General features: G+C 72.1%; 48 protein-coding genes (1 of these 48 cut by a window edge). 21 read left to right on the top strand and 27 right to left on the bottom strand.

The annotated features are described in order from the left end of the window. Window positions 1-1,314 (bottom strand): cytochrome c oxidase subunit I (locus G514_RS0106935; RefSeq protein WP_036563877.1); only part of this gene is annotated, 1,314 nt, incomplete at its 3' end. Further along, complete coding sequence (gene ctaC / locus G514_RS0106930; RefSeq protein ID WP_051247012.1) at window positions 1,311-2,198, bottom strand: aa3-type cytochrome oxidase subunit II; 888 nt, start codon at window positions 2,196-2,198, stop codon at window positions 1,311-1,313. The genes ctaC and G514_RS0106935, both read right to left, overlap by 4 nt. Window positions 2,199-2,300: 102 nt before the next feature. Between ctaC and G514_RS0106925 the strand changes: the two genes are divergently transcribed. Together G514_RS0106925 and G514_RS0106920 are read left to right on the top strand one after the other, a co-directional pair. After that, window positions 2,301-3,389: a cysteine desulfurase family protein gene (locus G514_RS0106925; protein WP_028651165.1), complete on the top strand. Its 1,089-nt coding sequence runs from the start codon at window positions 2,301-2,303 to the stop codon at window positions 3,387-3,389. Further along, entirely contained in the window at window positions 3,386-3,619 is a 234-nt protein-coding gene (locus G514_RS0106920; protein ID WP_245582126.1) for a sulfurtransferase TusA family protein, read from the top strand. Before G514_RS0106925 ends, G514_RS0106920 begins: the two co-directional genes overlap by 4 nt. Here G514_RS0106920 and G514_RS0106915 read toward each other — a convergent pair. After that, complete coding sequence (locus tag G514_RS0106915; protein WP_051247010.1) at window positions 3,612-4,553, bottom strand: carbohydrate kinase family protein; 942 nt, start codon at window positions 4,551-4,553, stop codon at window positions 3,612-3,614. The genes G514_RS0106920 and G514_RS0106915 overlap by 8 nt on opposite strands. Window positions 4,554-4,699: 146 nt before the next feature. Here G514_RS0106915 and G514_RS0106910 point away from each other — a divergent pair, with 146 nt between their 5' ends. Beyond that, on the top strand, window positions 4,700-4,903 hold the full coding sequence (locus G514_RS0106910; protein WP_028651162.1) for a hypothetical protein: 204 nt from the start codon (window positions 4,700-4,702) through the stop codon (window positions 4,901-4,903). Between the two features lie 272 nt (window positions 4,904-5,175). Here G514_RS0106910 and erpA read toward each other — a convergent pair whose 3' ends face one another. Together erpA and G514_RS0106900 are read right to left on the bottom strand one after the other, a co-directional pair. Further along, window positions 5,176-5,544 (bottom strand): iron-sulfur cluster insertion protein ErpA, encoded by a 369-nt coding sequence (gene erpA / locus G514_RS0106905; RefSeq protein WP_028651161.1) that lies wholly within the window; start codon window positions 5,542-5,544, stop codon window positions 5,176-5,178. A gap of 180 nt (window positions 5,545-5,724) precedes the next feature. Next, window positions 5,725-6,819, bottom strand: a complete 1,095-nt coding sequence (locus G514_RS0106900) for a glycerate kinase family protein (protein WP_028651160.1) — start codon at window positions 6,817-6,819, stop codon at window positions 5,725-5,727. A gap of 34 nt (window positions 6,820-6,853) precedes the next feature. Here G514_RS0106900 and G514_RS0106895 point away from each other — a divergent pair, with 34 nt between their 5' ends. The 3 genes from G514_RS0106895 to G514_RS0106885 are packed head-to-tail and all read left to right on the top strand — an operon-like array spanning window position 6,854 to window position 9,455. Continuing rightward, complete coding sequence (locus G514_RS0106895; protein ID WP_245582125.1) at window positions 6,854-7,732, top strand: GNAT family N-acetyltransferase; 879 nt, start codon at window positions 6,854-6,856, stop codon at window positions 7,730-7,732. A 19-nt stretch (window positions 7,733-7,751) separates the two neighbouring features. Then, window positions 7,752-8,918 (top strand): quinolinate synthase NadA, encoded by a 1,167-nt coding sequence (gene nadA / locus G514_RS0106890; RefSeq protein WP_028651158.1) that lies wholly within the window; start codon window positions 7,752-7,754, stop codon window positions 8,916-8,918. A 51-nt stretch (window positions 8,919-8,969) separates the two neighbouring features. After that, a complete protein-coding gene (locus tag G514_RS0106885) occupies window positions 8,970-9,455 on the top strand; it encodes a VanZ family protein (RefSeq protein ID WP_028651157.1) in 486 nt (161 codons plus the stop codon). Here G514_RS0106885 and G514_RS0106880 read toward each other — a convergent pair. The 5 genes from G514_RS0106880 to G514_RS0106860 are packed head-to-tail and all read right to left on the bottom strand — an operon-like array spanning window position 9,415 to window position 13,346. Next, the gene (locus G514_RS0106880) at window positions 9,415-10,620 is read right to left on the bottom strand and encodes a sensor histidine kinase (protein WP_028651156.1); all 1,206 of its coding nucleotides are present in this window, start codon (window positions 10,618-10,620) and stop codon (window positions 9,415-9,417) included. The two genes, G514_RS0106885 and G514_RS0106880, sit on opposite strands and share 41 nt — an antisense overlap. Before the next feature lie 59 nt (window positions 10,621-10,679). Beyond that, entirely contained in the window at window positions 10,680-11,267 is a 588-nt protein-coding gene (gene pspAB / locus G514_RS0106875) for a PspA-associated protein PspAB (RefSeq protein WP_028651155.1), read from the bottom strand. Between the two features lie 13 nt (window positions 11,268-11,280). Next, complete coding sequence (htpX, locus tag G514_RS0106870) at window positions 11,281-12,210, bottom strand: zinc metalloprotease HtpX (RefSeq protein WP_028651154.1); 930 nt, start codon at window positions 12,208-12,210, stop codon at window positions 11,281-11,283. Between the two features lie 51 nt (window positions 12,211-12,261). Continuing rightward, entirely contained in the window at window positions 12,262-12,540 is a 279-nt protein-coding gene (gene pspAA, locus G514_RS0106865) for a PspA-associated protein PspAA (RefSeq protein ID WP_028651153.1), read from the bottom strand. Next, window positions 12,537-13,346, bottom strand: coding sequence for a PspA/IM30 family protein (locus G514_RS0106860; RefSeq protein ID WP_028651152.1), 810 nt, complete (start codon window positions 13,344-13,346; stop codon window positions 12,537-12,539). The genes pspAA and G514_RS0106860 overlap by 4 nt, the downstream gene beginning before the upstream one ends. Window positions 13,347-13,500: 154 nt before the next feature. Between G514_RS0106860 and G514_RS0106855 the strand changes: the two genes are divergently transcribed. Continuing rightward, window positions 13,501-14,046, top strand: a complete 546-nt coding sequence (locus tag G514_RS0106855; protein ID WP_036563872.1) for a DUF3043 domain-containing protein — start codon at window positions 13,501-13,503, stop codon at window positions 14,044-14,046. 29 nt (window positions 14,047-14,075) lie between these two features. Beyond that, window positions 14,076-14,909: a hypothetical protein gene (locus tag G514_RS25330; protein WP_051247008.1), complete on the top strand. Its 834-nt coding sequence runs from the start codon at window positions 14,076-14,078 to the stop codon at window positions 14,907-14,909. On the opposite strand, the gene G514_RS0106845 is transcribed toward G514_RS25330, so the two are convergent. Beyond that, window positions 14,875-15,882, bottom strand: coding sequence for an aldo/keto reductase family protein (locus G514_RS0106845; RefSeq protein WP_028651150.1), 1,008 nt, complete (start codon window positions 15,880-15,882; stop codon window positions 14,875-14,877). The genes G514_RS25330 and G514_RS0106845 overlap by 35 nt on opposite strands. A gap of 71 nt (window positions 15,883-15,953) precedes the next feature. On the opposite strand from G514_RS0106845, the gene G514_RS0106840 reads away from it, so the two are divergent. Further along, window positions 15,954-16,508 carry a GNAT family N-acetyltransferase gene (locus G514_RS0106840; RefSeq protein ID WP_028651149.1) on the top strand — a complete coding sequence of 185 codons (555 nt, stop codon included), beginning with the start codon at window positions 15,954-15,956 and terminating at the stop codon, window positions 16,506-16,508. 60 nt (window positions 16,509-16,568) lie between these two features. Here the strand turns inward: G514_RS0106840 and G514_RS0106835 are convergent, their stop codons facing one another. Both G514_RS0106835 and dapB read right to left on the bottom strand, forming a co-directional pair. After that, entirely contained in the window at window positions 16,569-18,194 is a 1,626-nt protein-coding gene (locus G514_RS0106835) for a M4 family metallopeptidase (protein WP_028651148.1), read from the bottom strand. A 133-nt stretch (window positions 18,195-18,327) separates the two neighbouring features. Next, entirely contained in the window at window positions 18,328-19,083 is a 756-nt protein-coding gene (dapB, locus tag G514_RS0106830; protein ID WP_028651147.1) for a 4-hydroxy-tetrahydrodipicolinate reductase, read from the bottom strand. Window positions 19,084-19,312: 229 nt separating this feature from the next. Between dapB and G514_RS0106825 the strand changes: the two genes are divergently transcribed. The 3 genes from G514_RS0106825 to G514_RS0106815 all read left to right on the top strand — a co-directional run bounded on the left by G514_RS0106825 (window position 19,313) and on the right by G514_RS0106815 (window position 21,073). Next, window positions 19,313-19,828 (top strand): class I SAM-dependent methyltransferase, encoded by a 516-nt coding sequence (locus G514_RS0106825; RefSeq protein WP_036563868.1) that lies wholly within the window; start codon window positions 19,313-19,315, stop codon window positions 19,826-19,828. An 82-nt stretch (window positions 19,829-19,910) separates the two neighbouring features. Then, on the top strand, window positions 19,911-20,525 hold the full coding sequence (locus G514_RS0106820; protein ID WP_028651145.1) for a transposase: 615 nt from the start codon (window positions 19,911-19,913) through the stop codon (window positions 20,523-20,525). Continuing rightward, a complete protein-coding gene (locus G514_RS0106815; RefSeq protein WP_028651144.1) occupies window positions 20,522-21,073 on the top strand; it encodes a hypothetical protein in 552 nt (183 codons plus the stop codon). The genes G514_RS0106820 and G514_RS0106815 overlap by 4 nt, the downstream gene beginning before the upstream one ends. A gap of 25 nt (window positions 21,074-21,098) precedes the next feature. Here the strand turns inward: G514_RS0106815 and G514_RS25325 are convergent, their stop codons facing one another. Further along, on the bottom strand, window positions 21,099-21,401 hold the full coding sequence (locus G514_RS25325) for a hypothetical protein (RefSeq protein WP_036563864.1): 303 nt from the start codon (window positions 21,399-21,401) through the stop codon (window positions 21,099-21,101). Window positions 21,402-21,565: 164 nt separating this feature from the next. Between G514_RS25325 and G514_RS25320 the strand changes: the two genes are divergently transcribed. Beyond that, a complete protein-coding gene (locus G514_RS25320; protein ID WP_051247006.1) occupies window positions 21,566-22,360 on the top strand; it encodes a sigma-70 family RNA polymerase sigma factor in 795 nt (264 codons plus the stop codon). Between the two features lie 15 nt (window positions 22,361-22,375). Here the strand turns inward: G514_RS25320 and G514_RS0106800 are convergent, their stop codons facing one another. From G514_RS0106800 to rpsO, 3 genes are all read right to left on the bottom strand, one after another. Further along, window positions 22,376-23,626: a M16 family metallopeptidase gene (locus G514_RS0106800; protein WP_245582124.1), complete on the bottom strand. Its 1,251-nt coding sequence runs from the start codon at window positions 23,624-23,626 to the stop codon at window positions 22,376-22,378. 77 nt (window positions 23,627-23,703) lie between these two features. After that, window positions 23,704-25,965 carry a polyribonucleotide nucleotidyltransferase gene (locus G514_RS25315; protein WP_036563861.1) on the bottom strand — a complete coding sequence of 754 codons (2,262 nt, stop codon included), beginning with the start codon at window positions 25,963-25,965 and terminating at the stop codon, window positions 23,704-23,706. 239 nt (window positions 25,966-26,204) lie between these two features. After that, on the bottom strand, window positions 26,205-26,480 hold the full coding sequence (gene rpsO / locus G514_RS0106790) for a 30S ribosomal protein S15 (protein WP_028651142.1): 276 nt from the start codon (window positions 26,478-26,480) through the stop codon (window positions 26,205-26,207). A gap of 228 nt (window positions 26,481-26,708) precedes the next feature. Here rpsO and G514_RS25310 point away from each other — a divergent pair, with 228 nt between their 5' ends. Both G514_RS25310 and G514_RS0106780 read left to right on the top strand, forming a co-directional pair. Further along, window positions 26,709-28,409, top strand: a complete 1,701-nt coding sequence (locus G514_RS25310; RefSeq protein WP_157544638.1) for a VanW family protein — start codon at window positions 26,709-26,711, stop codon at window positions 28,407-28,409. Between the two features lie 31 nt (window positions 28,410-28,440). Continuing rightward, on the top strand, window positions 28,441-30,594 hold the full coding sequence (locus G514_RS0106780) for a molybdopterin-dependent oxidoreductase (RefSeq protein WP_051246999.1): 2,154 nt from the start codon (window positions 28,441-28,443) through the stop codon (window positions 30,592-30,594). A gap of 15 nt (window positions 30,595-30,609) precedes the next feature. Here G514_RS0106780 and G514_RS30865 read toward each other — a convergent pair whose 3' ends face one another. Next, a complete protein-coding gene (locus tag G514_RS30865; protein WP_211222062.1) occupies window positions 30,610-31,044 on the bottom strand; it encodes a PTS mannitol transporter subunit IIA in 435 nt (144 codons plus the stop codon). Then, the gene (locus G514_RS25305; protein ID WP_211222061.1) at window positions 31,037-32,548 is read right to left on the bottom strand and encodes a PTS mannitol transporter subunit IIBC; all 1,512 of its coding nucleotides are present in this window, start codon (window positions 32,546-32,548) and stop codon (window positions 31,037-31,039) included. Before G514_RS25305 ends, G514_RS30865 begins: the two co-directional genes overlap by 8 nt. 151 nt (window positions 32,549-32,699) lie before the next feature. Between G514_RS25305 and G514_RS0106770 the strand changes: the two genes are divergently transcribed. Next, on the top strand, window positions 32,700-33,758 hold the full coding sequence (locus tag G514_RS0106770) for a zinc-dependent dehydrogenase (RefSeq protein ID WP_028651140.1): 1,059 nt from the start codon (window positions 32,700-32,702) through the stop codon (window positions 33,756-33,758). 37 nt (window positions 33,759-33,795) lie between these two features. Here G514_RS0106770 and ptsP read toward each other — a convergent pair whose 3' ends face one another. Then, a complete protein-coding gene (gene ptsP, locus G514_RS0106765; protein ID WP_028651139.1) occupies window positions 33,796-35,487 on the bottom strand; it encodes a phosphoenolpyruvate--protein phosphotransferase in 1,692 nt (563 codons plus the stop codon). Window positions 35,488-35,584: 97 nt separating this feature from the next. On the opposite strand from ptsP, the gene G514_RS0106760 reads away from it, so the two are divergent. From G514_RS0106760 to G514_RS0106750, 3 genes are read left to right on the top strand one after another with little or no spacing between them, the layout of a single operon-like run. Further along, complete coding sequence (locus tag G514_RS0106760) at window positions 35,585-36,352, top strand: DeoR/GlpR family DNA-binding transcription regulator (protein WP_028651138.1); 768 nt, start codon at window positions 35,585-35,587, stop codon at window positions 36,350-36,352. Next, window positions 36,349-37,314 (top strand): 1-phosphofructokinase family hexose kinase, encoded by a 966-nt coding sequence (locus tag G514_RS0106755; RefSeq protein ID WP_028651137.1) that lies wholly within the window; start codon window positions 36,349-36,351, stop codon window positions 37,312-37,314. The genes G514_RS0106760 and G514_RS0106755 overlap by 4 nt, the downstream gene beginning before the upstream one ends. A gap of 20 nt (window positions 37,315-37,334) precedes the next feature. Further along, complete coding sequence (locus G514_RS0106750) at window positions 37,335-37,580, top strand: HPr family phosphocarrier protein (protein ID WP_028651136.1); 246 nt, start codon at window positions 37,335-37,337, stop codon at window positions 37,578-37,580. Here G514_RS0106750 and G514_RS0106745 read toward each other — a convergent pair. Continuing rightward, a complete protein-coding gene (locus tag G514_RS0106745) occupies window positions 37,566-39,758 on the bottom strand; it encodes an MMPL family transporter (RefSeq protein ID WP_028651135.1) in 2,193 nt (730 codons plus the stop codon). The genes G514_RS0106750 and G514_RS0106745 overlap by 15 nt on opposite strands. Window positions 39,759-39,865: 107 nt before the next feature. Between G514_RS0106745 and G514_RS30860 the strand changes: the two genes are divergently transcribed. Beyond that, window positions 39,866-41,056 (top strand): sensor histidine kinase, encoded by a 1,191-nt coding sequence (locus G514_RS30860; RefSeq protein WP_051246997.1) that lies wholly within the window; start codon window positions 39,866-39,868, stop codon window positions 41,054-41,056. After that, window positions 40,996-41,649 (top strand): LuxR C-terminal-related transcriptional regulator, encoded by a 654-nt coding sequence (locus G514_RS30855; protein ID WP_028651133.1) that lies wholly within the window; start codon window positions 40,996-40,998, stop codon window positions 41,647-41,649. Before G514_RS30860 ends, G514_RS30855 begins: the two co-directional genes overlap by 61 nt. On the opposite strand, the gene G514_RS30170 is transcribed toward G514_RS30855, so the two are convergent. The 6 genes from G514_RS30170 to G514_RS29030 all read right to left on the bottom strand — a co-directional run. After that, a complete protein-coding gene (locus tag G514_RS30170) occupies window positions 41,606-42,649 on the bottom strand; it encodes a hypothetical protein (RefSeq protein ID WP_051246995.1) in 1,044 nt (347 codons plus the stop codon). The genes G514_RS30855 and G514_RS30170 overlap by 44 nt on opposite strands. Before the next feature lie 9 nt (window positions 42,650-42,658). Next, window positions 42,659-43,609, bottom strand: a complete 951-nt coding sequence (locus tag G514_RS0106725) for a bifunctional riboflavin kinase/FAD synthetase (RefSeq protein WP_028651132.1) — start codon at window positions 43,607-43,609, stop codon at window positions 42,659-42,661. Between the two features lie 17 nt (window positions 43,610-43,626). After that, window positions 43,627-44,490 (bottom strand): tRNA pseudouridine(55) synthase TruB, encoded by an 864-nt coding sequence (gene truB / locus G514_RS0106720; protein ID WP_028651131.1) that lies wholly within the window; start codon window positions 44,488-44,490, stop codon window positions 43,627-43,629. Further along, a complete protein-coding gene (gene rbfA, locus G514_RS0106715) occupies window positions 44,483-44,953 on the bottom strand; it encodes a 30S ribosome-binding factor RbfA (RefSeq protein ID WP_028651130.1) in 471 nt (156 codons plus the stop codon). Before rbfA ends, truB begins: the two co-directional genes overlap by 8 nt. A 126-nt stretch (window positions 44,954-45,079) precedes the next feature. Beyond that, complete coding sequence (gene infB, locus G514_RS0106710; protein ID WP_028651129.1) at window positions 45,080-47,848, bottom strand: translation initiation factor IF-2; 2,769 nt, start codon at window positions 47,846-47,848, stop codon at window positions 45,080-45,082. Window positions 47,849-47,940: 92 nt separating this feature from the next. Further along, on the bottom strand, window positions 47,941-48,133 hold the 3' portion of the coding sequence (locus G514_RS29030) for a YlxR family protein (protein WP_051246993.1). Its footprint extends 113 nt past the window's final position; only the last 193 of its 306 coding nucleotides appear in the window; its start codon lies beyond the right edge, outside the window; its stop codon occupies window positions 47,941-47,943.

The following is a 48,133-nucleotide window of genomic DNA, read 5'->3' as shown; positions in this document are numbered from 1 at the left end:
CGTGTGGAAGCCGACGAACAGCAGCCAGAAGTGCACCTTGCCGAGCCGCTCGTCGAGCATCCGGCCGGTCATCTTCGGCCACCAGAAGTAGAAGCCGGCGAACATCGCGAACACCACGGTGCCGAAGACGACGTAGTGGAAGTGCGCGACCACGAAGTAGGAGTCGGACACGTGGAAGTCCAGCGGCGGGCTCGCCAGGATGATGCCGGTCAGGCCGCCGAACAGGAACGTCGTGAGGAAGCCGAGCGACCACAGCATCGGGGTGTCGAAGGACAGGCTTCCGCCCCACATCGTGCCGATCCAGTTGAAGAACTTGATGCCTGTGGGGATGGCGATCAGGAAGGTCATGCCGGAGAAGAACGGCAGGTCGACGGCCCCGGTCACGAACATGTGGTGCGCCCAGACCGCGACCGACAGGATGGCGATGGCGGTCGTGGCGCCGACCAGGCCGATGTAGCCGAAGACCGGCTTGCGGCTGAAGACCGGGAGGATCTCGGTCACGATGCCGAAGAACGGCAACGCGATGATGTAGACCTCTGGATGGCCGAAGAACCAGAACAGGTGCTGCCAGAGGATCGCCCCGCCGTGGGCGGCGTCGAAGACGTGCGCGCCGAGCTGCCGGTCGGCCTCGAGCGAGAGCAGCGCGCCAGCCAGCACCGGGAACGCGATCAGGACCAGCAGGCTGGTGATCAGCGTGTTCCAGACGAAGATCGGCATCCGGAACATGGTCATGCCGGGTGCGCGCATGCAGATGATCGTGGTGATGAAGTTGACCGCGCCGAGGATCGTGCCGAGACCGGCGATCCAGAGGCCCATGATCCACAGGTCGCCGCCGACGCTGGGGGTGCGGACCGCGTCGTTGAGCGGGGTGTAGGCGAACCAGCCGAAGTTGGCTGCGCCGTTGGGGGTCAGGAAGCCCGAGGCGGCGATGAGGCCGCCGATCAGGAAGAGCCAGTAGCTGAACATGTTGAGCCGCGGGAACGCGACGTCGGGCGAGCCGATCTGCAGCGGCATGATCGCGTTGCCGAATCCGAAGAACAACGGCGTCGCGAACAGCAGCAGCATGATCGTGCCGTGCATGGTGAACAGCTGGTTGTAGAGCTCGTCGTTGACGACCTGCTGGCCGGGGTAGGCGAGCTCGGAGCGGATCAGCATCGCCATCGCGCCGCCGATCAGGAACCAGCAGAACGACGTGGCGAGGTAGAGGTTGCCGATCACCTTGTGGTCGGTCGTCGTCAGGACCCTGACGATCTGTCGCCCGAGCTGGCGCCGTTCGCCGACGACGGTGCTGGGATGCGACGCGGTGGCGGTCACTTGCCCTCTCCCTCGGGATCCTCGCTGGTGGCCTCTTCGCCGGCCGTGGTGTCGGCGTTCTCGCCGCCGAGCAACGGCTTGTCGGACGTCAGGCCGGCGTCCTCGAGCTCCTGCAGGTGCTCGTCGTACTCCTCACGGCTCACGACGTGGACCTCGAACAGCATCCGCGAGTGGTAGACGCCGCAGAGCTCGTAGCACTTGCCCTTGAAGACGCCCTCGCGGGTCGGCTTGATGACGTAGTGGTTGACGCGGCCGGGCACGACGTCCATCCGCATGAGGAAGCTCGGGACGCCGAAGTCGTGGATCACGTCAGGGCTGTGCAGGTTGAACCGCGTCGTCTCGTCGACCGGCAGCCACAGCTCAGGGATGTAGGCGGCGGTGCCCCCGTCGTGGACGTAGGAGTCGTAGGGGAAGCGGTCGTCGGTGCGGTCGTCGTCGGCGGAGTTGTCAGGGTCGCCGACGCCGTAGTTGAAGGTCCACGACCACTGCTGGCCGGTCACCTCGATGATGTTGTCCGGCGCGGTGTCGTCCTCGAGGACGAGGTTCTGCGTGTGGACGGTGTGGGAGAAGAACACGATCACCATGACGACCGGCGCGATCGTGTAGAAGATCTCCAGCGGCAGGTTGTAGCGCGTCTGCACCGGGATCTCGTCGTCGGAGCGCCGCCGGTAGCGGATCACGACGAAGAAGATCAGCCCCCACACCACGATGCCCGTGGCCAGGGCCGCGATCCACGCGCCCTGCCAGAGGGCGAGGATCGGCTCGCCCTGCTCGGACGCCGGATCGGGCATCGCGAGCCGCTTGCCCTCCTCGGAGCATCCGCTGGCCAGGAGCGCCACTCCGGCGAGCGGTACGGCCCAACGCGCGACGCGCTGCAGACCCACGGAAGAGCCCCTCTCGACCAACACCTAGGACAAGCCTGAGCCTAGACCAAGCGTCGCCCGGTGAGCCCGCCGGGTGGGTCTCCCAAAGGGTAGTTTTCGGGCGTGTACCTCGACACGGCCTCGTCCGAGCCGTTGCACCCGGCGGCGAGGGAGGCCCTGCTCGCGGCGCTCGACCGGGGGTACGCCGACCCGCGGCGTCTTCACGGCGCTGCGCGCGACGCCCGGCTGATCCTCGACAACGCCCGGGCGGCGGTCGCGGAGGCGCTCGGTGTACGCCGCGACGAGGTCTCCTTCACCTCGTCCGGCACCGACGCCGTGCATCGGGGCCTGCTCGGGCTGGCCCGCCCCGGCGCCACGGTCGCGCACGCCGCCGTCGAGCACTCCGCCGTGCTCCACGCGCTCGCCTGGCGCAGTGACCTGACCGTCCGCGCCCTGCCCGTCGACCGCCTCGGCCGGGTGGAGCTCGACGCGGTCGGCGAGCCCGACGTGGTCGCGCTCCAGCACGCCAACCACGAGGTCGGCACCGTACAGCCGGTGTCGGAGGTCGCCGCCGGGGCGGTGTTCATGGACGCCTGTGCCTCGATGGGCCGGCTCCCCCTGCCCGACGGCTGGTCGGCCGCCGCGGGCTCGGCCCACAAGTGGGGCGGCCCGGCCGGGGTCGGGGTCCTGCTGGTCCGGAAGGGCGCGGCGTGGCGCAACCCGTTCCCCGCCGACGACCGGGTCGACGAGCGGGTCTCCGGGTTCGAGAACGTCCCGGGCGTCCTCGCCGCCGCGGCGGCCCTCCAGGCGGTGGTCGCCGAGCGAGACGAGGTCGACGCCCGCCAGCGGGTCCTGGTCGACCGGATCCGGGCCGCGGTCGCCGAGATCCCCGACACCGAGGTGGTCGGCGACCCGGTCGACCGGCTCCCCCACCTCGTGACGTTCTCGTTCCTCTACGTCGACGGCGAGGCGCTGGTCGACGGGCTCAACCGGCGCGGGTTCGAGGTCGCCAGCGGGTCGGCCTGCACCGCGTCCACGCTCGAGCCCAGCCACGTGCTGGCCGCGATGGGCGCTCTCACCCACGGCAACGTGCGGGTCTCGCTCACCCGCGACGCGAGCGAGGCCGACGTGGAGCGGTTCCTCGCGGCCCTCCCGTCGACAGTCGAGGAAATTCGGAAGGACGCTGGGCTGTCCACCGGAGAAGCGTGGTGACCGCCGACCTCGAGCTCGACTGCCGCGGCCTGCTCTGCCCGCAGCCGGTCATCGAGCTGGGCAAGCGGATCGGCGAGGTGCTGGTCGGCCAGACGGTCGCCGTCGCCTCGACCGACGCGGCCGCGGCCTTCGACATCCCGGCCTGGTGCCGGATGCGCGGGCAGGAGTACGTCGGGCAGGAGCCCGCCGACGACGGCGTGCCTCGCTACGTGGTGCGGCGGGTCAGCTGACCGCGGTCAGGTGTGGGCGGACCGCCTCGGCGGCCTCGCCGCCGTACGACGCGTCCAGCCGGGCCAGGAACTGCTCGGCGGTGAACTTGTAGTCCTGCGGGCCGACCGTCTCGACGACGTACGCCGCCAGCACGCAGCCCACCTCGGCCGCGTGCTCGAGGCTGAGGCCCCACGCGAGCGCGCCGAGGAACCCGGCCCGGAACGCGTCGCCGACGCCGGTCGGCTCGAGGGCGGTGACGTCCTTGGCCGCAGGCCGGGTGAAGTCGACGCCGTCGCGGCTGCGGACGTGCACGCCGTCCTTGCCCAGCGTCTTGACCTGGATCGCGACGCGCTCGAGCACCTCGTCGGAGGACCAGCCGGTCTTCTGCTCGATCATGTGCGACTCGTACTCGTTGGAGAACAGGAACGCCGCGCCGTCGATCAGCTGGCGGATCAGCTCCCCCGCGCCGAAGGCCAGCTGCTGGCTCGGGTCGGCGATGAACGGGTAGCCGCGCTGACGGCACTCCTCGGTGTGCCGCAGCATCCCGTCGGGGTCGTCGGCGCCGATGAGGACGTAGGACGGCGCGCCGACCTTCGCGACGATCGGCGCGAGCTCGACGAGGCGGGCCTCGCTCATCGCGCCGGGGTAGAACGACGCGAACTGCGCGCCGGTGGTGTCGGTCGTGCACACGAACCGCGCCGTGTGGTGGGTGTCGGAGATCCGCACGTGGTCGCAGTCGACGCCGTGCCGCTCCAGCCACGAGCGGTAGTCGGCGAAGTCGTCGCCGGCGCACCCGACCAGCACCGGCCGGAGACCCAGCCGGCCGAGCCCGAAGCACATGTTGGCCGCGACCCCGCCGCGCCGGATCTCGAGGTCCTCGACGAGGAAGGACACCGAGAGCTTGTGGAGCTGCTCGACCACGAGGGAGTCCTCGAACTTGCCACCGAAGTTCATCAGGTGGTCGGTGGCGATGGATCCGGCGATCAGCAGGGATCCGGCCCCGTCAGGAACTGATTCAGGCACGTCGGGAAAGACTAGAGCCAAAGGCTACTGACGCGTAGTTGTGGGCGTACCCGGCGGTAATCCGTACCGTCGAGAGCGTGAGCGCCTTCTACGAGCTGGACACTCCCCAGACGATGCGGACCGACGCCGCCCTGGTCGGCGCCCGCCTGCCGCTCGTGGCGCCACGGCTCGCATACGCCGACGTCTACGTCGGCTACCCGACCGACCAGGCCAAGCCGGTGGTCGAGATCACCGAGGCGGCGCAGCGGATCGCCAACGCGCTGCACCTGCACGTCGACTGACCCTCCGGCCGTACGCCGTCCCGGAGAAGACGAAGCCCCCGCCGTCGGCGGGGGCTTCGCTGTCGTGCTCGGGCTGGTCGAGGCGGTCGCCCGCCACGCCGATGGTCGAGGAGGTCGCGTCGCGCCGGTGGTTGAGGAGATCGCGCAGCGACCGTCTCGAAACCTCCGCAGGGAAGGCACTCGTCGTCCGCGCGAACCGAGCCCGGCAGCTACCAGCGCCGGTTGCGGTGTGTCTCGACCCGCTCGTTCCTCGCGGTCGACTGCGCGGTCGCTCAGTGGAAGGAGTCGCCGCAGGCGCAGGAGCCGGTCGCGTTGGGGTTGTCGATCGTGAAGCCCTGCTTCTCGATCGTGTCGACGAAGTCGATCGTCGCGCCGTTGAGGTAGGGGACGCTCATCCGGTCGACGACCACGCCGACCCCGTCGAAGTCGGTCACGACGTCGCCGTCGAGGCTGCGCTCGTCGAAGAAGAGCTGGTAGCGCAGACCGGAGCACCCCCCGGGCTGCACGGAGATGCGCAGGGCCAGGTCGTCGCGACCCTCCTGCTCGAGGAGACTCTTGACCTTCGCGGCGGCCACCGGGCTCAGGTTGATGCTGTCGGTGCGGCGCTCGCTGTCGAGCTGGGTCTCAAGCTGCTCGGTCATGTGCTCCAGGCTCCCAAAAGTGTCGGTGCAGGGTGGTGCTTCTGCCTGTCCCAAGTTTCGCACACGGGGGGTTATTCCCAGCCTTCTCCACGGCCTGCCCGCACGAAACTGGCGCTGACCTGCTGGAGTTCCTTGCGGTCAGCGCCAGTTTCACCGGGTACCCGGTGAAACCGCCCCCCGTCAGCGCGACCACGTCCGGGCGGTCCGCGCGGCCAGCTCGGTGAGGGCGGCAGCGGGCTCGGCGAAGGCACGGTCCTCGCCGACCAGGTCGACGAGCGAGTACGCCGACTCGACGCCCAGCGCCCGCATCTCCCGCGCCCCGACGAGCACCTTGCCTGCCAGCACGACGCAGGGCCGCAGCGCCTCGCCGGCCACCGTGGCCACGCCGTGCGGCACCTTGCCGGCACCGCTGGAGAAGTCGAAGGCCCCCTCGCCGGTGAGCACCAGGTCCGCGGCCCGCGCCCGTTCCGCGAGGCCGACGGCCTCCGCCACCAGCGAGATCCCGGGCTCCCGGGTCGCCCCGAGCACGAGCAGGCCGTAGCCGAGCCCGCCCGCCGCGCCGGCGCCCTTCTCGAGCGCGAGCCGGCGGTCGAGCGCCGCGGCGTACTCCTCCAGCCAGCCGTCCACCACCGGCAGCCGCTCCTCGGTGATCCCCTTCTGCGGCCCGAAGGTCTTCGCCGCACCGAAGAGCCCCGTGAGGGGGTTGTCCACGTCACTGGCCGCGACCAGCCGCACCGAGCCGATCCGCTCGCGCGCAGGGCCGGCGTCGACGCCGGTCACGCCCGCGAGGCCCGCGCCTCCGGCGTCGAGGGGTACGTCGGCCGTGGCCCCCAGCGCCGCGAGCAGCCCGGCGCCCCCGTCGGTGGTGCCGCTGCCCCCGAGGCCCACGACCACCGTCGAGACGCCGGCGTCGACCGCGGCCGCGAGCAGCTCGCCCACGCCGTACGTGCTGGCCTCCTCGGGGCGCTCCTGCCGGGTCAGGTGCAGCCCGCAGGCCTGCGCGCTCTCGACGTACGCGACGTCGCCCCGCTCCCCCGCCACCAGCACCGTGGCCGGGGTCGGCGCACCGAGCGGTCCCCGCACCGTGACGGCGAGCAGCTCACCGCCGAGCGCCTCGTGCAGCACGTCGACGAACCCAGGCCCGCCGTCCGACATCGGCGCGAGGTCCAGCTCGTCGTCGGGCGCGGTCTGGCGCCAGCCCGCCTCGATCGCGCTCGCGGCCTCCACCGCCGAGAGGGTGCCGGCGAACTTGTCGGGCGCCACGAGAATCCGCATGCCGTCATCCTCCCCGACCACCTAACTTGTCGGCGTGCAGTGCGTGATCCGGCCGATGACCCTCGACGACGTCCCCGGTGCGGAGCGGGTGAGCGACGAGGGGTTCTACGAGCTCGACACCCGGGTGCCGCGGCCGTGGGAGACCGCACCCGCGCGACGTTCCGAGGCGCACCGCGCCGTGTGGATCGAGCGCACCCGCCACGTCGTGGAGACCGACCCGGGCGGCTGCTGGGTCGCCGAGGACGACACCGGGCTGGTCGGGATGGTCACCTCGTTGCGCCGCGAGACGCTGTGGTGCCTCGCGACGTACGCCGTGCTGCCGGGCCGTCAGGGTCAGGGCATCGGCAAGCCGCTGCTGGCCGCGGCGCTCGACCACGGGCGGGCGTGCACCCGCGGCATGCTCTCCTCCTCCGCGGACCCGAAGGCGGTGCGGATCTACCGGCAGGCGGGGTTCGACCTGCACCCGCAGATGTACCTCACCGGCACCGTCGACCGGTCCGCCATCCCGGTGGTGGAGAAGGTGCGCGAGGGCAGCGCCGGCGACGTGGACCTGATGGACTCCCTCGACCGCGTCACCCGCGGCGCCGGGCACGGGCCCGACCACGCGCTGATGCTGCGGACCTGGCGGCTCCTCGTGACCGACACCAGCACCGGCTCCGGGTACGCCTACCTCGACGAGCGCGGGCGGCTGGGCCTGCTGGCCGCGAGCAACCGGCGCACCGCCGTCCGCCTCCTGTGGGCGACCCTCGCCGAGGCGACCGGGGAGGCGACGGTGCCGCACGTGACGGGCGCCAACCAGTGGGTGCTCGACGTCGGGTTCGCCGCCCGCCTGGATCTGCACCAGGAGGGCTACCTCGGGCTGCGGGGGATGAAACCGCCCGCGCCGTACGTTCACAACGGCGCCCTGCTCTGAGATTCGTAGGATGGCGCCCATGACCACAGTCGACCTGCCCCTGCTTCCGCTCGGCCGGGGCGTCGACCTCGGCTCCGAGCGCGGCGTCGAGTGCCCTGGCGACCTGCCGTCGGCGTCCGACCCCGACCTCGTGGCGCGCGCCCGTGCGGCCAAGGAGGCGCTGGGCTCGCGCGTCTTCGTGCTCGGCCACCACTACCAGCGCGACGAGGTCATCCAGTTCGCCGACGTCACCGGCGACTCCTTCAAGCTCGCGCGCGAGGCCGCGGCTCGTCCCGACGCCGAGTTCATCGTGTTCTGCGGCGTGCACTTCATGGCCGAGTCGGCCGACATCCTGACCTCCGACGAGCAGCGGGTGATCCTCCCCGACCTGGCGGCCGGGTGCTCGATGGCCGACATGGCCCGGTTGCGTCAGGTCGAGGACGCGTGGGCCGCCATGGAGGCGGCCGGCGTCGCCGACGACGTCGTCCCGATCACGTACATGAACTCCAGCGCCGACATCAAGGCCTTCTGCGGCCGGCACGGCGGCGCCGTCTGCACGTCGTCCAACGCCGAGACCGCGCTCGAGTGGGCCTACCAGCAGGGCTCGAAGGTGCTGTTCCTCCCCGACCAGCACCTCGGCCGCAACACCGCCGTCCTCAAGATGGGTCTCTCGCTCGACGACTGCGTCGTCTGGGACCCCCACCGCGAGAACGGCGGGCTCACCCCGGAGCAGCTCCACGACGCGAAGATGATCCTCTGGAAGGGTCACTGCTCGGTGCACGGCCGCTTCTCGGAGGAGACGATCCCCGAGCTGCGGGCCTCCATCCCCGGCGTGCAGGTGATCGTGCACCCCGAGTGCAAGCACGAGGTCGTGCTGGCCGCCGACCTCGTCGGCTCGACGGAGTTCATCATCCAGACCATCGAGGCCGCCCCCGCCGGCTCCGCGTGGGCCGTCGGCACCGAGCTCAACCTCGTGAAGCGCCTGGCCGCCGACCACCCCGACAAGCGGATCGTCTTCCTCGACAAGACCGTCTGCTACTGCTCGACGATGAACCGCATCGACCTCCCTCACTTCGTCTGGGCCATGGAGTCGCTCGTCGACGGCGTGGTCGTCAACCAGATCGAGGTCGACGACGACACCGAGACCTGGGCGAAGGTCGCCCTCGACCGGATGCTCGCCCTGCCGGGCAAGACCCACAAGGACTGAGTCACCGCAGCCAGCGCTGGGACCCCACCACCGGCCCTTCACACTGGGTCCGTGCTGCACCGCCACCCGTTCCTGAGCGTCGTGACGCTGGCCTACCTGGCCTTCGTCGGCTGGGTGACGCTGACGCCGGCGGCCGACGCACCGACCCAGAGCGACCTGGTGCTGCGGGTGCTGGCGCGGCTTCAGCGCCACGAGCACCTCACGTGGCTCACCTACGACCGGGCGGAGTACCTCGCCAACGTCGCGCTGTTCGTGCCGATCGGGGTGTTCCTGCTGCTGCTGTTCGGCACCCGGTTCTGGTGGCTGGCGGTGGCCGCGGCGCTCGCGATGACGTCGCTCATCGAGACCGCGCAGCGCTCGATCCCCGGCCGGGTCTCCGACGAGCGTGACATCGCGGCCAACACGATGGGCGCCGTGATCGGCGTGGTGGTCGGGCTGGTGCTGACGTTCCCGGCGACCCTGAGGGGCTGGCGGCGCGAGGCGCGGCGGGCGCGGCTCAGTCCGGAAGCTCGAACCAGAACCTCGCGCCCTCGGTGACCGCCGGGTCCACCCCGATCCGGCCGCCGTGGGCGCCGACGATGCGCCGGCAGGTGGCCAGGCCGATGCCGGAGCCCTCGATCGAGTCGTCGACGCGGGCCAGCGGCTCGAAGACCCGGTCCCGCTCCGCGGGCGGGACGCCGCGGCCGTTGTCGGTGATCTCGATGCGCCACGCGCGCTGCACGTGCCGGGCCGCGATGCGCACCTCGAGCGGGCGCTCCTCCGAGCGGTAGCGACTGGCGTTCGCGAGCAGGTTCTGCAGCACGGCCCGCAGCTGGGCGCGGTCGCCGAGGAGGGTCGGGAGCCGGCCGATGGTCAGCGTCGCGTCGGCGAGCTCGGGCCCGAGGTCGTCGAGCACCTCCCCGAGCACGAAGTCGAGGTCCACCTCGGTGGCCTTGAGGGTGCCGCCGAGCCGGGCGTAGTCGAGGACGTCGTCGACGAGGTCCGCCATCCGCGTCGCCCCCCTGGCCGCGCGGTCGACCAGCGAGACCGTCTCGGGACCCACCTCGCCCGCCTCGACCTGCTGGTGCAGCAGCTCGAGGGAGAGGGACAGGGTCGTGAGCGGTGTCTTGAGGTCGTGGCTGACCTGGCCGGCGAACGACGCGAGCCGCTCGTTGGAGCGCTCCAGCTCGGCCTGGACGGCCTGGATCTCCATCATGCTGAGCGCCAGCTCGCGACTGCGCAGCCTCAGCTCGAAGACGTCGATGACGCGGTCCGCGAGCGTGGCGACCCCGCGCATCGCCTCCTCGTCCACCGGCCGCGCCACATCGTCGAAGACGCAGAGCGTCCCGACCGTCACGCCGTCCCGGCTGACCAGCGGGAACGACGCGTAGAACCTGACCCGCCCGAGCGGGCCCGCCACGAACGGGTTGGCCGCGAAGCGCGGGTCCCTCGAGGCGTCGGACACGATGACGGGCTCGGACGTGTCGACCGTGCGGGCACACATCGAGTCCTCGCGCGCGCAGACGTCGCCCTCGAAGCCGAAGGTCGAGACCTGGTGCTGCTCGGTGTCGGTGATGATGTTGACCGTCGCCTTCGGCACGCCGGCGATCCGTGCGGCCAGCTGGACGACGGAGTCGAGCTCCTCGCGCGGCGGCTTGCGGACGGCGTCGTACATCCGGATGGCGGCGATGCGTCGCTGGACATCCGCGCCGGCCACCGTCACCGGGTCAGGATAGGGAGGGCCCGCGGCAGCCGTGGCAGAACCCGCGAGGTGGCCGGCCGTCAGAGGCCCGGCGCGCCCCAGAGCGCCATCCACCCGGAGAGCTCGGGCTCGATCGGCAGCTCCGCGCGCAGGGCGTCACGGACCTGGAGCTCGAGCAGGTTGTCGCGCTGGCGCGGGCCGGTCGGCGCGAAGGGGTAGAACGTGCCCTGCTTGTAGAGGTAGACGAGCCCGACCTTGCGGCCCGCGGCGTCCGCGAACGGGATCAGCGAGCAGAGCAGACCCGGCCCGAAGCCCTCGGCCTCGAGGGTCGTGTTGACCGCATGGAGGTCGGTGCACAGCTCGGACATCTCGGAGAGGCCGTCGGGGTCGACCAACCGGTGCACCTGGAGCCACGTGAAGCCGAACTCGTCGGTCGCGGTCTGCACCCGGGGCGCATCTGCCGAGCCCTCCAGGAGCTCGACGATGTCGTCCTGGGTCTCGTGGAAGCCCGCGCCGACCGCCGCCCGGTAGCAGACCGAGCCGTCGCCGGTCGGCCTGAGGCCGGCCGCGGTCCGGAGCGTCACCGCGGCGCTCGGCACGAGGAACAGCGCGTCGAGGTTGGCGCGCTTGGGCCGGGTGCGACCCGAGATCGTCTGCCAGAGGCCCACGCTCAGGCGCCAGTCACGCGGCCGGTCGGCTGAGCTCGGCCCGGATGCGGGCGAGCTGCTCGAGCCGCTGCTCGAGCGAGGGGTGCGTGGAGGTCAGCGTCCTGAGCGAGACCCCGGCGACCGCGGGAGCGATGCACAGCGCGCTCGCGGCGCCGACCTGGCGCAGGTCGCGCTGGGGGATCTGGTTGATCCCACCGGTGATCTTCTGCAGCGCCGACGCGAGCGCATCGGGGCGCATGGTGAGGTAGGCGCCCGCGCGGTCGGCGGCGAGCTCGCGGTAGCGCGAGAGGAGCCGCAGCAGGATGAAGCTCACGGCGTAGACCGCGAGGCTGAAGAGGAGCACGACCAGCCACACCGGCAACCCGCCGTTGTTGTCGCGGCGCCCGCCGCCGAAGAAGCCGAACGCGCCGAACCGCGCACCCTGCCCGAGCATCCCGGCGGCGATGCCGGCGCTCGAGGCGACCGTCATGACGAGCACGTCGCGGTGGGCGACGTGCGACAGCTCGTGGGCCAGCACGCCCTCGAGCTCCTCGGCGGTCAGCATGCCGAGGATGCCAGTGGTCACGCAGACGACGGAGCGCTGCGGTGAGCGGCCGGTGGCGAAGGCGTTGGGGACGGGGGTGTCGGCCACGCCGACCCGCGGCTTGGGCATGTCGGCGAGCGCGCAGAGCCGGTCGATCATGCCGTGCAGCTCGGGTGCCTGCTCGGGGGTCACCTCGCGGGCACGCATCGCCCGCATGGCGACCTTGTCGGAGTTGGCCCACTGGTAGATCGCGACGCCGATGCCGGCGAGGCCGATCACCACACCGAGACCCGGGCTCTGGAACCCGACGACCGTGGCCAGACCGACCACGAACGCCACGAACAGCGCGCCGAGCAGGAACATCACCGTCGTCATCCGGACGGTCAGTCCGGCGTCACCCACGAACCGAGAACGTGCCATGGCTCCAGTGTTGCCGGGCGGTCCAAGAGGATCCTGAGGGAAGCCGGCGACTCAGCCGGGGATCAGGCCGTCCTCGTTGAGCATCGCGCGGACCTCGTCGATGGTGGCGTCCGCCGGCGGCAGGATCAGGTCGGACTCGTCGAGGCTGTCGGCGGGGTGGGCGACCCCGACCGTGCGCACGCCGTCGAGCAGCTGGGTCAGCGCCGTGCCGAACGCCGCCTCGTCACCGGCCTCGATCGTCTGCTCGAGGGTCGTGTCGAGCTCGTTGAGCCGGTCGAGCGCGTGGTCGGCGACGTCGTACTGGCCCTCGCCCAGGATCCGGATGATCACGGCTGGGCGTCCTTGCCGGCGTCGGAGACCGACTCCTGCTTCTCCGGCTCGGCGTCGAGGATCTCGCCCGGCTCGGGAGCCGCCTCGATCGCGTCGGGCTGCTGGGGCGCGGAGAGCCCCTTGAGCCGGGCCAGCTCGGCCTCGACGTCGGCCTGCGAGCTCATCGACTCGAGCTCGCGGGTGATGTCGTCGCCGCTGTTGATCGCGCTGGCGTCGTCGAGCGCGCCGGAGGCGATCAGCTCGTCGATGGCGCCGGCGCGAGCCTGCATCTGGGCCGTCTTGTCCTCGGCCCGCTGGATCGCCAGGCCGACGTCGCCCATCTCCTCGCCGATGCCTGACATCGCCTCGTTGATGCGCGTCTGCGCCTCGGCGGCCGTGTAGGTCGCCTTGATGGTCTCCTTGCGGGTGCGGAACGCCTCCACCTTCGCCTGGAGCCGCTGCTGGGCGAGCGTGAGCTTCTCCTCCTCGCCCTGGAGCTGGGCGTACTGCGTCCTGAGGTCCGCGATCTGGCCCGCCAGCGCCGACTTGCGGGTCAGCGCCTCGCGCGCGAGGTCCTCGCGGTTCATCTGCAGGGACTTCTCCGCCTGGCCCTGGAGCTTCGCGGCGGACTGCTCGAGCTGGGCCACCTGGAGCTCGACGCGCTTGCGGCTGGTCGCGACGTCGGCCACGCCGCGGCGCACCTTGGACAGCAGGTCCAGCTGACGCTGGTAGCTGTAGTCGAGGGTCTCGCGCGGGTCCTCGGCACGGTCGAGGGCCTTGTTGGCCTTCGACCGGAAGATCAGGCTGATGCGCTTCATCAGGCTCATGCGGACGGATCCCTCTCGGTTCAGGTGCAGGTGACCTCACCCTACGGCCGCACGGCAAGGCGCCGGTAGGCTCACCAGCACCGCTCGTCCGACCCACCAGAGGCTGAAGGCGCACGTGTTCCGTCGTACCCGAGAAGAAGCCACGACCCCGCCCGTGGAGGAGTCCCCCGCCACCGGCAAGGGGCGCCCCACGCCCACCCGCAAGGAGGCCGAGGCCGCCGCCAAGGCGCGCGCCAAGCCGCCGCGCACGCGCCGGGGTCAGGCCGCAGCCCAGCGCGGCGTGAAGGGCGAGTCGAGCCAGCGGGTGCGCCAGGGCATGCGCAACGGCGAGGAGAAGTACCTCCTGCCCCGTGACAAGGGCCCGGTCCGGCGGTTCATCCGCGACTTCGTCGACAGCCGGTTCAGCTTCATCGAGCTGATCATCCCGCTGCTCGTGGTCACCATGGTGCTCGGCTACTCCGACAACGCCACCCTCGCCAGCGCCGGCAACGCGATCCTGTTCGGCTCGATCCTCCTGGTGATCGTCGACATGGTGATGCTGCGCTTCCGCCTGCGCCGCCAGCTCGCCGCGCGCTTCCCCGACCAGCCGGTGAAGGGCACCACCTACTACGCCGTCACCCGGGCGATGCAGATGAAGTTCATGCGCCTCCCGAAGCCTCAGGTGAAGATCGGTCAGGAGCTCCCCGAGCACTACCGATGAGCCGCCGATGAGCCGCCGGTGAGCGCGCGGTGACGTGGCTCGGCATCACGCTCGGGCTGCTCTCCGCGGCGGTCTTCGGCGTCGCGGCCGTGGTCCAGGCGCAGGCCGTGCGGGGGTTCGAGAGCACGCCCGACGGGCTGCTCGGCTTCGTGCGGCGCTCGGTCCGCGACGGCCGGACGCTGGCCGTCGTGGCGGCCTACCTCGTCGGCTTCGTGCTGCACGCCGCGGCGATCTGGCTGCTGCCGCTCTACCTGGCCCAGGCGATGGTCGCGATGTCGCTGCCGGTGACCGCGATCGCCTCGCGCCGGGTCGAGGACGACCTGCACCCCGCCGGGTGGGCGGCCGTCGGGGTGGTCACCGTCGGCCTCGTGCTCCTCTCGCTCGGCGCGGGCAAGCCCGGGCAGGTCGTGACCGACACGATGTTCGTCGTGTCGCTGTGGGCGGCGGTGGCCGCCCTCGCCCTCGCGTCGCTGGTCGTGCGGCACCTGGCCGGCCCCCTGCTGGGACTCCTCGCGGGTCTCGGGTACGCCGGCTCGGCGATCTCGGTGCGCGGCATCGGCACCCCGGTCGACCTGGTGGTCGTCGTCGCGGCGCTGGCCGTGCCGTCGTTCAGCCTGGTGGCGTTCTGGCTCTACTCCCTCGGCATGCACCGCGCGGCGGTGCCGTCCACCACGGCGTCGCTGATCGTCGCGCAGACCTTCGTGCCGGCCGCGGTCGGTGTCGTCCTGCTCGGTGACGGCGTGCGCCAGGGCTGGTGGCCCGGCGTGTCGCTCGGCCTGCTGCTCGCGACCGGCGGCGCGGCGTTCCTCGGCGCCTGCCGCAGCGACCCTAGGAGAAGTCCCGCTTCTCCGGCGAGGCGTTGAACGACGCGTCGCGGTAGACCGCGTCGTCGAGGATCTCGTCGATCCTCGTCATCAGCTCGGCCTCGAGGGTCACCCCCGCCGCCTTGACGTTCTCGGTGACCTGCTCGGGCCGGCTGGCCCCGACGATCGCCGCGGAGACGTTGGGGTTCTGCAGCACCCAGGCCACGGCGAGCTGCGCCAGGCTGAGGCCCGCCTCGTCGGCGAGCGGCTGGAGCTTCTGCACCCGCTCGAGCACGTCGTCGCGCATCCAGCGGCTGATCATGTCGGCGCCGCCCTTGTCGTCGGTGGCGCGAGAGCCTGCCGGCGGCTGCTCGCCCGGCTTGTACTTGCCGGTCAGCACGCCCTGCGCGATCGGTGACCACACGATCTGGCCGATGCCGAGCTCCTCGCACGCCGGCACGACCTCCTCCTCGATGACCCGCCAGAGCATGTTGTACTGCGGCTGGTTGGAGACCAGGTGGATGTGCAGGTCTCGGGCCATCGCGTGGGCGCGGCGGATGTCCTCGGCCCGCCACTCCGAGACGCCGATGTAGAGGGCCTTGCCCGAGTGCACGACGTCGGCAAACGCCTCCATCGTCTCCTCGAGCGGCGTCTCGTAGTCGTAGCGGTGCGCCTGGTAGAGGTCGACGTAGTCGGTGCCGAGCCGGCGCAGGGAGCCGTCGATCGCGGTCATGATGTGCTTGCGCGACAGGCCGTGGTCGTTGGGCCCGCCGGGGCTGGTCGGCCAGTAGACCTTCGTGAAGATCTCCAGCCCGTCGCGGCGCTCCCCCGCCAGGGCCTTGCCCAGGACGCTCTCCGCCTTCGTGTCGGCGTACACGTCGGCCGTGTCGAAGGTGGTGATCCCCTCGTCGAGCGCCTGCCGCACGCAGGCCAGGGCGGCGTCCTCCTCGACCTGGCTGCCGTGGGTCAGCCAGTTGCCGTAGCTGATCGCCGAGATCTTCAGGCCGCTCGAGCCGAGGTTGCGAATCTCCATGCCTCGGACAGTAACCACCCGGCCCGGAACCACCGGGGCCGGGCTGCGGGACGGCTGAGAGGATGGCGGGCATGAGCAGCGCGGGTGCCGACGTCTCCGTCCGCGTCGCCTGGGCCGACGACGCTCCCGCGATCGCCCGGGTCCAGCTGCGCGCGTGGCCGAGCCTGTACGGCGACCTGCTGCCGCCCGACGCGATCCCCTCCGGCCCGGAGGCCGAGGAGGCCGCCGCGGAGGCCTGGGCGGCGTCGCTGCAGCGCCCCGGCGACGCCCGCAACCGCGTGCTGGTCGCCTTGGAGCGCAACCGCGTGGTGGGGTTCGCGATCACCGGCCCGGCCGGTGACCCCGACCGCGACCCGGTCGCCGACGCCGAGCTCAGCGAGCTGACCGTCGACCCCGACGAGCGCGGCAGGGGCCACGGCTCGCGCCTGCTGCAGGCCGCGGCCGACACGATGGTCGCCGACCGGTTCCAGCGAGCGGTGACGTGGGTGATGGCCGGCGACGACACGCTCCGGGCCTTCCTCACCGACGCCGGCTGGGCGGCCGACGCCGCGCACCGCGAGCTCGACCTCGACGGCACCGGTGCGACGAGGGTCAAGCAGGTGCGGCTGCACACCAGCCTGGTGTGAGGTGTCGGCAGATGCCGGCCGCGTCGTTTCCGTCCGACGCGGCCGGCATCCAGCCCGAGGTCAGCTGACGCTGACGGCGCTCCAGGCGGCGGCCACGGTGTTGTAGCTGGTGGAGCCGGCGCCGTAGAGGTCCCGCGCGGCGTTCAGCGTGGCCACGCGGGCCTGCGAGTACGTCGTGCCGGAGGTCATGTAGACCGTCAGCGCCCGGAACCAGATCTTCTGGGCGGCGTCGCGGCCGATGCCGGTGATCGTCGAGCCGTTGCACGTCGGCGAATTGTGCGGCACGCCGTTGATCGTGTGCGCACCCGAGCCCTCGGCCAGCAGGAAGAAGAAGTGGTTGCCCACGCCCGACGAGTAGTGCACGTCGAGGTTCTTCGTGCCGGTGGACCAGCAGTTGGGCGACGACCCGTCCGCGATGGGGTTGTCCATGCGGCGCAGGCCGGCGTGGTTCTTGAGGTCGAACTCCTCGCCGATCAGGTAGTCGCCCGGGTCGTTCGGGTTGTTGGCGAAGAACTCCACCATCGACCCGAAGATGTCGGACGTCGCCTCGTTGAGGCCGCCGGACTCACCGGAGTAGGTGAGCTTGGCGGTGTTCTCGGTGACGCCGTGCGACATCTCGTGGCCGGCCACGTCGAGCGAGACGAGCGGGCCGTAGTTGACCCCGTCGCCGTCGCCGTAGGTCATCTTCGTCCCGTCCCAGAAGGCGTTGACGTAGTTGGAGCCGTAGTGGGTCCGGTTGTAGGAGCCCGCGCCGGTGCCGAAGATGCCGTTCCGGCCGTGTACCTGGTTGTAGTAGTCCCACGTCTCGTTGGTGCCGTACTGCGCGTCGACGCCGGCCGAGGCCCGGTTGCTCGTCGTCCCGTTGCCGAACGTCGTCGTCGTGCTGGTGAACGTCGTGCCGGCCTGGCAGCCCAGACCGAACAGCTGGCAGAAGATCGAGTCGGTCTTGTTGTTGAGGTCGGTCGTGTAGGTGTTGCCGCGGGTCGGGTCCTTGAGCTGGTAGGTCGAGCCCGACTGGGTGACCTTCAGCGGGACGGTGCCGCTGTAGAGGCTCTGGCCGGTGCCGTCGACGGTCTCGATGCCCTCCTCGCGGCGCAGCACGGCGCCGGTGCGGGCGTCGACGTACGACGTCAGGCGGCTGGGCGTGCCGTCCGCGTGCCGGCCGCCCGTGGTGACGGCCCACGCGAGGCGGGGCCGGTGGCCGATGGCGTCGACGACCAGGCGCGGGGCGCCCTTCGCCTCGAGCCGGCTGATGCCGCGGAGGGCCTTGGTGGGTCGGAGGGCGCGGGCCTGCGCGACGGTCTTCGTCAGCCGCGGGGTGGTGCTCATCCGCAGCGGCGCGGCGAGGGTGCGGCTGACCCCGGCCCAGGAGCCGTCGGCCGCCTGGTGCACGACCAGGTCGCCACCCACGACCGGGAGGCCGCGATAGGTCCGGTCCATGCGGACGTGGCTGGCGCCGGACCGGTCGAGGACGGTGTCAGTGGTGCGGAAGGCCTGTCCCGTGGTCAGCCCGAGCTCGGTCGAGTGCGCCCGCAGCGCGTCGAGCGCGCGGGCCGCGACCGTGGAGTCGGTCTGGAGACCGCCCTTCGTGCCCGCAGTCGCGGTGGGAGCCGAGACACCGAGTGCTCCGGCAACCAGGAGGGCCGCTGTCGCGGCGCCCCAGATCCGGATGGATCGACTGTGCATGTGGAAACCTCTTCTTCTCGCAGCGCCCCGAGTCGGGCGAGTAGTGGGTCCGACGCTGCCTCAACGGCACCCCCGAGCAGTAGTTACGCGGGGCGACAGGTTCGCGCACCTGCACGAACCTGCAGGAGACGGATCAGCCGAGGTCGAGCAGGTGCTCGAGACCCACGGTCAGCCCCGGCCGGTCGCCGATCGCGCGCAGCCCGGTGAGCACTCCCGGGGTGAACGAGACGCGGTCGAGGGAGTCGTGGCGGATCGTCAGGGTCTCCCCCACCCCGCCGAGCACCACCTCCTGGTGCGCCACGAGGCCGCGGATCCGCAGCCCGTGGACGTGGATGCCGTCGACCGTGGCGCCCCGCGCCCCCTCGAGGCCGGTGGACGTCGCGTCGGGCACGGGGCCGACCCCGGCCTCGCGGCGGGCCTGTGCGATCAGCTCGGCGGTACGCCGCGCGGTGCCCGACGGCGCGTCCGCCTTGTCCGGGTGGTGCAGCTCCACCACCTCGACCGACTCGTAGAACGGCGCGGCCACGGCCGCGAACCGCATCATCAGCACCGCGCCGATGGAGAAGTTCGGCGCGATCAGGACGCCGACCTCGGGCGCGGCGGCCAGCCAGCCCTCGACGGTCGCCAGGCGGTCGTCGTCGAAGCCGGTCGTGCCCACCACCGCGTGGATGCCGTGGCCGACGCAGAACTCCAGGTTGTCCATCACGGCGTCGGGGTGGGTGAAGTCGACGACCGCCTCGGCGCCGGCCTCGACCAGCGCGTCGAGCGAGTCGTCGACGTCGAGGGCCGCGACCAGGTCGAGGTCGTCGGCCGCCTCCACGGCCCGGCAGACCTCGGTGCCGACCTTGCCCCTGGCGCCGAGCACGGCCACGCGTCGTACGGCTGTCACGGGCGACACGGTAGTGGTTCAGTTCCAGCATCGGCTTGCGTGGTTTCGTGACGCGTCGCTCGAGGGTCCCTCTGGGCTGGGTTCGGTACCAGCATCGGCTTGCGTGGTTTCGTGACGCGTCGCTCGGCCCTCGCAGGCTCGGTCCGAGCCGACGCTCCTCAACCTCCTCGCTGATCACGGTGCTCGCAGGCTCGCACCGTGCGCTCGCGGATCTGGCAGGGTGGGGGTCATGGCGGTGCAGACGATCCCGGCCCGGATCCGGTGGGCCGTGGACTTCATGGACGTCCAGCCGAACGACCACATCCTCGAGATCGGCTGCGGACCGGGCGCGGCGGCCGAGTTGATCTGCTCCCGGCTCGAGACCGGGAGGCTCTTCGCGATCGACCGCTCCGAGTCCGGCGTGGACCGCACGCGCCGTCGGTGCGCGAAGTTCGTCGAGGCCGGCCGGCTCACCGTGCGCCAGATCGACCTGGCCACGCTGCGGGTCCCCGTGAAGCGGCTGACGAAGGTGTTCGCGTTCAACGTCAACCTGTTCTGGGTCCGCGACTGCGCCGACGAGGTGGCCCTGCTGCACGAGCGGGTGCTGCCCGGCGGGTCGGTCTACCTCTACTACGACGCGTCCCGCCCCGAGCAGGTCCCGACGATGGTCGAGAAGGCGTCGGCGGCGCTGCAGCTCGCCGGCTTCCGGATCTCCGTCGTGGAGCAGAAGGCCCCCGCCGTGGTTGGGATCATCGGCAGGCGATGAAGGCTGTCACCTGAACTTTCTCGTCATTAGGTTATTACCTGATGTAGACTGACTTCAGGACACAACCTGAAGCGAGGTCGCCATGCGCGTCGCCGTGCTCACCATCGACCAGCGGGGGTCCACGCGGGCGGCCGCAACCGACCGCGTGCCCGACACCCTGGTGGCGCTCGCCGACGCCGCCATGCTGCGCCCCTTCGAGCGCACCGCGGGCGACGAGTTCCAGGGCGTGCTCGACCGGCCTGCCACCCTCGCCGTCGTCGTCGAGCGACTGCTGCGCGAGGACGGCTGGAACGTCGGCATCGGCATCGGCGAGGTCGAGGAGCCGCTCCCCCGCAGCACCCGCGCCGGCCGCGGACCGGCCTACCTCCACGCCCGCGAGGCGGTGACCTCCGCCAAGTCCGCGCCGTGGCGCCTCCGGGTCGTCGGCGACGACGGCCGGCCGGGGCCGGGGGCCCGCGCGCTCGAGACCACGCTGTGGCTCTGGGCCGCCGTCCTCGGCCGGCGTACGCCGCGGGGCTGGGAGGTGGCCGACCTCGTCGACGCCGGCGCGACCTACGAGCAGGTGGCGAAGCGGCTCGGGGTCACGCAGTCGGCGATCAGCCAGCGCGCCCAGGCTGCGGGCCTCGTGGAGGGACGGCGTGCCCGCGAGCTCGTCACCGAGCTCGTCGGTGGCCTGCTGCAGGATCAGGTGCGATGAGCGCCGACAACACGACCCAGCTCGTCCTCGCCCTGCTCGCGTTCGCGCTGGCTGCGGCGGCCCTCGGCTGGACGCGCTCCGGACGCGCGGTCTGGCCGCCCGTCTCGGCCGCGGCCCTGGCGGCCGCCGCCGTGGTGGCGGCGGTCTCCGACCAGGTCTCCTCGGGGCGGGTCGAGCTGACGCTCCTCGTCACGCTGGCGGGCCTGCTCGCGGTGGTGGGCGGCGGCCCGCTGACCACCCGCGTCTTCGCGGTAGTCGACCGCGGTCAGCCGGCCCGCGACTCGGTCTCCGACGCCGAGGTGTTCCTCAAGGGCGGCGCCTGGATCGGTGCCCTGGAGCGGCTGGCGGTCTTCGCCGGGCTCGCGGCCGGGTTCCCCGAGGGCGTGGCGGTCGTGCTCGCGCTCAAGGGGGTCGGCCGGTTCCCCGACCTCCGCCACGCCGAGGGCGCCAGCGGCGGTGCGACCACCGAGCGGTTCATCATCGGCACCTTCACCAGCGTGCTCTGGGCCGCGGGCTGCGCCGGCATGGTCGCCCTGGTCCACCGCTGACCCACCGCACGTCCAGCGGGGCGTCTCAGACGCGCAGGAAGTCCACCAGGCTCGGCTGGCCGGCGCCCGCCGCCGTCAGTGCTGCGTGGTGGTCGGCCAGGACCTCTGACCACGGGCTGCCGGACCTGGCGGCGAGCTCGGCGAGGGTCGGGCAGGGACCGAGCCCCAGCGCGCCCGCGGCCTCGTCGGCCGCCACGGCGCGCAGGACCTCGGTCCGGCGCAGCTCGTGCCGCACCGCGTCGGCGTCGGTGTGGGCGTGCTCCAGGCTCGTCAGCAGCTCACGCTGGTGCCAGAGCACCGTCGAGAGCCGCTCCATCGGTGTCACCATGGGGTCCTCATCGGCGCCGACGCCCCGCACCTGAGCGAAACCCCGCGACCAGAAGTCCCCGGCGGGTGGTGACCGATCGGACGTGTCCGTCTGGTGCGTCGGTACCACCACAGTGCCAGCATGCGCGTCTGCACCCGGGCGGCCGTCGGACCGAGGCTGGTCCCATGACCACGGCAACCGCAACGACCAACGACCTGGTGGTGGGCCACGTGCCGCTCGTCGCCCACATCGTGCGCGAGACGCTGGGCCGGGTGCCGGGTCACGTGAGCGGCGACGACCTCCACTCCGCAGGCCTCGTCGCCCTCGTGACGGCCTCCCGCGCGTTCGACCCCTCGCGCGGGACCCCGTTCGCCAACTACGCCGCGACGAGGGTCCGCGGGGCGATGCTCGACGAGCTGCGCTCGCTCGACTGGGCGTCGCGCGCCGTACGCCGTCGGGGTCGCGAGATCGACGCGACGCGGGCGGCCCTCGCCACCGACCGGCGCCAGGCCCCCGACGACGCCGAGGTGGCCGAGTCGCTGGGCCTGAGCCTCGCCGAGGTCCAGCGCTCCGAGGACGACCTGGCCCGCGCGTCGGTGCTCTCCCTCGACTCAGAGGCGGCCGTCCGACTCTCCGACGTGCTCCCGGCGTCCGACCCGTCTCCTGAGGCGCAGGTCGAGCACGGCGAGCGCCTCGAGTACCTCGACCACGCGATCGCCGCGCTCCCGGCACGGCTCCGCGCGGTCGTGCGCGGCTGCTTCATCGACGAGCGGACGATGTCCGACCTCGCCGAGGAGCTCGGCGTGACCGAGTCGCGCATCTCGCAGATGCGGGCCGAGGCGCTCGCGCTGCTGCGCGACGGCCTCAACTCGGCGCTCGACCCCGAGCTGCTCGACCGGCGCCGCCGCCGCGACGGCTGCGCGGCCCGCCGCCGCGAGGCCTACTGCCGCGCCGTGGCCGGCCGGCACGGCGCTCGGTGACCGCCTGAGGCCTGGTCAGCTCGGCCCGACGACCGCGAGGATCTCGGGCTTGCCGAAGACCTGCTTGGCGACCGACTGGACCTCGTCGAGGGTGACCGACCCGATGCGGTCCATCACCGCGTCGATGCCGAGCAGCTCGTCGTGCACGAGCTCGGCCTTGCCGATGCGCGACATCCGGGACCCGGAGTCCTCCAGCCCGAGCACGAGCCCGCCGCGCAGCTGGCCCTTGCCGCGCACCAGCTCCTCCTCGGAGATGCCGTGGGCAGCGACGCGCGAGAGCTCGGTGCGGACCACGGCCAGCACCTCGTCGAGCTTGTTGGGCAGGCAGCCGACGGAGACGCCGACCAGGCCCGAGTCGGCGTGGTGGCTGGCGAAGGAGAAGACCGAGTAGGCGAGCCCCCGGCGTTCGCGGACCTCCTGGAACAGCCGCGACGACGTGCCGCCGCCGAGGGCGGTGTTGAGCACGCCGAGGGCGAAGCGGCGGTCGTCGTTGCGGTGGACGCCCTCCATGCCGAGCACGAGGTTGACCTGCTCGAAGGGTCGGGTCGCCTCGATGACTCCCGGGTGCACGCGCACCCGCTTGGCTCCGCGACGCGGCGCGACCGGCGGCTCGTCGCCCGTGAGCCAGCCGCGGCGACCGAACGCCGAGCGCACCATCTTCACGACCTGGGCGTGCTCGAGGTTGCCGGCGGCGGCGACGACCATGTTGGCCGGCCGGTAGTGGCGCTGGTAGAACCGCGCCACCTGCGCCCGGGTGAGCGCCTCGATCGACCCGACGGTGCCGGCGATGGGGCGGCCGAGCGGCGCGGCCGGGCCGTAGGCCTGCTCGGCGAACAGGTTGTGGACCACGTCGTCGGGGTCGTCGTCGTGCATCGCGATCTCGTCGAGGATCACGTCGCGCTCGGCCTCGACGTCCTCGGGGGTCAGCAGCGAGGACGTGATCATGTCGCCGAGCACGTCGACGGCCAGGTCGAGGTCGTCGTCGAGGACACGCGCGTGGAAGCAGGTGTACTCCTTGGCGGTGAAGGCGTTGAACTCACCGCCCACCGCGTCGAGCGCAATCGAGATGTCGAGCGCGGACCGCTCGCTGGTGCCCTTGAAGAGCAGGTGCTCGAGGAAGTGCGAGCAGCCGTGCAGCGTCGCGGTCTCGTCGCGGGAGCCGACGCCGACCCAGACGCCGATGCTGGCCGAGCGGACGCCGGCCAGCTGCTCGGTGATGACCCGGAGGCCGCCGGGCAGGACCGTGCGCCGGACGCGTGAGGTCACGCGTCCGGCGCCGTCGGTCTCCGTCTGCAGCGTGCGGGTCGAGCCCGCGCGCAGCGGCGAGGTGCGAGCGGCCAGGATCAGGCCTCGACGGACTCGGCCGCGGCCTCGTCGCCGGTGCCCTCGGTCTCGGACTCCGCCGCAGCGTCGTCCTCGACGACCGGGACCAGCGAGAGCTTGCCGCGGTCGTCGATCTCGGCGATCTGGACCTGGATCTTCTGGCCGACCGACACGACGTCCTCGACCGCCTCGACCCGCTTGCCGCCGGCCAGCGGACGGAGCTTGCTGATGTGCAGCAGGCCGTCCTTGCCCGGGAGCAGCGAGACGAACGCGCCGAAGTTGGTCGTCTTGACGACGGTGCCGAGGTAGCGCTCGCCGACCTCGGGCATCGTCGGGTTGGCGATCTGGTTGATCGCCGACCGGGCGGCCTCGGCCTGGTCACCGTTGGTGGCACCGATGTAGATGGTGCCGTCGTCCTCGATCGAGATCGAGGCGCCGGTGTCGTCCTGGATCTGGTTGATGACCTTGCCCTTGGGCCCGATCACCTCGCCGATCTTGTCGACCGGGATGTTGATCGTGATGATCCGCGGCGCGGTCGGCGACATCTCCTCGGGCTCGTCGATGGCCTCGGCCATGACGTCGAGGATCGCCAGGCGCGCGTCGCGGGCCTGGGTCAGGGCCGCGGCGAGGACCTCGGCGGGGATGCCGTCGAGCTTGGTGTCGAGCTGCAGCGCGGTGACGAACTGCCGGGTGCCGGCGACCTTGAAGTCCATGTCGCCGAAGGCGTCCTCGGCACCGAGGATGTCGGTGAGCGCGACGTACTGGGTCTGACCGTCGATCTCGCCGGAGATCAGGCCCATCGCGATGCCGGCCACCGGCGCCTTGAGCGGCACGCCGGCCTGCAGCAGCGACAGCGTCGAGGCGCAGACCGAGCCCATCGAGGTGGAGCCGTTGGAGCCCATCGCCTCGGAGAGCTGGCGGATCGCGTAGGGGAACTCCTCGCGCGAGGGCAGCACCGGCAGGAGCGCGCGGCGCGCGAGCGCGCCGTGGCCGACCTCGCGGCGCTTGGGCGAGCCCACCCGGCCGGTCTCACCGGTGGAGAACGGCGGGAAGACGTACTTGTGCATGTAGCGGCGGTGCTTCTCCGGGGAGAGCGTGTCGAGCTGCTGCTCCATCTTGAGCATGTCGAGGGTGGTGACGCCCAGGATCTGGGTCTCGCCGCGCTCGAACAGCGCGGAGCCGTGCACCCGCGGGAGCACGCCGACCTCGGCGTGCAGCGGGCGGATGTCGGCGAGGCCGCGGCCGTCGATGCGGATCTTGTCGCGGAGCACCCGCTCGCGGACGACCTGCTTGTTGACCGAGCGGAACGCCGCGCCGATCTCCTTCTCGCGACCCTCGAACTGCGGGCCGACCTGCTCGAGCACGGACGCCTTGAGCTCGTCGGTGCGGTGCTCGCGCTCCTGCTTGTCGGCGACCTGCATCGCGGCCACGAGGTCGCTCTTGGCGGCGGCCTCGACCGCGGCGTAGACGTCGTCCTCGTAGTCGAGGAAGACCGGGAAGTCCTGGACGGGCTTCGCGGCCTGCTTGGCGAGCTCGCTCTGCGCCTCGCAGAGCTGCTTGATGAACGGCTTGGCGGCGTCGAGGCCGCTGGCCACGACCTCCTCGGTCGGCGACTGCACGCCGCCGTCGATGAGGGTGATGGCCTGCTCGGTGGCCTCGGCCTCGACCATCATGATCGCGACGTCGCCGGTCTCGGTGACCCGGCCCGCGACCACCATGTCGAAGACGGCGTCCTCGAGCTGGCTGTGGCTCGGGAAGGCCACCCAGGTGCCCTCGATGAGCGCGACGCGGACGCCGCCGACCGGACCGCTGAACGGCAGGCCGGAGAGCTGGGTGGACATCGACGCGGCGTTGATCGCGAGCACGTCGTAGGGGGCGTCGGGGTTGAGCGCCAGGACCGTGATGACCACCTGGACCTCGTTGCGCAGGCCCTTCTTGAACGTCGGGCGCAGCGGACGGTCGATGAGGCGGCAGGTGAGGATCGCGTCCTCACCCGGGCGGCCCTCGGACCGGAAGAACGAGCCGGGGATCTTGCCCGCGGCGTACATCCGCTCCTCGACGTCGATGGTGAGGGGGAAGAAGTCGAACTGGTCCTTGGGCGTCTTGCCCGCGGTGGTGGCCGAGAGCAGCATCGTGTCGTCGTCGAGGTAGGCGGTCACGGAGCCGGCCGCCTGGCGGGCGAGCAGCCCGGTCTCGAACTTGATGGTGCGCTGGCCGTACTTGCCGTTGTCGAGAACCGTCTCGACGGAGCTGACGACGGGCTCGAAGGAGTTGTCGGTCAAGGGGTTACCTGTCTTGTCGCGGAGCGATCCGCGGCGCCCGCTTGGCCGGATGAGTTTCCGGTGCCGGTCTTCGATCGAGGCCCGCAGAGCGCAGCGCCGCAGGCGGCGGAGCTCTGAGAGCCACTACCGAGGACCGAGCCAGACGGCGGGTCGCTCCTGAGTGGTTGTGGTGCTGTGTTCAGTTGTGGAATCTAGCGGAAAAGCAGAGGAGGACCCGCCAGGGCGGGTCCTCCGGAAGGTCAGCGGCGCAGGCCGAGACGCTCGATGATCGAGCGGTAGCGCTCGATGTCGGTCTTGTTGAGGTAGTTGAGCAGCCGGCGGCGCTGGCCGACCAGCAGCAGCAGGCCACGCCGGCTGTGGTGGTCGTGCTTGTGCTCCTTGAGGTGCTCGGTGAGGTGAGCGATCCGGTGGCTGAGCAGCGCGATCTGGACCTCGGGAGAGCCGGTGTCGCCCTCGGTCGTGGCGTACTCGGCGATGATCTTGTTCTTGGTCTCCGTGTCGGTTCCGACTGACATGCGGGGCTCCTTCGGTCTCTCGTCTGCGCGGCGCGCCGGGGCCTGTCCACCCGGGCACTCTGGATCCGCGGCCGTTGCACGGCGGTTTCAGCAGGTGCTGGTGCCCTCGATCGGGCAACCGATGAAGAGTATCAGCGGGCCTCGGAGCCGCCCAAAACCGGACGGCCGCGGCGTCTCGCGCTGCGCCGCCCACCTTGCCAGCCGCGGCGGCATCCGTACATTTCACTCGTGAGGCGGTGGTGGGGGCTGGGCGCGCTCGGCGTGCTCGCCGCGGGCGGGGCGTACGTCGTGGCGGTGCTCGTGGCCGGCGAGGACCTGCCCCGGGGCACGAGCATCGCCGGGGTCGAGGTGGGCGGGCTGAGCCGGGACGCGGCGGCCGACAGGCTCCGCGCCGACCTCGCCGAGAGCGCCGCGGCGTCGCTCGAGGTCACGGTGGACAGCAGGTCGCGCGAGATCGCGCCGGCCGACGCCGGGCTGTCCGTCGACGTGGCGGCGTCCGTGGCGCAGGCGGCGGGCGGGTCCCGATGGTCGCCGGCGACGCTGTGGGACCGGTTCACGGGCGGCGAGAGCCTCGACGCGGTGGTCGACGTCGACGACGAGCGTCTCGACTCCTACCTGGCCGCGCTCGACGAGGAGATCGCGACCGAGCCGGTCGAGGGCGCCGTCCGGCTGACGCGCAAGGGCGCGAAGGTGACCGAGCCCGTCCCCGGCACCGCCGTCGACGCGGAAGCCGCCCGCACGGCCCTCGTGGCGGCGTACCTCTCGAACTCCGACGTCGACCTGCCCACCATCGAGGCGGCCCCCGAGATCGACCGCTCCGACGTCGACCGGGCGGTCGAGGAGTTCGCGGAGCCGGCGCTCTCGGCGCCCGTGACGCTCCGGTTCGGCGAGTCGGCGGTCACCCTCGAGCCTCGGCAGTACGCGCGTGCCCTGCGGCTCGTGCCGGACGGCGGCCGGCTGGTGCCGCAGCTGCGTCCGAAGGTGCTGTCCCAGCAGCTGTCCGGCCTGGTCGCCGGCGACGGCGCCGCCCCCGTCGACGCCGAGATCCGGCTGCTCGCCGGCAAGCCGCGCGTCATCCCGGCCAAGCCGGGCGTCAGCTTCGACCAGGCCGAGGTGGACGCCGCCTTCCTCGACCTCGTCGTCCGTCCGGCCGGCGAGCGGGAGCTGCAGGTGCCGGCCGAAGTCGTCGAGCCGGAGTTCACCACCGAGGAGGCCAAGGCGCTCGGGATCAAGGAGGAGATCTCGTCGTTCACGACCTACTACCCCTACGCGGAGTACCGCAACGTCAACATCGGCCGCGCGGCCGAGCTGGTCGACGGGACGATCGTCGGGCCCGGTGAGACGTTCTCTCTCAACGGGACCGTCGGCGAGCGCACCGAGGAGAACGGCTTCACGAAGGGCTTCATCATCAGCAACGGCATCTTCGCCGAGGACCTCGGCGGCGGCGTCTCGCAGATGGCGACCACGACGTTCAACGCGGCGTTCTTCGGCGGCATGACCGACGTGGAGCACAAGCCGCACTCGTTCTACATCGACCGCTACCCCGTGGGCCGCGAGGCCACGGTGGCCTGGCCCACGGTCGACCTGAAGTGGCGCAACGACACGCCGTACGGCGTGCTGGTGCACGCCCGGGTCACGCCCGGCACGCCCTCGGAGCAGGGCGTGGTGACGGTGCGGCTGTTCTCGACCGAGTACTGGGACATCACGACCAAGACCGGCGACCGCTACGCCTTCACCTCGCCGGCGACCCGGACCCTCGACACCGAGGACTGCTACCCCAACAGCGGCTACGGCGGCTTCGACATCGACGTCTGGCGCTACTGGCGGCGCGCGGGGTCCGACGTGCTCGAGCGCACGGAGAAGATGCACACCACCTACATCCCCTCCGACACGGTGATCTGCAAGCCGCCGGGGTCGCTGCCGGACTAGCCGGCCGCGGGTGCACCGCTAGGTTGCGGGGATGGGACTGCTCACCGAGGATCCCGTGCCGCCCGGCTTCACCGGCACCAGGATCGGCGTCTGCCACCTGTGCGAGGCGATCTGCGGGGTCGAGCTGAGTCTCGAGGACGGCGTTGTCACCGGCATCAAGGGCAACGACGCCGACCCGCTCTCGCGCGGCTACATCTGCCCGAAGGGCGTGTCGCTCGCCGACGTCTACACCGACCCCGACCGCCTGCGCCGGCCGCTGCGCCGGGTCGGCGAGGGCGCCGACGCCACGTGGGAGGAGATGGAGTGGGACGAGGCGCTCGGCCTGGTCGCCGAGCGCCTGGCCGCGACGGTCGAGGCGCACGGCGCCAACGCGGTCGGCATCTACGCCGCCAACCCCAACGTGCACTCGCTCGGGTTCCTCACCCACGGCGTGCCGTTCATCAAGACCCTGCGGACCCGCAACAAGTTCAGCGCCACGTCGGTCGACCAGCTGCCGCACCACCTCGTGGCGTGGCAGCTCTACGGCCACCAGCTCCTGCTGCCGATCCCCGACCTCGACCGCACCCACTTCTTCCTGGTGCTCGGCGCCAACCCGATGGCGTCCAACGGTTCGCTGATGACGGCGCCCGACTTCCCCCGCCGCCTCCGCGACCTCAAGGCGCGCGGCGGCCGGATGGTGGTGCTCGACCCTCGGCGCACCGAGACCGCCAAGGTCGCGACCGAGCACCACTTCGTCCGGCCCGGCTCCGACGCCGCCGTGCTGCTCGCGATGGTGCACGTGCTGATCGAGGAGGGGCTCGCCACTCCCCCGGCGTACGTCGACCACCTCGACGAGCTCGCGGCGCTGGTCGCCGACTTCACCCCCGAGCGTGCCGAGAAGGCGAGCGGGCTGCCGGCCGAGACCGTCCGCGGGCTGGCCCGCGACTTCGCGGCCGCCGACCGCGCGGCGGCGTACGGCCGGATGGGGCTGTCGACGCAAGGCTTCGGCACCGTCTCCCAGTGGGCCGTCCAGCTGCTCAACGTGCTCACTGGCAACCTCGACCGCGAGGGAGGCGTGCTGCTGCCCGAGCCGGCGATCGACGTCGTCGAGCGCGGGCTGGTCGGGCCCGGCCACCACGACGTGTGGCGCAGCCGGGTGCGCGGCCTGCCGGAGTTCGGGGGCGAGCTGCCCGTCGCGGCGCTGCGGGAGGAGATCGAGACACCGGGCGACGGGCAGGTCCGCGCGATGGTCACGATCGCCGGCAACCCCGTGCTCTCCACGCCGGGAGGCGCCGACCTCGCGCGGGCGCTGGACGGCCTCGACTTCATGGTCGCCGTCGACATCTACCTCAACGAGACCACGCGGCACGCCGACGTGATCCTGCCGCCGACGACCGCGCTCGAGCGCGACCACTACGACCTGATCTTCCACGCCTTCGCGGTCCGCAACACGGCGCGGTTCACGCCGGCGGTGTTCCCGAGGCCCGGCGACGCCCGTCACGACTGGGAGGTCTTCGGCGGGCTCGCCGAGCGCGTGACCGCCCGGCTGGGCGCCGGTCTCAAGGACCGGCTGGCGGTCAAGGCGCGGTTCGCCGCGTCACCGGCGACGATGATCGCCGGGCTCCTCAAGCTCGGCGGCCGCACGACCATGCGGGCGCTGCGCAAGCAGCCGGAGGGCGTCGATCTAGGGCCGCTGCGGCCGACGCTGCCCGCCCGGCTCCAGACGAAGGACAAGCGGATCGACCTCACGCCCGCCCTGCTCGTGGCGGACCTCGACCGGGTGCGGGCCGCGCTCGACACCGTCGAGCCTGCGGGCGCCGGCGAGCTGCTGCTGATCGGACGGCGCCACAAGCAGGACTGCAACTCGTGGCTGCACAACACCGAGCGGCTCACCCGGGGCAAGCCGCGGCACCACCTGCTGATGCACCCGAAGGACCTCGCCGACCGCGGCCTAGACGACGGCTCGGTGGTGCGGGTCAGCTCGCGCGTCGGCGCCGTCGAGGTGGAGGTCAGCGCGGTGGACGACGTGATGCCCGGCGTCGTCTCGCTCCCCCACGGCTACGGCCACCAGGTCGGCGGCACCGGCATGCGGCACGCGGCGACCGTCGCCGGCGTCTCGATCAACGACCTCACCGACCCCGAGCGGCTCGACGTCAGCGGGAACGCCGCGCTGAACGGCGTTCCCGTGACGGTCGAACCGGCCTGAGACCCCCCCCGAACCTCAGACCTGGACGTCGCCGAGCACGCCGAGCACCTCGTCGGCGGTCGCGGCCGCGCGCAGGCGGGCGATCTCGTCGTCGTCGGTGAAGACCTCGGCCAGCCGCGACAGCACCGTCAGGTGGTCGTCTCCGGCGCCGGCGATCCCGACCACGAACTCGGCGGGCTGACCGTTCCAGTCGACCGGCTCGGCGTACCGCACGAAGCTGATCGCGGTGCGGCGGATCGCCGACTTCGCCTCGTTGGTGCCGTGCGGGATGGCCAGGCCGTTGCCCATGTAGGTCGACACCGAGGTCTCCCGCTCGTGCATGGCGGCCAGGTAGGACTCCTCGACCGCGCCCGAGGCCAGCAGGAGCCGGCCGGCCTCGTCGATGGCCTCCTCCTTCGAGCGGGCGGACCCGCCGAGGAGGACGGCCTCCGACGTGAGCACCTCAGCCACGCGACTGCTCGATCAGCTCCACGATCTCGTCATACCGCGGACTGCCCATGAAGTTGTCGACCGACACGTGCACCGCCGAGGGGGTTCGCTCCCGGGCCCGGTCGGTCAGGTCCTGGTGGGTCACGACCACGTCGTACTCGTCGGTGAGGTTGGCGATCGACTTGTTCACGACCGTGACCTCGGCGTGCCCGGCCGCCTGGATCTTCTTGCGGAGCACCGAGGCGCCCATCGCCGAGGAGCCCATGCCGGCGTCGCAGGCGAACACGACCGAGCGGATCTGCTGGGTGGCCACCGTCGTGCCGCCGGTCAGCGTGGACGCGACCGAGGACTTCTTGCCCTTGAGCTCCTCCATCTTCGCCGTGGCGCCGACCAGCTGGTCCTCGGCCTCCTCGGTCTTGTCGATCTTCAGCAGGAACGCCGCGACCGCGAACGACGCAGCACCGCCGCAGATGATCGAGAGCGTGATGCCCGCGAGGTTCTTCAGGTCGGTCGGTGCGGCCAGGTAGACCGCGAAGACCGAGCCCGGGGCCGCCGGCGAGCGCAGGCCGCTGCCGAAGATCACGTTGACCAGGATCTGGGCGAAGCCGCCAGCCATCATCGCCAGGATCAGGATCGGCTTCATCAGCACGTAGGGGAAGTAGACCTCGTGGATGCCGCCGAAGAAGTGGATGATCGCGGCGCCGGGGGCGGACGCCTTGGCCAGGCCCTTGCCGAACACGCTGTAGGCGAGGAGCAGGCCCAGGCCGGCGGCCGGGTTGGCCTCGAGCAGGAACAGGATCGACTTGCCCTTCTCGGCGGACTCCTGGAGCCCCAGCGGGGTGAGCACGCCGTGGTTGAGCGCGTTGTTGAGGAACAGCACCTTGGCGGGCTCGATCAGGATCGAGGTGAACGGCAGGACGTCGTGGTTGACCATCCACTCGACGCCGTCGCCGGCGCGGTCGGCGATCCAGGTGAGGACGGGGCTGAGCCCGAAGAAGCCGAGCGTGGCGAGGAGCCCACCCCAGATGCCGGCCGAGAAGTTGTTGACCAGCATCTCGAAGCCGGGCCGGATCTTGCCGTCCCAGATCGCGTCGATCCTCTTCATCGACCACCCACCGAGCGGGCCCATGATCATCGCGCCCATGAACATCGGCACCTCGGTGCCGGCGATGACCCCGAACGTGGCGATCGAGCCCACGACCCCGCCGCGGGTGTCGTACATCATCTTGCCGCCGGTGTAGCCGATCAGCAGCGGCAGCAGGTAGGTGATGCCGGGACCGACGAACCCGCCACCGGCGTAGTCGCCCCAACCACCGATGTGGGCCACCCAGCTGCCCGCGCTGAGCCAGGCGTGGTCACCGCCACCCAGGTTGATCCAGCCGACCTCGATGAACATGGCGGTGATCAGGCCCCAGGCGATGAAGGCGCCGATGTTGGGCATGACCATGTTGGACAGGAAGGTGCCGAACTTCTGGACGTTGACGCGCGCGCCGCTGCTGCGGGTCGCTGTGGAGGTCGAGGCCATCTGGTTTCCCTCTCTAACCCAAGGACGTGACGCCTGTCACGGCCGCAATGGCGCCAGTCTGCACACATTCGGGCACGTTGCCAAGCATTCGGGCACAATTTCTTGCCCGTTGATGTGGTCTTTGGTGGATGGACGCACTAGCGTCGGCGTCATGAAGGCCTTGAGGTTCTACGCCCCCGAAGACGTCCGGCTGGAAGACGCGCCGGAGCCGACGTGCGGCCCCGACGAGATCAAGCTGCGGGTCCGGAACTGCTCCACGTGCGGCACCGACGTGAAGATCTTCCACAACGGCCACCAGAACCTCACGCCCCCGCGGATCATCGGGCACGAGATCGCCGGCGAGGTGGTCGAGGTCGGAGCCGAGGTCAACGCGACGTACGGCGCCTCGTGGCAGGTCGGCGACCGGGCGCAGGTCATCGCCGCGGTGCCGTGCGGTGAGTGCCACGAGTGTCGCAAGGGCTGGATGGCGGTGTGCCAGAACCAGACGTCGGTGGGCTACCAGTACGACGGCGGCTTCGCGGAGTACATGATCGTGCCGCGGCAGGTGCTCAAGGTCGACGGCCTCAACAGGATCCCCGACAACGTCGGCTTCGACGAGGCGTCCGCCGCCGAGCCGTTCGCCTGCGCGATCAACGCCCAGGAGCTGCTCGGCATCGAGCCCGGCGACACCGTCGTCGTCTTCGGCGCCGGGCCGATCGGGTGCATGCACATCCGGATCGCCCGCGGCGTCCACCAGGCCGGCCCGGTCTACCTCGTCGACGTGAACGCCGAGCGCCTGAAGATGTCGGCCGAGGCGGTGGGGCCGGAGGAGACCATCGACGGCTCCCAGGTCGATGTCGTCGAGCGGGTCATGGAGCTGACCGGCGGCCGCGGCGCGGACGTGATCATCACGGCCACCGCCGCCAACATCACCCAGGAGCAGGCGATCTCCATGGCCGCGCGCAACGGACGGATCTCGTTCTTCGGCGGCCTGCCCAAGACCAACCCGACGATCACCTGCGACTCGAACCTCGTGCACTACCGCCAGCTGCACATCCACGGCGCCAACGGCTCCGCGCCCGAGCACAACAAGCGTGCGCTGGAGTACATCTCCACCGGCCAGGTCCCGGTCAAGGACCTCATCACCCGCCACCTACCGCTCGACGACGTGCTCGGCGCGTTCGAGATCGTCAAGAACGGCGAGGCCATCAAGGTCACGGTCGAGCCCTGAGCCGTCGACCCGGCGCGAACTTCGCGCCGGGTCGACGTCACGAGACGACGGCCCGCACGGCGTCGCGGCCAGCCATCGGGTCGGGGGCGGCGAGCGCGGCCTCTGCGGCCGCCCGGCAGGTGTCGGAGGAGACCGACGACAGCTGTGCACCGACCGCGCGCACGGCGGCCGCGGCCATCGAGAGCGAGGTGATGCCCATGCCGATCAGCGCGACGGCCAGGAGCGGGTCGGCGGCGGCCTCGCCGCAGACGCCGACCGGCTTGCCCGCCCGCTGTCCAGCGGCCGCGGTGGCGGCGATCAGCTGGAGGACGGCGGGCTGCCAGGGGTCGGTCAGGTGAGCGAGGTCCGAGGCGAGGCGGTCGGCGGCCATCGTGTACTGCGTGAGGTCGTTGGTGCCGATGGAGAGGAAGTCGACGACCTCGAGGACCCGGTCGGCCAGGAGGGCGGCGGAGGGCACCTCGACCATCACGCCCGCCTTGAGCCCGCGCGCCCGCACCTGCTCGGCGAACTCCCGCGCCTCGGCGATCGTCGCGACCATCGGGGCCATCACCCAGGTCTCGGTCGCGGACGCCGACGCGGCGGCGGCGATGCCGTCGAGCTGCCGCTCGAGCAACCCGGGGTTATGCACCGAGAGCCGGAGACCCCGGACGCCGAGGGCGGGGTTCTCCTCGTCGTCGAGGGTCGCGAAGGCGATCGGCTTGTCGGAGCCGGCGTCGAGGGTGCGCACGACGACGTAGCGGTCCTCGCCGGCGAACGCGTCCAGCACCTCGCCGTAGATCGCCGCCTGCTGCTCGACCGAGGGCTCGTCCCGCCGGTCGAGGAAGCAGAGCTCGGTGCGGAAGAGACCGACGCCCACGACCGGAGCGCCGGCGGCGTGGCGCGCGGACTCGCCGTCGGCCACGTTGGCCAGCAGCTTGACCCGGACGCCGTCGGTCGTGGCCGCCGGCCCGGTCCAGGAGTCGGTGGCCGCCCGGGCGGCGCGGTCGGCCTCCACCCGGGCGGTGGCCGCGTCGGCGTCGACGCCGCTCTCGACGGTGCCAGCGATCGCGTCGACCAGCACGCTCGTCCCCGGCTCGAGGCCCATCGCCCCCGCGACCCCGACCACGCACGGGATGCCGAGCTGGCGCGCGATGATCGCCGTGTGGCTGGTGGCGCCGCCCTTCTCCGTCACGAGCGCCAGGACGACGTCGGGGTCGAGACCCGCCGTGTCGGCCGGCGCGAGGTCGGCGGCGACCAGCACCGAGGCGGCCTCGGGCAGGACCACGCCCGGCTCGGGCTCCCCCACCAGCCGCGCGACGAGGCGGCGTTCGATGTCGAGCAGGTCGGTCGCGCGCTCGGCCATCAGCCCGCCCATCGCCGTGAACACGTCGACGAACTGCGCCACGCCCTCGTGGACGGCCTCGAGCAACGGCGCCCCGCCCTCGACCCGCGTCGCGACCGCCTGTCGCAGGCCCTTGTCGCGGGTCAGGCCGGCGCTGGCGGTCAGCACCTCGGTCGCAGCGCCGCTGGCCCGCGCCGCCTTCGCGGTGAAGCCCTCCGCGACCGCCTGGGCGGCGGCGTCGTACGCCGTCAGCGCCGACTCGACGTCGTCGTGGCCGGCGTACGCCACGACGGCGGCGGGCGAGACCTCGTGCGCGACCAGCAGCACCGGACCGAACGCGAGTCCCGGAACCACGGGCGTTCCGCGCAGCGTGGCGTGGCCGACTTCGGCAGCGGAGGAGGTGACCATGTCCTCATCCAAGGGCACGCCGTCCTTGACAGTCAACATATTCGGGACTAAAACAACATATTCACAGATCCACGCCCGGCCCAGTCAGGAGCACGCCATGTACGCCGAGGAGCGGCACCAGGCCATCGCGGAGCTCGTGGCCACCCGCGGCCGCGTCGCGGTGACCGAGCTCGCCTCGCACTTCGACGTGACCACCGAGACGGTGCGGCGCGACCTCTCCCAGCTCGAGAAGCTCAAGCTGCTGCGGCGGGTGCACGGCGGCGCGGTCTCGACGCGCTCGGTGACCATGCTCGAGGCCCAGCTCCCCGACCGCGACCTCGCCCAGGCCGGCGAGAAGGAGCGGATCGCGCGGGCGGCCGCCGCGCTGCTGCCCGAGGGCGGCTGCACGCTCCTGCTCGACGCCGGCAGCACGACGGTGCGGCTCGCCGCCCTGCTGCCGCCCACCGACCACTGGACCGTGATCACGCACGCCGTCCCGATCGCCGCGCTGCTGGCACCGCTCCCCCACGTCGAGCTGCACCTGCTCCCGGGCCGCGTGCGGCCGGCCACCCAGGCGGCCGTCGGACACGCGACCATCGAGGCCATCGGCCAACTGCGCGCCGACCTGGCGTTCGTGGGCACCAACGGGATCTCGGTGCGCCACGGCCTCTCGACCCCCGACCCCGAGGAGGCCGCGACCAAGCGCGCGCTCATCGCGAGCGGCCAGCGCGTGGTCGTCCTCGCCGATGCGACCAAGGTCGGGCAGGAGCGCACGGTGCGCTTCGCCGACCTCGAGGACGTCGACGTCCTCGTCACCGACGACGGCATCGACGGCGAGGACGCAGCGTCGTTCGAGGCGATCGGGCTCGACGTGGTGCGCGCATGAGTGCCGCGGCCGGCGTCGCCGGCGCGATCGTCACGCTCACGGCCAACCCCAGCTTCGACCGCACGGTCGCGCTGCCCGGACCCCTCGAGCGCGGCGCCGTGGTGCGCGTGGAGGCGATGACCTCCCAGGCCGGCGGCAAGGGGGTCAACATCTCCCGGGCCGCGGTCGCCGCCGGGCTGCCCACCATCGCCGTCCTCCCCGCTCGTCCCGACGACCCGTTCGTCCACGAGCTCGAGGTGGCCGGCATCGACTGCCGTCCGTCGCGGCCGGCGGGCGACATCCGGGTCAACCTCACGCTCACCGAGCCGGACGGCACGACGACCAAGCTCAACGGCCCGGGCGCCGCTGTGGCGACCGAGCACCTCGACGACCTCGCCGCGGCGCTGGTCAGCAGTGCGGCGGGCGGCGCCTGGACGGTGCTGGCCGGCTCCCTGCCACCCGGCGCGTCCAGCGACTACTACGCCGACCTGGTCGCGCGGCTGCGCGGGGTCAGCCGGGTCGCGGTCGACACGAGCGAGGGCCCGCTGGCCGCGCTCGTCGACCGCCTGCCCGGCGCGGCACCCGACCTGCTGAAGCCGAACGCCGAGGAGCTCGCGTCGGTGACCGGCGGCGACGCCGCCCAGCTCGAGACCGACCCGGCGCTGACGGCGAAGGCCGCCCGCACGCTCGTCGACCGCGGGGTCGGCGCCGTCCTGGCGACCCTCGGCGCCCGGGGTGCCGTCCTGGTGGACGCCCACGGCGCGTGGCACGCTCCGGCGCCACCCACCGTCGTGGTCAGCACCGTCGGGGCCGGCGACTGCACGCTGTTCGGCTACCTGCTCGCCGAGCAGCGCCGCCTCGACCCGCCCGACCGGCTGGCCCTCGCGGTGGCCTACGGGAGCGCCGCGGCCGGGCTGCCCGGCACCACGATCCCCGGCCCCGACGACCTCCACCCGGAGCGCGTCGTCGTCCAGCAGCTCTGACCCGCGACACGAGGAGAACCATGCCCAGCACGTCCGTCACCGTCGGCTCGTCCGTCGGCCTGCACGCCCGCCCCGCCGCCCTCATCGCCGAGGCGGCCGGGGCCCTCGGCAGCACCGTGACCATCAACGGCGTCGACGCCAGCTCGTCGCTGATGCTCATGACCCTGGGCGCGAAGCACGGCGACACCGTCGAGGTCGCTGGTGAGGACCAGTCGGCCGTCGACAGCATCGCCGCGCTCGTGGAGCAGGACCTAGACGCCGGCTGAGTCGTACGCCGGCTCGCGCTCGGAGACCCGCTCGCCCAGCGGGCGCGGGCGGCGCATCGGCCACCAGGCCCGGTCGCCGAGCAGGCACAGGACCGCCGGCAGCATCACCAGCCGGATCAGCGTCGCGTCCAGGAGGATCGCCCCGGACAGGGCCACGCCCATCATCTTCATCTCCAGCATCGACAGCGTCGCGAAGATGGAGAACACCGAGACCATCACCGCGGCCGCGCTGGTCACGACGCCGGCCGTGTCGGTCACGCCTTGGCGCACGGCGAGCCGGGTCGGGAGCCCGCGCTGCACGTGCTCGCGGATCCGGCTCAGCACGAACACGTGGTAGTCCATCGACAGCCCGACCAGCACGACCAGCACGAACAGCGGCAGCCAGTCGATGACGAAGCCCGGGCTGCTGAAGTCGAGCGCGCTCTCGAACCACCCGTGCTGGAAGACCATCGTCATGAGGCCGAAGGCCACGCCCACCGACGCGAGGTTGAGCAGCGCCGAGATGATCGCCACCGGCGCGCTGCGGAAGGTCACGCCCATGATCACCAGGGTCAGGAGCAGCACGAACCCGATGACCAGCGGCAGCCGCGACTGCTGGCGCTCGACGAAGTCGAGCGACTCGGCCGAGCCCCCGCCCACGGCGTACTCCACCGTCGGCCCTGGGAGCTCGTCGAGCGCGGCCGGAGCGAGGTCGGAGCGCAGGTCCCCGATCGCGGTGTCCACGCGGCCGTCGGACTCCTTGAACGGCATCGCCAGGGTGAGCACCGAGACCGTGCCGTCCTGGGACACCTGCACGTCGGTCCCCGAGGGGCGGAAGAGCGACGACTCCTCGGCCGCGGCCTCCACCTCGGCCAGCGCCGCGGCCACGTCGTCCTGCTGCGAGGCCTCGGCCCGCACGACCAGGTCGGCGGTGGTGCCCTCCGACGGGAAGGCGTCGCTGAGGTCCTGCATCGTCCTCGCCTCGGCGATCGAGCCGGGCAGCGTCTCGAGGTTGCCGCTGTGCGTCTTCATGCCCAAGGCGGGCACGGCGAGCAGCACGACGACCACGACGCCGAGCAACAGCGAGACCGCAGGGTGCTTGACGACCGGGCCGAGGATCCGACCGCTGACCGCGCCCGGGCGCATCCGGCGCACAACGCGGTGGAGCAGCGGCACGCGCGGGCGGTCCACCCAGCGTCCCAGCTTGGCGAGCAGCGCCGGGAGCACCGTGATCGACCCCAGCACGGCGACCGCGACCACGATGATCGAGCCGGACGCCAGCGAGTTGAAGGTGGGGTCGCCCATGAGGAACAGCCCCGCCATCGAACAGATCACCGCGGCCCCGGACACCAGGATCGAGTGCCCCGAGGTCTGCGCGGCGATCTCCACCGCGTCGCGGCTGGTGTGGCCCTTGGCCCGCTCCTCGCGCTCCCGCTTGAGGTAGAAGAGCGAGTAGTCGACGCCGACCGCCATGCCGATCAGCACGATCATGCTGGTGACCGTGTCGTCCGCGTGGATCAGGTGCGAGACCGGCGCGAGCACCCCGATGGTGGCGGCGACGCTGCTGCCGGCGAGCAGCACCGGGAGGCCGGCCGCGATCAGCGCGCCGAAGGCGAGCAGCATCAGGATCAGCGTCACGGGGAGGCTGAGCGTCTCGGCCGACGAGAGGTCCTCGGCCACCCGGTCGCCGATCGCCTCGTCGAGACTGACATCGCCCGACTGGCGGATCTGGAGCCCCGGGAAGTCCTCCTGCACTGCTGCGGTGGCGTCCTGAAGCGCGGTCACGTCGTCCTGATCGCGAGCGAGCTGGATCGAGACGAGGTACGCCGACCCGTCCGGGCTCACCTGGGGCTCGGCGACGTCGTCGACGCCCGGGAGACCGGTCATGGCCGCGACGACCGCGGCGGCCGCCTCCTGGGCTTTCGCGTCGTCGAGCTGTCCCCCCGTCTGGGTCGGCCCGGCGGTGATCAGCACCTGCTCGGTGTCCGGGTCGTCGAAGCCGGCGTCGGCGACCATGGCGTCCGCGCGCCCGGACTCGCCGAGGCGGTAGTCGGCGTCGGTGTTCTCCTGGGTCGGCACCATCGTGGCCAGCCCGACGGCGAAGGCCACCAGCGCGACCCAGCCGAGGATCGCGCGCCAGGGGTGGAGGGCGCACCAGCGGGCGGTGCGATGAGCGAGAGATGAGAGTGGGTTCGTCATGGCTCCAGCCTTCGCGCCGCGGAGCCGCAGGTCAGTGGTCGCAGGACCCGAGCGCTGGTGGTGCTGGCACCACTGTCTGCCGGGCGGCGCTCGGAGAGGATGGAGGCGTGTCCGACACCCAGCCCGTGCCCACGCAGGAGCCTGCCCCGCCGGGGCGGCTCCAGCTCACCGGGTACGCCGCCGAGCAGGTGCTCTGGCTCGTCCCCCTCGTGATCGGCCTCGTCCTGTTCGTCGTGGGCGGGCTCCTGGTGGTCGTCTGGGTCGGTGTCGTCTTCGTGGTCGCGGCGGTGCCGCTCATCCGGGTCGTCGCCAACCGGCAGCGGCAGTTCGCCGGCCGCGTGCTCGGCGTCGACCTGCCACCGCCGTACCGCCCCGCGCCCGAGGGTGGACCGCTCGTGCAGCTGCGCTCGGTGCTCGCCGACCCGATGACCTGGCGAGACCTGGTCTGGATCCTCTGGGCGATCACCGTCGGCTGGGTGATCTCGCTGCTCGTGGTCGTGCTGCTCCTCGCGGTGGCGACCGGGTTCTTCTGGTGGTTCGGCGCGCCCCCGCTGATGGCGATGCGGTCGCAGGTCGACCGGCTGCTGCTCACCTACGGCAGCACCGAGACCCTCGAGCGGCGGGTCGCGGCCCTCACCCGGAGCCGGGCGGAGGCCGTCGACCACTCGGCGGCCGAGCTGCGCCGGCTCGAGCGCGACCTGCACGACGGGACCCAGGCCCGGCTGGTGGCGGTGTCGATGAGCCTGGGCATGGCGGAGGAGCAGTTCGAGCGCGACCCCGAGGCGGCGCGGCGCACGGTCACCGAGGCGCGCGCCGCGACGTCCGCGGCCATCGCCGACCTCCGCTCGGTGGTGCGCGGCATCCACCCGCCGGTGCTCGCCGACCGGGGCCTCGACGGCGCCATCCGGGCGCTGGCCCTCGACATGGCGGTGCCGGTCGAGGTGGTCGGCGACCTCAGCGGGCGACCGCCCGCCCCCATCGAGTCGGCGGTCTACTTCGCGGTCGCCGAGTGCCTCGCCAACGCCGCCAAGCACTCCGGCCACCAGCAGGCCTGGGTGGAGCTCGCCCATCGCGACGGCCTGCTCCGCGTCGTGGTCGGCGACGACGGCCGGGGCGGCGCCGATGCGGAAGCGGGCACCGGCATGCGGGGTGTGATGCGACGCCTGGCGGCGTTCGACGGCACGATGGCGGTGTCCAGCCCCGACGGGGGCCCCACGATCGTCACGCTGGAGGTGCCGTGCGTCCTGAGCCCCGCCTCGTCCTCGCCGAGGACAACGCCCTCCTCCGAGCCGGGCTGACCCAGCTCCTCGCGGGCTCGGGCTTCGTGGTCGCCCGCGAGGTCGACAACGCGGTCGAGCTCGACGCCGCCCTGCTCGACCCCGAGGTCGACGGCGCGGTGCTCGACGTGCGGATGCCGCCGACGTTCACCGACGAGGGCCTCCGCGCCGCGATCGCGGTGCGCGCGCAGCGGCCGGGCTTCCCCGTGCTGGTGCTCTCGCAGTACGTCGAGCAGCTCTACGCGCGCGAGCTGCTGGCCAGCGGCGAGGGCGCGGTCGGCTACCTGCTCAAGGACCGCGTCTCCGACGTGCGCCAGTTCGTCGACGGCGTACGCCGGGTCCTCGACGGCGGCACCGTGCTCGACCCCGAGGTGGTGGCCACGGTGATGGCGCGCCGCCGCGACGAGCCGCTCGAGCGCCTGACGCCGCGCGAGCGGGAGGTGCTCGCGCTGATGGCCGAGGGCAAGTCCAACGCGTCGATCGGCGCCAGCCTCCACGTCACCGAGAAGGCGGTCGCGAAGCACATCAACAGCATCTTCGCCAAGCTCGACCTGCCGGTCGATCTCGAGGTCAACCGGCGGGTGCAGGCGGTGCTGGCCTACCTCCGTCTGTGACGCCGGCCTCGTGGCGGTGGTCCTGCAGGTCTCGATAGACCGCCCGCACGCCGACGGCGCGCTCCAGCTCGCGGAGGATCTCGGTGAAGAACTGCTGGCGGTAGGTCGCGTCGGTGATCGCGTAGACGGTGAAGTAGAGGCCGCTGAACGAGCCGAGGAAGATCGCCACCTTGAACAGCTGGACGCTGACCAGGTGCTGGCCCAGCCGGTAGTCGGCCCCGCCCTCCACCCAGCTCTCGATGACGTGGTCGTCGATGGCCACCGCGCCGAAGAGGACGAAGAACGTCGAGACGGCCACCGCGAGCAGGAACACCTGGACCGCCTGGGCGATGACGAGCGCCAGCACGAGGTTGGCCTTCTCCAGGCCCACGACGTGGGAGTCCACGGCGAGCTTCTCGCCCTGGAGCGCCAGCTCGCTCGCCTCCGACTGGACGGGGGTGTCGCGGCAGGCCGCCACGACCGCCTCCGTGGAGTCGAGGTCGTCGACGTCGTCCAGCTCCTCCCCGAGCCGGGAGACGAGGAAGAACACGGCGGCCAGGCCGAAGAAGAGCACCGAGCCGCCGAGCACACCGGGGCTCAGCGCGTTCGCGACCTGCCAGACCTCGGTGTTGATGAAGAGGAAGGTGATGAACAGCAGCAGCATCGGCAGCGCACGGGTCGCCAGGGGCACCAGGAGACCGAGGCTGCCCAGGGCACGCCCCGCCGCCCACCGGGCGATCGCGTCGGCCTTGAGGGCGCGCAGCGCGTAGACGGTGACCACGGCCAGCCCGACCGTGACGCCGGTGGTGAAGCCGTTGGTGCCCTCGTCGCGGTCCGCCAGCAGGGCCACCACGACCCCGGCCGCCACACCGAGCCCGCAGGCCACGGCCAGCACCACGAGGAGCCGTGACCGGCGCAGCCGGTGGCGCACGTCGGCCCGGACGTCGTCGACGAAGTACGGGAGACCGTGCTCGAGGAACCACGCCTCCGCTCGGGAGGAGGCATCGATCCTGGGCGGCACGCGGGCAGGCTACTGCTCGGCGGCGGCGTCGCCGACGAGCTCGCGCGCGCGGTCGACGTCGGCGTGCATCTGCTCGACGAGGGCCTCGACCGAGTCGAAGGCCACCATCCCGCGCAGCCGGTCGACGAAGGCGACCTCGACCTCGACGCCGTAGAGCTCGAGGTCGGTGCGGTCGAGGACGTAGCTCTCGACCCGCCGCGCGCGCACGCCGTCGAAGGTCGGGTTGGTGCCGACGCTGATCGCGGCCGGGTAGGTCTCGCCGGTGTCGAGCCGCTTGAGCCAGCCGGCGTAGACCCCGTCGGCCGGCGCCGCGGTCATCCCGTCGGTCGGCACGTTGGCGGTCGGGAAGCCGAGCTCGCGGCCGCGCTGGTCGCCCTGCACGACGACGCCGCGGACGGCGTACGGGTGCCCGAGCGCCTCCGCCGCGCCCGCGACGTCGCCCGCCGCCAGGCAGGTGCGGACGTAGGTCGACGACCAGACCATCGGCCCGCCGTCGAGCGGGATGCCCTCGGCGGTGAAGCCGTGCTCCGCGCCGAGCGCCTGGAGCGTCGCCACGTCGCCGGAGGCGCGGGTGCCGAACCGGAAGTTCGCGCCGACCACCACCGCCTTGGCGCGCAGGGCGTCGACCAGCACGCGGCGCTCGAACTCCTCGGGCGTCCACGACGCCATGTCGGCGTCGAAGGGCAGGGCGAGCACGTGGTCGGCGCCGGCCTCGGCGAGGAGATCGGCCCGGCGCTCGACGGTGGTGAGCTGGGTCGGCGCGTGCTCGGGGCGGAGCACCGCCATCGGGTGCGGGTCGAACGTGACGGCGACCAGCGTCAGCCCGCGCTCGTCCGCGACCTCCCGTGCCCGGGACAGCACCCGTCGGTGCCCGAGGTGGACCCCGTCGAAGTTGCCGATCGTCACGACGGTGCCGCCCAGGTCGGCCGGCACCTCGGCGAGCGAGCGCCAGATCTCCACGACGGGAACTCTAGGGCTCAGGTGAAGACGGCCACCGCGCGGGCACGTCCCTCGCGCGGCTCGTAGAGCGCGAGGAACGCGCCGTCGGGGGCGAAGACGGCGGTCAGGCCGGCCAGCTCGAGGTCGAGCGGGCGGCCGACGCGGACGTCGCCGGCGGCGTCCTCGTCGAGGTCGACCGAGGCGAACGCCGCGCGGGCGGCGTCCGCGATCGGGAGCACCGCGAAGTCGTCGGCGAGCTCGTCGAGGGTGCGGGCGACGTCGAGCCCGTACGGACCGACCGCCGTACGCCGCAGGGCGGTGAGGTGGCCGCCCACCCCCAGCCGGGCCCCGGCGTCGCGCGCGATCGCACGCACGTAGGTGCCGCTGGTGCAGCGCAGCGAGAGGTCGACGTCGACGACGTCGCCCTCGGCGCGCACGTCGTGGACGACGAGCTCATGCACGGTCACGGGTCGCGCGGTGAGCTCGACCTGCTCCCCCTCGCGGACGCGCTGGTAGGCGCGCTTGCCGTCGACCTTGATCGCCGAGACCGCGGTCGGGACCTGGAGCAGGTCGCCGGTGAACCCGGCCAGCGCCTCCCGCACCGTCGCCTCGTCGAGCCCGCCCGCCGGTGTCGTCGACACCACCTCGCCCTCGGCGTCGTCGGTCACCGTCGAGACGCCCAGCCGCACCGTGGCGTCGTACGCCTTGTCGGTGAGCATCAGGTGGCCGAGCAGCCGGGTGGCGCGCTCGACGCCGAGCACCAGCACGCCGGTGGCCATGGGGTCGAGGGTGCCGGCGTGGCCCACCTTGCGGGTGCCGGCCAGGCGCCGGACCCGCGCCACCACGTCGTGCGAGGTGAGGCCGGCCGGCTTGTCGACGACGACGAGACCCGGGTCAGTCATCCTCGGGGTCGGTCTCGTCGCTCTCGACCTCGCGCGGCTTCTTGTACGGGTCCTCCTCGCCGGCGTACGCCGCGCCGCGACGCGCCGCGACCTCCTCGTCGAGCGCGCGGGCCTTGGCCAGCACCTCGTCGAGGTGCCGCGCCGACTCGGGCAGCGCGTCGGCGACGAACTCGAGGGTCGGCGCGTGCCGCATGCCGAGCTGCTTGGCGACCTCGGAGCGCAGCAGGCCCTTGGCCGACTCGAGCGCGGCGGCCGTCGCGGCCAGCGCGGCCTCGTCGCTCTGCTCGATCGAGACGTCGGGCAGCACCGTGTAGAAGATCGTGGCGTTCTGGCTGTCGCCGGTGAGGCGCACGTCGGTGACCGTGACGAACCCCAGCCGCGGGTCCTTGAGCCGCCGCTCGAGCATCTCGGCGACGATCTGCTGGATCCGGTCGGCGATCTTCCTGATCCGTGGGCTTGCCATGTCTCCTGCTCCCGTCTTGCCCGGTTTCACCGGGTACCCGGTGAAACTGGTCCTGACCCGACGGAGTTCCGTCGGGGAAGCGGCAGTTTCACCGGGTACCCGGTGAAACTGCCGCCCGATACCCGATCAGGCGCGCGGGATCTCGCGCATCTCGAAGGCCTCCACGACATCGCCTTCCTTGATGTCCTGGAAGTTGCGCAGCACCAGACCGCACTCGAAGCCCTCGCGGACCTCGGTGACGTCGTCCTTCTCCCGCTTGAGCGAGGCGAGGTCGAGGTTGTCGGCCACGACGGAGCCGTCGCGGATGACGCGCACCTTCGCGTTGCGGCGGATCACGCCGCTGGTGACCATGCAGCCCGCGATGTTGCCGATGCGGGACGAGCGGAAGATCGCGCGGATCTCCGCCTGACCCAGGCTCGACTCCTCGAACTCGGGCTTGAGCATGCCCTTGAGGGCCGCCTCGATCTCCTCGATCGCCTGGTAGATGACCGAGTAGTAGCGGATCTCGACACCCTCGCGGTCCGCCAGCTCCGTCGCCTTGCCCTGCGGGCGGACGTTGAAGCCGATGATGATCGCGTCGGACGCAGCGGCCAGGTCGACGTTGGTCTCGGTGATCGCACCGACACCGCGGTCGATGATGCGGATGCTCACGTCGTCGCCCACGCTGATCTGCGCCAGCGCGTCCTCGAGGGCCTCGACCGAGCCGGACACGTCCCCCTTGAGGATGAGGTTCAGCTCCTGGCTCTCGGCGCCCTTCTCCATGGAGGCCATGAAGTCCTCGAGCGTACGACGCACGCGGCGCTTGGCCTGCATGGCCGCCCGCTCGCGCGACTCGCGCCGCTCGGCGATCTGACGGGCCATCCGGTCGTCCTCGACGACGATGAACGTCTGACCCGCGCCCGGCACGGCGGTGAGACCGAGGACCATCGCCGGACGACCCGGGTCGGCTTCCTCGATGTTCTCGCCGTGCTCGTCGAGCATCGCCCGCACGCGGCCGTGACCGGCGCCCGCGACGATGGAGTCGCCGACGCGCAGCGTGCCGCGCTGGACCAGCACCGTGGCGACCGGGCCACGACCGCGGTCGAGGTGGGCCTCGATCACGATGCCCTGGGCGTCCTGGTGGGGGTTCGCCCGGAGGTCGAGCGACGCGTCCGCCGTCAGCACGATCGCCTCGAGCAGCTTGTCGATGTTGAGCCCGGCCTTGGCCGAGACGTCGACGAACATCGCGTCGCCGCCGTACTCCTCGGGGACGAGGCCGTACTCGGTGAGCTGGCCCCGCACCTTGGTCGCGTCGGCGTCGGGCTTGTCGATCTTGTTGACCGCCACCACGATCGGCACACCGGCGGCCTTGGCGTGGTTGAGCGCCTCGACCGTCTGCGGCATCACGCCGTCGTCGGCCGCGACCACAAGGACCGCGATGTCGGACGACTGCGAGCCGCGGGCACGCATGGCGGTGAACGCCTCGTGACCCGGGGTGTCGATGAAGGTGATGCGCCGCTCGTTGTCGTCGACCTCGGCGGTTACCTGGTAGGCGCCGATGTGCTGGGTGATGCCACCGGCCTCCTTGTCGACCACGTTGGCATCGCGGATCGCGTCGAGGAGCTTGGTCTTTCCGTGGTCGACGTGACCCATGACGGTGACGACCGGCGGGCGGAAGGCGAGGTCGGACTCGTCGCCCTCGTCCTCGCCGAACTCGAGGTCGAACGACTCGAGCAGCTCGCGGTCCTCGTCCTCCGGGGAGACGACCTCCACGACGTAGTTGAGCTCCTCACCGAGCAGCTCGAGCGTCGCGTCGTTGACCGACTCGGTCGCGGTGACCATCTCGCCGAGGCTGAACAGCATCTGCACGAGCTGGGCCGCGTCGACGCCGATGCGCTCGGCGAAGTCGGTCAGCGAGGCGCCCCGCGGCAGGCGGACGGTCTCGCCGTTGCCCTTGCGGACGCGCACGCCGCCGATCGTCGGGGCCTCCATGGCCTCGAACTCTTGACGACGAGCGCGCTTCGACTTGCGGCCGCGGCGCGAGGGGCCGCCGGGACGGCCGAACGCACCCTGGGTCTGGCCGCGCTGGCCGGGACGGCCACCGCCACCGGGGCGACCGCCACCGGCGAAGCCGCCGGGACGGCCGGGAGCACCGGCGCCCGCACCGGGACGACCGGGCGCACCGCGACCGGGCGCGCCGGGACGACCGGGGCCGCCGGGGCCACCACGACCGGGTCCGCCAGGGCCGCGGCCGCCGGGGCCGGCGCCGAAGGCGGCGGGAGACTTGGGCATCATCGCCGGGTTGGGGCGCGGCATGCCGGGACGGCCCGGGCCGGCCGGCGGGCGTGGCGGACGCTGTGCGTCGGGGACGGCGTCGGTGCCGGCGGCCTCGGTGCCGGGGCGCGGGGCCGGACGACGGCCCATGCCCTGGCTCGACGCGAACGGGTTGTTGCCCGGGCGCGGGGCGCCGGGGCGGCCGACTGGACGCGGGGCCGGGGCCTTGGGCTCGGTGCCGGACTCGCCCGCGGGAGGCGTGTCGGTCTGGGGCTCGGCCGGCGGCTCGGGTCGCTCGGCCTGCGCGACCTCGGCCGCGGCCGGCGCCTCGACCTCGGGAGCCGGCTCGGCCGGGGCCTCGGCGGCCTCGGGCTCTGCGTCGGCGACCTTCTTCGCGGCGGCCTTCTTGGCAGGAGCCTTCTTCGCGGCCGGCTTCTCCTCGGCGGGAGCCGCGGGCGCAGCGGCGTCGGCGGCAGCCTTCAGCTGGTCGCCGTACTCCTTCTTGAACTTCATCTCGACGGGAAGCTCGATCGTCGAGGAGGGCGACTTGACGAACTCGCCCATCTCCTTCAACTTCTCGAGAACGAACTTGCTCTCGACGTTGTAGAGCTTGGCGAGCTCATGAACTCGGGTCTTGGCCACGTTTCTCCTTCTGGCCTCGAGACCCGGAGTCCGGATCGTGCTCGAGACCGTTAGTGGTGTTGCAAACTCATCGGGAAGTACTCATCGAGTGCTCATGAGCTGCTGCTCCAGCCTTCTGGTCGGTCATCGGTGTCGGGCGCGAGTCGGGCGACGTGGTGCTCCACCGCTGCGCTGTCCAGCTTGTCCGCGGCTCTCCCGGTGATGCGGAGCGCCCGGCCGAAGGCCTTCTTGCGCACGGCGAGCTCGTAGCACGCGGTCGTGGGGTGCAGGTGCGCCCCGCGGCCG

It is taken from the genome of Nocardioides halotolerans DSM 19273 (assembly GCF_000422805.1).
GTDB lineage: Bacteria > Actinomycetota > Actinomycetes > Propionibacteriales > Nocardioidaceae > Nocardioides > Nocardioides halotolerans.
Note: the sequence above shows the minus strand (reverse complement) of the source record. Positions and strands in the feature narration are given on the sequence as shown.

Coding starts and splice junctions, on each gene's coding strand:
- G514_RS0106915 (WP_051247010.1), bottom strand. CDS start 4,553: ATGAACTTCGGTGGCAAGTTCGAGGACTCCCTCGTGGTCGAGCAGCTC.
- erpA (WP_028651161.1), bottom strand. CDS start 5,544: ATGACCGAGCAGCTTGAGACCCAGCTCGACAGCGAGCGCCGCACCGAC.
- G514_RS0106900 (WP_028651160.1), bottom strand. CDS start 6,819: ATGCGGATTCTCGTGGCGCCCGACAAGTTCGCCGGCACCCTCTCGGCG.
- nadA (WP_028651158.1), top strand. CDS start 7,752: ATGACCACAGTCGACCTGCCCCTGCTTCCGCTCGGCCGGGGCGTCGAC.
- htpX (WP_028651154.1), bottom strand. CDS start 12,210: ATGGCACGTTCTCGGTTCGTGGGTGACGCCGGACTGACCGTCCGGATG.
- G514_RS0106860 (WP_028651152.1), bottom strand. CDS start 13,346: ATGAGCCTGATGAAGCGCATCAGCCTGATCTTCCGGTCGAAGGCCAAC.
- G514_RS0106845 (WP_028651150.1), bottom strand. CDS start 15,882: ATGGAGATTCGCAACCTCGGCTCGAGCGGCCTGAAGATCTCGGCGATC.
- G514_RS0106840 (WP_028651149.1), top strand. CDS start 15,954: ATGAGCAGCGCGGGTGCCGACGTCTCCGTCCGCGTCGCCTGGGCCGAC.
- G514_RS0106835 (WP_028651148.1), bottom strand. CDS start 18,194: ATGCACAGTCGATCCATCCGGATCTGGGGCGCCGCGACAGCGGCCCTC.
- G514_RS0106825 (WP_036563868.1), top strand. CDS start 19,313: ATGGCGGTGCAGACGATCCCGGCCCGGATCCGGTGGGCCGTGGACTTC.
- G514_RS0106820 (WP_028651145.1), top strand. CDS start 19,911: ATGCGCGTCGCCGTGCTCACCATCGACCAGCGGGGGTCCACGCGGGCG.
- G514_RS0106815 (WP_028651144.1), top strand. CDS start 20,522: ATGAGCGCCGACAACACGACCCAGCTCGTCCTCGCCCTGCTCGCGTTC.
- G514_RS25325 (WP_036563864.1), bottom strand. CDS start 21,401: ATGGTGACACCGATGGAGCGGCTCTCGACGGTGCTCTGGCACCAGCGT.
- G514_RS25320 (WP_051247006.1), top strand. CDS start 21,566: ATGACCACGGCAACCGCAACGACCAACGACCTGGTGGTGGGCCACGTG.
- rpsO (WP_028651142.1), bottom strand. CDS start 26,480: ATGTCAGTCGGAACCGACACGGAGACCAAGAACAAGATCATCGCCGAG.
- G514_RS0106780 (WP_051246999.1), top strand. CDS start 28,441: ATGGGACTGCTCACCGAGGATCCCGTGCCGCCCGGCTTCACCGGCACC.
- G514_RS25305 (WP_211222061.1), bottom strand. CDS start 32,548: ATGGCCTCGACCTCCACAGCGACCCGCAGCAGCGGCGCGCGCGTCAAC.
- G514_RS0106770 (WP_028651140.1), top strand. CDS start 32,700: ATGAAGGCCTTGAGGTTCTACGCCCCCGAAGACGTCCGGCTGGAAGAC.
- ptsP (WP_028651139.1), bottom strand. CDS start 35,487: ATGGTCACCTCCTCCGCTGCCGAAGTCGGCCACGCCACGCTGCGCGGA.
- G514_RS0106760 (WP_028651138.1), top strand. CDS start 35,585: ATGTACGCCGAGGAGCGGCACCAGGCCATCGCGGAGCTCGTGGCCACC.
- G514_RS0106755 (WP_028651137.1), top strand. CDS start 36,349: ATGAGTGCCGCGGCCGGCGTCGCCGGCGCGATCGTCACGCTCACGGCC.
- G514_RS0106750 (WP_028651136.1), top strand. CDS start 37,335: ATGCCCAGCACGTCCGTCACCGTCGGCTCGTCCGTCGGCCTGCACGCC.
- G514_RS0106745 (WP_028651135.1), bottom strand. CDS start 39,758: ATGACGAACCCACTCTCATCTCTCGCTCATCGCACCGCCCGCTGGTGC.
- truB (WP_028651131.1), bottom strand. CDS start 44,490: ATGACTGACCCGGGTCTCGTCGTCGTCGACAAGCCGGCCGGCCTCACC.
- rbfA (WP_028651130.1), bottom strand. CDS start 44,953: ATGGCAAGCCCACGGATCAGGAAGATCGCCGACCGGATCCAGCAGATC.